We start from the raw sequence: 41928 nt of genomic DNA on the forward strand, positions 1-41928 counted from the left end.
CCTTACAATAGTTTTCTTATTCCCAATTAATTTTTCATCCTTTTCATAATAAATATTGATCCATTCCAGTAAGGTGGCGTAGGCGCGGGAGTCTGTGTCTTCAGGAAGGTATTTGGTGATTACTTTCCTGACGTGAAATTCATTGGCCAGTTGAAAGGAAAGTACAGAGTCAAATATTTCTTTGTTTTTTACCAGTTCAATGTATTTTCTCGGAGACATTTGATCAGCGAATTTGCTGTAACCTGGTATTCTTCCTCCGGCGATTATAGACCTTAGGTTTAGGTTCTCGCAAAGTTCTTTTCTCGCATCATAAAGCCTTCTGCCTAGACGCAAGCCTCTGTATTCTTTGTCTACAAACACATCCGTGCCGTAAAGTGTGTCTCCATCGGGGTCGTGGGTGTCAAATTTGCCAAATCCAGTGATTTGCCCATAGGAATGGCTGTCGCCATATTTGGCATAGTCTACTATAAGGCTCATTGCTACAGCTACGACCTTACCATTGTCCTCCAAACAAATTTGCCCTTCAGGAAAGGCATTAAGTTGATTCTTGAATTCCTCCTTAGTCCAGGACATTGCCTGGGTTTTATAAGTAGAAACCATTATTTCACGAATGTCATTAAAATCAGAATGTTTGATATTTCTGAGTTTAAGCCTGTGTTCGAGTTCTTCCTTTTGTTTACTCATGGGAATAAAATTAGCAACAAATGTACCTAAATTGATGGCTTAATGGGAGTAGTTAAGAAAATTTAGAGGGATTTTTAAACTTCAATAAATTAAATTTAACTTTTTGCTCCTAAGCGTGTTACTTTAAAGGTAGATAAACAAATTTTTTTATTTATTTATCCGTAGCTTACATATGTTTTTTTAGGTTTTAATGGTTAGTGCCACACTATATGAATGAATTCTTAAAAGATGTAAAAGAGGGTAAATTTCTTGAGAAAATAAACGAGTTTCTCAATTTGAAATTATTAATGTTTGGAGAAACAACGCTAACCTTAGGCTTGCTTTTAGGCTTAACCATTTCAATTATTCTGGTTTTTGTCGTATCTGAGTTGGCGCGAAAATTTCTCGCCAATAAGGTTTTAGCCAAATACAAACTGGAAGTTGGTATTCGTCAATCCATAGCAACCATCTTTAAATACCTTTTGATCATTATCGGTTTGGTCACCATTTTGCAAAACAGCAATGTAGACTTAAGTGCTCTTGGTATTTTGGCAGGAGCTGTCGGTGTGGGTATAGGTTTTGGACTTCAGAATATAACGAATAATTTCATAAGTGGATTGGTTATTCTTTTAGAAAGGCCAATAAAAGTAGGGGATAGAATTGAAGTAGATGATGTATATGGCGATGTGATGTCGATTTCAGCAAGATCTACCACGATACTTACAAATGATAATATTTCAATAATAGTCCCTAATAGTCAGTTTATTGACAATGCTGTAATCAATTGGTCTCATAATGATAATAATATAAGGTTTAATATACCTGTAGGGGTTTCTTATAAGGAAGATCCTGAGAAAATAAAGAACATCTTGCTGGAAGTGGTTAAAAAGAATCCCGGGGTGCTTATGAAACCCGAACCCGATGTGCTCTTTGATAAATACAATGATAGTAGTATAGATTTCAATCTTAGGGTATGGACAACTGAATATACCACCAAGCCAAATGTTTTGAAGAGTCAGTTGTATTACGAGATTTTCAAAAAGTTTGTAGAGGAGAAAGTAGAGATTCCATTCCCTCAAAGGGATATACATATCCGCTCAGGTTTAGATAAAATTGCACCAGACTAATTTTTTTATTTCCTGTTTCTATTTACCTTTAGGGGGGTTATTGCCAATAGGTTAATAGCAAAGGATAAGGTACCATAGAAAGATGACCAAGAAAATATTTTTTATAGCATTTTTTTTAACAGCGATTTCAAATCAAATATTTGCTCAAGGATTTAACCGGTATGCTCGTGAGAAACCATGGTCATTTTCGATACAAGGTGGACCTTCTCAATATTTCGGGGATCTCTACGCCCTTTGGGAATACAAAGAAGGCATTCAACCAGATTATAATGTTGGATTAAGTGCTCGCTATACTTTTGGTACAAATTTGAAAGCAAGGGGAGATATTGGGTTTTACCAGATTTCCGGGCAAGACGATCACGCAGACCCTGAGAGTGGAAGGATACCGCGAAATTTGAATTTTAGAAGTAGAAACTTTGAGGCAGCATTAATGGTTGAATACTATTTGTATCCTGTAAAAGTATACTACGTCTCTAGAGAGTTTTATAATCCATACGTGTTTTTTGGAATAGGAGCGACTACGAATAACCCACAAACACTTTACAGTGGGGAATGGGTGAATTTGCGCCCTTTAAGGACTGAAAATGAATACTATAATGAGATAGTTACAGTCTTTCCCATGGGACTTGGCTTTAAATACAAGGCAAATGTTTACATGGACTTTTTTGTTGAAGGGAGTTATCGGTTTACACTTTCAGATCATCTTGATGATGTTAGTGCATTCAACATCTCTGGGTTTTATGAGGAATTGATAGAAGATTATATAACAGGGCTGGATCCGGACCGTTTGCGTTTTTCTATCAGGGAAGACAGGTTTTTACTCCCAAATGGCGAACCCAATGTGGAATTAATAAGGAATACCAAAGGGAGTGCCAGAAGGGGGAGCGGTGACCCGCGCCTTAATGAACCGGGGGCACGATACGATGGTTATTTCACATTAAACTTTGGTGCTGAAATTTATTTCTCTCTAGATATTTGGGACAATTGGATATTCAGCAAAAGGAATAGAGGATTTAAATTTAGGTAATTTTTTCGCTGGTTATTTTTGTTAATTACGGAGTGATTCACATATAGTCATCTATATTCGAAATGAATAGGGATATTTTTTATACTTTTGGGATTGAATTGACCAATAATTTTACAATTACTGAAAATGTCTGAATATAATTTTCGCACCATTGAAAAAAAATGGCAGGACCGTTGGGAGCAAACGGGAATTTTCAATGCCAATCCTGTAGCAAATAAGCCTAAATTTTATTCTTTGGATATGTTCCCATATCCATCAGGAGCGGGGCTACATGTAGGGCATCCACTGGGGTATATAGCCTCTGATATTGTTACGCGTTATAAAAGGTTAAAAGGATTCAATGTATTGCACCCGATGGGGTATGATTCTTTTGGACTTCCAGCTGAGCAATATGCGATACAGACTGGTCAACATCCGGCGATAACTACCGAAGAGAATATTAAAAGATATACCGAACAGCTTAAAAACATAGGTTTTGCATTTGACTGGACCAAGGAAGTAAGGACTTCAGATCCTGAATACTACCGTTGGACACAGTGGATTTTCATGCAACTTTTTGATAGCTATTATGACTTAGAGGCCAATAAAGCCCAGTCGATAGGCCATCTTATCTCAGTTTTTGAAAAAGATGGAAATCAAAGCCTCAAGGCAGCTTGCGATGAGGATACTGAAGCATTTAGCAAGGAAGATTGGAATAATTATTCTGATGAGGAAAAACAAAAAACACTTTTAAGATATAGGCTAACCTATTTGGCAGAAACTACTGTCAACTGGTGTGTGCCTTGGGTACGGTGCTTTCGAATGATGAGGTCAAAGATGGCTTTTCTGAAAGAGGTGGACATCCTGTAGAAAGAAAACGCATGATGCAATGGAGCATGCGAATAACTGCTTATGCAGAACGTTTGCTCACGGGATTGGAAGGTCTTGACTGGCCTGATCCTGTCAAAGAAATGCAGAGGAATTGGATTGGTAGGTCATTGGGTGCTGAAATGGTATTTGATGTAGAAGGGCATGATGAGAAAATCAAGGTTTTCACTACGCGAATTGATACCATATATGGAGTGACCTACTTGGCGTTAGCTCCCGAGCATGAGTTGGTAGCTAATTTGATCACTGAGGATCAAAGAGAGACAGCTGTTGACTACGTAGCTCAGGCTAAAAACAGGTCAGAGCGAGACAGGATGTCAGATGTGAAAACTATCTCAGGGGCATTCACTGGTAGTTATGCAATAAATCCATTCAATGAAGAAAAAATTCCAATTTGGATAGCTGATTATGTTTTGGCTGGTTACGGAACAGGGGCTGTTATGGCTGTGCCTTCCCATGACGAGCGAGATTTTAATTTCGCAAATCATTTTGGCTTAGAGAAAAGACAAGTACTAGAAGGAGATATGTCCAATGGTTCCTTTCCTGGCAAAGGTGGGACTATCATGAACTCTGGCTTTATAAGTGGAATGAAAATGCAGCAGGCTATGGATAAAGCCATTTCCTTTCTTGAAGAAAAAGGAATAGGAAAAGGCAAAATTCAATATAGAATGAGGGACGCTATTTTTACGCGCCAAAGATATTGGGGTGAGCCACTTCCTGTATATTTCAAAAATAATTTACCTTACCTTATTAATGAGAGTGATTTACCTCTAAGGTTACCTGAAGTAGATAAATATTTACCTACAGAAGATGGAGCTCCACCTCTGGGCAGGGCAAAAGACTGGACTTATAAAACGGAATCGGGAACTTATCCATTGGAAATGAGTACCATGCCAGGTTGGGCAGGTTCAAGTTGGTACTTTTTTAGGTACATGGATGCCAATAATAAAGAGGAGTTTGTTGGTAAAACTGCAGCTGATTATTGGGGAGCTGTTGATTTGTATATAGGAGGAGCTGAGCATGCTACCGGTCACTTGCTTTATTCAAGGTTTTGGACAAAGTTCTTATTTGACAGAGGCCTGGTTTCTATTGAGGAGCCTTTTCAAAAAATGATCAATCAAGGAATGATACAAGGTCGTTCCAACTTTGTTTACCGCAAGAAAGGCACCAATGCTTTTGTAAGTCATGGATTGATCGGCGAGCACGAAGTAAGCCCAATGCATGTGGACGTAAACATAGTCTACAATGATCAACTGGATCTGGAAGCTTTTAAAAATTGGAGACCTGATCTTAAAGACGCTGAATTCATTCTTGAAGATGGCAAGTACAATTGCGGTGCGGAAGTTGAAAAAATGTCCAAGTCCAAATACAATGTGGTCAATCCAGATGATGTCATTGAGAGCTATGGTGCTGATACATTAAGGCTTTATGAAATGTTTCTTGGTCCATTGGAACAATTTAAACCTTGGAATACAAACGGAATTGATGGTGTATTTAAGTTTTTGAAAAAACTTTGGAGACTTTTCCATGACCAAAACGGGGAGTGGAATGTATCAGACAAACCTGCTTCTAAAGAAGCGCTAAAATCCCTGCATAAAACAATGAAAAAAGTGGAGGAAGATATAGAGCGACATGCTTTCAACACCTCTGTTTCTTCATTTATGATTTGTGTAAATGAATTGTCTGCCTTGAAATGCAATAACAAGGATGTTCTGGAGCCACTATTGGTGGTGTTGTCTCCCTACGCACCTCATATTGCTGAAGAATTGTGGGAACGGTTAGGACATCAAGAATCAATTATTAATTCCGAATTCCCTCAAGCAGAGGAGAAATACCTTACGGAAGATAGCCACCAATATCCTGTGTCTATCAATGGTAAAATGAGGGCGAAAATTGAATTGTCATTGAGCCTTTCAAAACAGGAAATAGAAGAAGCAGCACTTGCTGACGAACATATTCAGAAATGGACAAATGGCCAGAAACCTAAAAAGGTCATCGTCGTTCCTGGTAAAATCGTGAACATTGTACTCTAAGCGGAAATAGGGAATAGCTTAACTATTCCCATTGCTTCGTTCAAGTTGAAAATTTCAAAAAGCCCAATTCAATCTGAATTGGGCTTTTTTATACCTAATTTACTATGTTCGAAAAGAGACTGGGTACAGTATGCAAATGTTTTTTCAAACGTAGATATTAAATGAAATCGGGGAATCAAAAGGAATTAATTGTGAATATCCCCAATCTATTTGGTAAATTTGGAATATGAACATAGGGGATAAGGTAAGGTTACTGCATGGAAAGGAGGAAGGTGTTATTACCAAGCTTTCTTCTGGTGGGCAGGTTGAAATTGAAATTGAAGATGGGTTTAGAATTCCAGTATTAAAATCTGAGTTGGTGCTTATCAATGAGGCTGAAGAATCTTATTTTGATACAAAACCCAAAAAGTCTACAAGTTACCTTTCCAGCGTTCCGAAAAGTAACGCTTCTGACAAAGCGGAGGGCGTTTATTTGGCCTATGTTCCTTATAATGATCAGCTGCATGATTTGGTGCTTGTAAATAACTCAACCAAAGATTGCCTTTATTCTTTTGACGAGAGTCAAAGTGTTAAGACAAAAAATATAGGTGCAGGTGTGGTTAAAGCCAAGTCATTTACCAAAATAGGGGAGAAGATGCTTCAGGAGTTTGAGCAATGGCCACCTTTTAGTGTAATGATGGTTTTATTGAACAAGCAATTTGAAAAGCAGCAGCCTGTTCAGGTAAGGAATGTCAAATTAAAAGCTTCATCATTTTTTAAAAGTATGGGCAAAGCACCATTGCTGAATAAAGATGCCTATTTTTTCAGGATTGATGACACTTTAAACACATTGAATGTCAGTAAATTGAATCAGGATCTCAATCCAAAACCGCAAGACATTTATCCTACAGCTAAAGTTAAGAGGCCTCCTGCTTCGGTGGATCTTCATATTGAGAAGTTGTCGGATGATTTCGACTTGATGAGCAATAGTGAAATGTTACAATTGCAGATGAAAACGTTTGAAACGAATCTGAATGATGCAATTGTTTCAGCGATGGATGAGATTGTTTTTATTCACGGCATAGGAAATGGTGTTTTAAGAAAGAATATCCATAAATATTTGAGTCAGTTAAAGGGGATCAAATATTTTAAGGATAGTCAGAAGACTAATTTCGGATACGGAGCTACAACAGTAAAAATAAACGAATAGCGATGGAATCGTCTACCTTACCGCTGATTTTACATGTTTTTGATAAGCACTACGATGCCGGTAAGGCTTTGTTTGAGGAGCTCTCAAAAAAGTTAAAATCAAAAAAATCAATTGAGCTTGAATCTCATTTGGATTTTTTCAGTGTCTATATTCAACTGCTGGAAAGGGCGCATTTTGAAAAGAAGCGTGAGATTAGTCAAATTCTTTCTCCATTTAAGGTATTGCACAAAAACCTTCGGAAAGTAAAGCATATTCGGTTTATTCAAGATGGTTTTTTAACCTATATGCATGCCAATAAGCGACTCTATCCGGATTATGAAAAACTCATCTCCTCAGATAAAAACAGGGTCTATTCTGATGTTTATGAATTGATCTTATCAATACCATTGCAAAAATGGGAGGATCTTTACAGAAACATTTTTCAATATTCAAAAGGGATGTCTATTTTGAGTATTAACACAGCCATTAATCAAATCATCAATGAGGAAGTGGAATACTTCCAATTCGGGACCAAAACAAGACTTGACGCCCAAACAATAAGTGAAATCTATAAAGGCCTTAAGAAAGTTACTGTTTTAGAAAAGATAAGATTATCTATCGGACTAAATAGTATTTTTACCCATGAAGTCCATGAGGAGATAGATGCCTTGGGAACAGTGATGGTGGATTGGCATAAGAATCAATTGCTACTTCAACATCTTGGTAGTCATTTAGGTAAAAAGAAGACATAAGTAAAAAGTATCAACCGGTTCTTACCCTTCTAAAGAAAAACCACAAAGAATTAACAACAGATATCGACAATAGATGTCAATATCTGTTTAAGAAAATGCTTCCTTAATTTAGTCCAATGCCTGAGCAAGGTCATTTTTTAAATCTTCAGCATCCTCAATTCCTACACTTAATCGGATCAAGGAATCTGATAAGCCTACTTTTTCTCTTTCAGATTTAGGAATACTGGCATGTGTCATTGTAGCAGGATGACCGCAAAGGGATTCAACTCCACCTAAAGACTCCGCCAAAACAAAAATTTCAAAACTTTCCAATACTTTAATGGCATCCTCAATTTTGTTCCCTATCAGGGTGAAAGAAATCATGCCGCCAAAATACTTCATTTGTTTTTTGGCTACCAGATGGTTAGGATGGTCTTCAAAACCCGGCCAAAAGACTTTATCTACCTTGGGGTGGTTAATTAGATAGGCAGCTATTGTTTTGCCATTCTGGCAATGCCTTTCCATTCTAAGGTGCAAAGTTTTAATACCTCTAAGTACCAAAAAACAATCTTGAGGACCCGGTACAGCTCCACAGGAGTTCTGAATGAACGCAAGGTCATCTGCAAGTTTCTTGTCCTTGACTATTAAAGCCCCCATGACAACATCTGAATGGCCAGCAAGGTATTTGGTCACTGAGTGCATTACCAGGTCAGCACCTAAGTCTAACGGGGTTTGAAGAAAGGGTGTGGCGAAAGTATTGTCCACACCAAAAAGAACCTTATGACTTTTTGCTATTTCCCCTAGCGCTTTGATGTCGATAATGTTCATCATAGGGTTAGTGGGCGTTTCTGCCCATATCAACTTTGTATTCTTGCTGATAAGTGGCAAGATGTCTTCTGGTTTTTCCATGTTTACGAAATGAAATTTTATCCCGTATTTTGAAAAAACTTTAGTGAAAATCCTGTAAGTACCTCCGTAAAGATCATTAGTGCTGATGACTTCATCTCCTGGCTCCAATAATTTCAATAGGCAGTCGATGGCAGCCATCCCAGAAGAGAAACACAATCCATGATTGCCATTTTCCAATGCTGCAAGGTTGTTTTCTAGCGCTTGTCTGGTAGGGTTTTGGGTTCTGGAGTATTCAAAACCTTTATGATCACCTGGCGATTTCTGTACGTAAGTTGAAGTTTGGAAGATAGGGGTCATGATTGCCCCTGTGCCTGGATCTGGTTTGATCCCTGCATGTATGGCTTTTGTAGCAAATTTCATAAGTCAAATATATAGGGTTATTATACCAAATAAGGCAATTTCCTATCTAAAGCCTGTATTTGATTAAATATTAGTCAGAATTATTTTTAGTTTTGTCCAAAGATGGACAAAAAACCTCCTATTTTCAAGCATTTTAGAAATATCTATAGCAAAAGCCCCTGGGTTTTAGTGTCTATTCTTTGGGTAAGCATACTTCCGACAATAGGTGCTGTTACCCTTGGAAACTGGATTTACAGGAATTGGGCTGAGCTAGAATTACTACCAATTGATCAACCCAATATAGCCTTAATATACTGCCTTACCGGAACGGTACTAATGGGGTTGGCATTGGTGCCAACCACTTTTTTCGCAGTAGTGACAGGTTTTTTATTTGGCTGGCAAGCATTTCCATATCTGGTATTATCCTATACGCTGGCAAGCGCAGTAGGGTATTTGTTGGGTAGGGTGTTGGAGAAAGATAGCCTTGAATGGATTTTGGAACCCTATCCAAAGGCAAGTCAATTGATCCACGATAAAAAGGAGCAAATGGGGAAATTGATCTTTTATATCAGGATCAGTCCTGTTATCCCTTTTGCCATTTCTAATTTGGTTTTCGCACTTTTAGATACCGGTTTGAAGAGGGTCTTGTGGTTTGGTTTTGTTGGGATGCTGCCAAGAACCTTGCTTGCGTTTTCTTCAGGTGCATTTGCAGGAAGTATTCAGGATGCGCTCTCCTCCAATGCTTCAGTGTGGCAATATTTGTTGATAGGAGGGCTTTTGTTAGTAAGCGTGTGGGGTATTTATAGTTTCTTTACCAAGCCAGGCAAAAATGCCCATTCATAGTTGAATCCTATTTACTTCAAAACCCTTGTCCTTCAAAAGGGTAATGATGCCATTGGGCCCTGCAAGATGCCCGGCACCAACGGCAAAAAAAGCACTATTTTCATTCATTATCTGAGTCATAGGGGCTACCCAATTCTTGTTCCTGTCAGAAATGAACTCATCTTGATAATTCTTGTATTCTGGACTTTCGGAAACCATTTCAAATAGGTCGAGAATATCCTCTTCCTTATAGGCTTTGATTAACTTTTTAAACTCTTCCTGTCCTTTTTCTAAGTCATTTACATAACTGTAAAAGCTTTGGTATTGATCCTTTAGTGGGATAAGGTCAAAAAGAGACATCTGGTCTTCAATAGTCTCTAGTCCCATCACCTCCATTTTGGCTGCTTTTGCAAGGATCATTAATTCATTTTCAAAAGACTTTGTTTCACATTCAAGTAAGTTGTTGTAGATCAGTGACATCAGTACCATTGGGTGCATTTCCTGTAGCATGTCCATGTCCATTCCTGTTCTTTCTTTTAGGAAAGTATGGACATTTTGGTACTCTTCTTTCGTTAGAAAATCATTGATCTTTTGGCCGCCTTTATTGTAGAGGTTCTCGCTCATTGCTGCTTGTAGATCAGGGTCATCCATGTCTATTTCAAGCACGAGAACATCTGATTCCGATATCTTGCCAGCTATTTTGGTATTCAGCGAAAAATCTCCTTCACACATAAGATGAATAGTACCAAAAAGATAGGAGGGGTTAGGGTTATTTTGACTTGAAATTTCCCAAAACACACCCTCTTCTTCTTGTCCAAATGCAGTTAAAGATCCCAGAAAAAACAGCCAAATAAAGTAAGCTCCCTTTAACATTTTAATATTACCTTTTTAACCGCTAAAAGTTTTGTCCAAATGGCGGTCACTTGATTTTACATTTTCAAATTCCAAAAATTGTTCCCAAAATGCTTCCTCAGGTAAAGCGGCTCTTAGGATTAATTTCTCCTTTTTGATAGGATGAACAAATACCAAATGAAAAGCATGTAGGTTAATGCTTGCATCTGGATTTGGCTTTGGAAAGCCATACTTTACATCTCCTCTAATAGGGCAATCCATGGAGGCCAATTGCACACGCAACTGATGTGGTCGTCCTGTAACAGGACGGAGTTCTAGTAACCAATGATCGTTTAATTTGCCTAACCTTTTGTAGGTCATTTCAGATTTCTTGGACTCTGGAACTTCCTTGTCGTAAGCTTTTGAAACGTTTCTGTCGGAATCTTTTACCAACCAATGCGTTAATTTCCCTGCCTCTTCTCTTGGTTTCTTTTTAACCAATGCCCAGTAAACTTTGTGAACTTCTCTTTTCCTGAACAAGGCAGTCATTCTTTCCAATGCCTTTGAGGTTCTTGCAAAAACCACCACCCCACTGACAGGACGGTCTAATCTATGTACTGGGTGCAAGAAAACAGCTCCCGGTTTGTTGTATTTATTTGCTATATAGGTTTTACAAAGATCTGTAAGCGTTTTGTCGCCTGTTTTATCTCCCTGGACCAAAATCCCAGCAGATTTGTTGACTATCAGCAAGTGATTGTCCTCAAATATTACATTAAATGGCTTTTTCATGTTTTCTCAGGTTTGATAAATAGGTTAATATTCTGATGTATTATGGAATTCAATTTCAGGGAAATTGTCCTGAACCATTTGTAACCAGGCCTTGGTCTCGGCCATGAATACTAATTTCCCATTTCTATCTTTTGCGATATGCCTTTGTTTTGAACGGATGAACTCATCCAATTTCTTTTTGTCCGTGCTGGTGATCCAACAAGCCTTATATAGGTTCATTGGAACGAAATCCGCAGTGGCATTGTATTCATTTTTCAACCTGAACTTTATTACTTCAAATTGAAGTTGGCCTACGGTGCCTACTACTTTTCTAGATCCTATTTCAAAGGTAAAGAGTTGTGCAACCCCTTCTTCCATTAATTGTTGCAAGCCTTTTTCTAGTTGCTTGGTTTTCATAGCATCCTTGTTTACTACTTCCCTGAAAATTTCCGGGGAAAAACTTGGGATGCCTTTGAAAGTTAGGTTCTCACCATCAGTTAAACTGTCCCCAATTTTCAAATTCCCTGTATCGTAAAGTCCTACGATATCACCAGGGAAAGCTTCTTCAATTATTTCTTTGTCCTGAGCCATAAAGGAAGTGACATTAGAAAAACGAAGTGGTTTGGTGCCTCTTACATGGTTATACGGTTTGTTCCTTTGAAATGTCCCTGAACATATGCGTAAAAAGGCGATACGGTTCCTATGTTTAGGGTCCATGTTGGCGTGAATCTTGAAAATAAATCCGCTGAAATTATCTTCATCAGGTTTTACTTCACGTTCTTCCGTCTGTCGGCTTTTTGGGCTAGGAGCTATTTGGATAAATGTATCCAACATTTCTTTGATACCAAAATTGTTAACTGCAGAGCCAAAAAATACAGGGGCAACAGTGCCTTCCAAATATTCCTTAGGGTCAAAATCAGGGTAAACCCCTTCAATTAATTCTACATCTTCTCTAAGTTGATCTGCCAGACTGGTTCCGATGCGTTCATCTAGTTTTTCGGAACTTAAATCTTCAATTACAACCCTGTCATCACTGATTTTTCGTTGACTAGGGGTGAACAGGTTCAATTGTTTGTCATAAAGGTTGTAAACACCTTTAAATGATTTCCCCATGGAAATGGGCCATGAGAGGGGTCTTACCTTTATGTTTAATTTGGACTCCACTTCATCCAACAAGTCGTAAGGATCACGGCCCTCTCTATCGAGTTTATTAATAAAGCAAATAACAGGTGTTTTTCTCATCCTGCATACTTCCATTAATTTTTCAGTTTGAATTTCCACCCCTTTTACGCAGTCAATAACCATAATCACTGAATCCACAGCTGTGAGCGTGCGGTAGGTGTCTTCTGCAAAGTCTTGGTGACCTGGAGTGTCAAGGAGGTTTATTTTCTGCCCCTTATATTCAAAACCCATTACAGAGGTAGCCACAGATATTCCTCTCTGCTTTTCAATCTCCATCCAATCGGACTTGGTAGCAGTATCTATTTTATTTGATTTTACCGCCCCTGCTGTTTTGATAGCACCTCCAAAAAGCAGCATCTTCTCTGTTAATGTGGTCTTACCTGCATCAGGGTGAGCTATAATTCCAAAAGTTTTTCTTTTCGCTATCTCTTGAGTTAGGGTCATGGTGCATAGGTGTTTTCAGCGTGCAAAGGTAGGTAAATCAGTTGACAATGTCAGGCATTATCCTGATGGGTATAAGTATTGTTTAGGAAAATTTGAATTTTGTTTGTTTGACTAATTTGCCTTAATTTTGAAATTGTATCAGTTTATAAATGAATTCAATTGAACTTTTCTTCCACAGGTTTTTCAAATTTATTTGGAATGCCATCTTTGTGCTGACTTATCCCATTCTGGCAACTTTTGGGTTGGTGTTTATCGGTATTACCCTTTTCTTTTCGTGGGTTTCATCTTTTTTGACCAAATTTAGCGGTTCTGTGCCTAAAATATTGAGTAAATCAGAATGGGTTTTACTAACAGATGAATCAAGTCTGATTGAAGGAAAGCTTCATAAGCAGATAATTTTTGGGCCTGAGTGTTACCATATTCGTCGGACAGATGGAATACCGTCCGTTCTTGAGGATGATATTTTTGGAAAACGAGTCATTATTCTGAAGGAAGGATGGTTGCTGGAAAAATGGAACACGACAGAATTGGCTAATATTCCTGATTTTGATATCTGCTTATATGATCCTGAAGAAGATAAAATAACAAGTCTGGCAAATATTAAGTGCTTTGACTGGCATGTAGCAGAGCAGGACGAGCAATCTTTATTGCTTAAGTGGTTTGATGGTACTCAAGGTGGTGAGGTAAAAGTGGTACTGACAGATGGATGATCTAAAGGGTTTTCTGGATGAAAAGGTCATGCTTTTTAATCAGCCTTCTTTTATTGAGAATGATCCCATCTCTATACCCCATCGATTCTCGAAATTACAAGACATTGAAATTTCAGGGTTTTTTGCTGCAGTTCTCGCTTGGGGCCAACGCAAAACCATTATCAATAAAAGTCTGGAGTTAATGGACATGATGGGCAATAGCCCTTATGATTTTGTTTTAAACCATTCTGAGAGTGACTTGAAACAATTGATGAAATTCAAACACCGCACTTTTAATGATTTAGATACCCTCTATTTTATCGATTTTTTTTCAAGGTATTACCGCGAAAACCACAGCCTTGAGCATGCTTTTTCCCTTGGTTATACTCCTGATATTGATGCCATGGAAATGCTTCTCACTAATTTTCATGACAGTTTTTTTCAATCCCCTGATGCACCGCAGCGCACCAGAAAGCACGTTGCAACCCCAAAAAAGAAGTCCGCATGCAAAAGGATCAATATGTTTTTGAGGTGGATGGTGAGAAAGGATGACATGGGAGTGGATTTTGGCCTTTGGGATAAAATAGCTCCATCTCAATTAATTTGCCCTTGCGACCTTCATGTGGATCGAATAGGCAGGTCCTTAGGGTTGATCCAAAGGAAACAAACAGACTGGCTTACAGCGATGGAATTAACAAGGAACTTACGGATTTTTGACGCAGTCGACCCTGTAAAATATGATTTTGCTTTATTTGGATTAGGGGTGTTGCAAAATGAGGAAAAGGCAGGCCTAAAGTAAAAGGTTTTATGAATTTGAAACCTTAACTATAGCACTTGCCCAATTTTAGAACCCCGTAGGGTTTTGTATTATTAAGGTTGCCAGACATCTGGACCTTTTCGCCATTCTGCCAAGGTATTCATGTCCTCTTCGGATACATATCCTTGTTCTAATGCTTGAGGAAGCAAAGAGCTGTAGTCGCTCAAACAATAGAGTTTCACGTCTTCCTTCTCGAAATTTATGTCGGATATCTCAAACCCATAGGTAAAAATGGCCACCATACCCAATACCTCAAAACCTGCTGCTCGTAGATCTTTAACAGCTTTGAGTGAACTTCCTCCTGTAGAAACAAGGTCTTCTACGACTACAACCTTTTGGCCGGGAGTGATTTTCCCTTCAATCATATTTTCCATCCCATGCCCCTTTGCTTTAGAGCGGACATAGATAAAAGGGACATCAAGTTTATCGGCAATTAATACACCTTGCGGAATACCTGCTGTAGCTACTCCTGCTATAGCTTCAATATTTAGAAAGTGGGTACGAACCACACTTGTTAATTTTTCTTGAATAATTTTCCTAACCTCAGGATAAGAAAGTGAAAGCCTATTGTCACAGTAAATAGGGGATTTCCATCCAGATGCCCAGGTGAAAGGATCCTTTGGTGACAGTTTGATGGCTTTTATTTCAAGTAGCTTTTTTGCGATTTGAGAAGCGGTGCTTTGATCATAAATTTCCATGCGATAAATTTAACCATTTAAAATTTACTCAGGGTTGTGCACGCTGGAAAAAAATTGCAATTTTGAAAAAATTAGATCGTTTTATGAAAATCTTTATCAACGATAAACCACTGGATCTTGTGGCAACAAAGGATTTCTTGCCAAAAAAGTCGTTTGAGTGTGTTTATGATAATCCCGTAGAATTACCAGCGTCAGCAGATTTTTATGATGACGTTCTGATAAAAAATCCGTCAAAAGACATAATCGTTCAGCTGCTTTTCTTAATGCGAACGAGGAAGCTTAAAAACCTGGATAGTATTACCCTTGTGACTGAGGAGAAATCTGAACTTAAAAAATTCATTAAAAGCAGATTTGTAATCATTAAAGCCGCAGGGGGTGTAGTGACCAAGGAAGATAAAGTGTTGTTTATTTATAGGCTGGGTAAATGGGATCTTCCAAAAGGGAAATTTGAAAAGAAAGAGACGCCTGAAGGCTGTGCTGCCAGGGAGGTAGAGGAAGAATGTAACATTAAAGTGAAGCTTGATGAGCTTATCTGTGTTACATGGCATACCTATACTCAAAACAGGAAGAGTATACTTAAGAAGACCTATTGGTTCAATATGAAGTCTCTTAATGATTCAAAAATGAAACCTCAGGTTGAGGAAGGAATTATGGATATTAAGTGGTTGAAGCATCATGAAGCTAAAACAGCATTAATCAATTCCTACCCTTCAATGCGGTATCTCTACAAGCAATTTTTGAAGACAAACCCAGAGATTATTCAGACCTTATAGGGGAGGAACTTGTTCACATTGCCGCCGTATTTATGGACTTCTCTAATGATAGTAGAGCTGATGGCGGCATACTCGGGAGTGGTGATTAGAAACACTGTTTCCAATGATTCGTTGAGGTACCTGTTCATTTGACTGATAGTGTTTTCGTATTCAAAGTCAGTAGTGTTTCTTAATCCACGAAGCAGGTACCTGGCTTCGTGCTTTTTTGCAAGAGAAGAAGTTAACTCATCGTAAACAATCACTTTAACAGATGGATTCTTTTTGTAGGTATTTTTGATTTTTTCTACCATAAAATCAATGTCAAAATACCTGTTTTTCTTACTTGTATTGTGCCCTACGCTGATAATAACCTCATCGAAAATATTTAATCCTCTCATGACAATGTCATGATGACCATTAGTGAAAGGGTCAAATGAACCTGGAAAAAGCGCTGTTTTCTTCATGAAACAATTTTTTGTTGCCAGAAAGCCTCTAAAAGTTGCGTGTTCATAAAGGATTCTGCCCCCTTAAGGTAGGATACATTTTGAGTGGGGGTAATTAAATGTATGTTTTTGAAATAAAGCTCCATATTATCCATGTTGGTGTGAAGCCATTCAGGGTTGCCAAAGAAACGAATCTTACAATGTGTCCGATCAAAAGCCATCTGTTGGATAAAGGTGAATAAATAGCGTAAAAACGCAGCTTCATCCGTAATAATAAACCTGTTGAAAAGGTTTAATTCACCCTCATTGAAAGCAGCCAAATACATGCAATCTGGAGAAGCGTGAATAAATAATTCTTGATTAAGTAAATCTTTCGTTTGAGTCAGGAAAAAGCCCAACACATGTGCTGCGCCATGGGTTATTTCCAGTTCAGGTAATTTTTTATCAAGACTGTCTATTAAGTTTTTATTTGCCATCCCCAGAATTTGAATGGTATTATTGGAAACGCCAGTATAAGTAACGCTTTCCTCTAATTCATTGACCTCAGTGGCAAAACTTAGGTACCTAGCCCCTTGAGAGGGGTTGAACAAGGATGTGGGGACTAAAGTGAATTTTTGGTGATGAACATAGAGTTTTCCCACAGTATTTGGAGCATTAAAAATTGCTTCTGTTTCTATGAGATGCTGTATGGTTTTCTGGTCCTGGAAAGAATAGGTATAAGTAGCTGTTATGTCCTTATTCTCACCTGCGTGTGCGATGACAACTAATAATTTTTCATATAAGAAAAGCGATAAACTTGATATGGCTTGCATATCAAATTTATCGCTAATGAATTTGCTTTGGATATGGGAACCTGCCGTATCCAAATTTATTCCCAGTTTCCTGAAGTAGAAGAGTCAGTTCTTGAACCAACCCTTAAAGCCTTCTCATTGTTATTTCTTCTTCTCTCTGGATTACGAGGTGCTGGGTCTCTGATTTCAAACACAGCGATTTCTCTGCTGCTACGTTCGATTTTGTCAGCGAAGAATTCAAATGTTTTTCCTCCTGATCCAGGTACAACATTTAATAATTCCAGGTCAAAATCAGGGTATTTAGCTTCGTTGAAAAGAGAATCCTGAACATTAACAGAACCTAAAGTATCTAAAGTTACAGTAGTTTCTTCTTTACCATAGTCTAGCAACTTGGTGGTTTCAGTTCTTTGAACCAAATATATACTACCATCTGTAATGAACTTTTTAAGTTCTTCCCAATTGGAAGCATAACCGTCGTTGGCAGCTTGGTAGGCAATTTGGGCATCTCTAAGCATTTCCAGCTTTTCAATAATTCTTTCTTCAGTCCTATTTAGTACTTTTTCTTCTTCTACAACTTCGTCCACTCCTAGATAAAGCTTGTACCCGAGACCTAAGGCTCCCAATAGAAAAACAATCGATAAGATTTTACTCAATGTCATTTTGAATATCTTTAAAGCGTAATTAAATTATTATAAAGAATTGATGGTTCGTAATTAGAATGCTATTTTATGCATTTATTTCCAAAATTAAAATATCCTTTCCATATTCTTACATCTTTCAGGGAATTTATTCTTCCAAATAAAGCATGTTTTTGATGGGAGGGGATTTTTTTGATTTCCTCAATGCTAAGAAATTTAACCTCTTCTATAACCTGATTGTTGGTATCTAGCTCAGGATCAATTCCAACCTCTAATTTACCATTTGTTTGGCTAACTTCAAAGAACAATTCAATTGCGTGTAATGGTGGCTCCAAAAATTCATGCACAAATAAGTAATCTCCAACGTCAATACCTAAGCCAGTTTCTTCCATGAATTCCCTTTGTAGATTCTCTTTGGCATCCTGGCCGAACTGCATTCCACCACCAGGGACATTCCAAAACCAATGGTCGTTGCCCATCTGATGTTTTATCATTAATAATTTATTATCCTGGATGAGAAGGCCGTTAACTCTCGTTCTGAGCCTGTTTCCGAAATTATCAATAATGTCCTTTTTTATGTTCGGCTTTTTCATCTTAGTTTCGCAATAGATGCATAAAGATAAGCAAGCAAGTCCAAAGCCATCAGAAAGAATTAGAAAATTTTTCCCCCATCAGCCAACCACTGATCAGGATAGTTTTTTTGGTTCGATGGATAAATTTTTAGATAAATCAGTTCCTTCGGGTGCCACATTTATTCTAAAGGGGTACGCAGGAACAGGGAAGACAACGGTTTTGGCTGCCTTGGTCAAGGCTTTGCCCTCATTGGGCTTGCGTGCCGTAATGCTAGCTCCGACCGGACGCGCCGCAAAAGTAATGAGTACCTATGCTGAAAAGACAGGCTACACCATTCATAAGATCATCTATCGTGCCAAGCAAGGAGCGGCTGAGGGGGCTGAGAGTTTCACTGTACAGAAGAATTACTATCAAAAATCTGTATTTATTATTGATGAAGCATCAATGCTTTCCGATGATAGAATGAGTGGGAAGTCGCTTCTGGCAGATCTTATAGGTTTTGTCTTTCAAAATCCAGAAAATCGACTGCTTTTAATAGGGGATATTGCTCAATTGCCACCTGTAGGGAGTGAGGATAGTCCTGGGTTGGATAAAAATTATCTTATAAGGAATTATAAACTTGATGTAAATGAAGCCTTGCTTACCATTGTAACTAGGCAAGAGCAGGATTCAGGTATTTTGGCCAATGCTACCTCCTTGAGGAATGAGGTGCTTAAAGTGAAACCGAAAATCTTATTTACTTCCAAAGGGTTTAAGGATTTTTACCGAATGACCGGCGAAAGACTGGAAGATGGCCTGAGGTATGCTTATGATAAATTTGGCCTGGACAATACGATGATCATTACCCGATCCAATAAATCGGCGGTTCAATACAATAAATACATTAGAAATTCTATTTTTTATTATGAAGACGAATTAAGTGCCGGAGAGCGGTTAATGATTGTTAAAAACAATTATACCTATATGGAGTCCTCTGATAAGGTAAGCTTTTTGGCCAACGGTGATTTTGTAGAGATACTTAAAATTCGTTCATTTGAGGAATTATATGGCCTAAGGTTTGCTACACTTGAATTAAGATTAATAGATTATCCAGACGAGGTTCCGTTTGAGGCTCGAGTTATATTGGATACCTTGCACTCCAATAAGCCCGCTTTGACATTTGAGGAATGGAAGGCGCTTTACCAGCAAGTGGCTGAGGACTATCAGGATCTGGAACAGAAGAGCAAGATAAGGGAAGCGATGAGTAAAGATCCTTATTTGAATGCCCTTCAGGTGAAATATGCCTATACCTTAACTTGTCATAAATCACAAGGAGGGCAGTGGGATGCTGTTTTTGTTGATCAGGGATACCTTAATGAGGAGCAAATTGATAAAAATTATGTCAGATGGTTGTATACAGCCATGACACGAGCAAAAAAAGAATTGTTTATGGTGAACTTTCATAACAATTTTTTTATTAAATAGTAATGTACTGATAAGTTGGAATGAATTAAATTTGATGAATATGAAAAGGTTATTAACAGTAGTATTGGCGGTTGTTTTAAGTACAGCATTTGTGATCGCCCAAGAAAAAACAGTAGATGGTCCCGTAATTACCTTCGAGTCTGATTCAAAAGATTTTGGAGATATCAAGCAAGGAGACAAGGTGGAGAATGTTTTCAAATTTGAAAACACCGGCAAAGCCCCATTAATTATTTCAAATGTAGCAGCAACTTGCGGCTGTACAGTGCCTAGCTGGCCTAAAGAGCCAATAGCGCCAGGTAAAAAAGCTGAGATCAAGGTGTCCTTTAATTCCGCAGGGAAAATGGGCAAACAAAATAGCGTGGTGAGGATATATTCCAATGCTAGTGAACCTATCGAAAAGGTTTCACTTATTTCAAATGTCTTACCTAAATAAAACCCAACTTTTGCTTTCAAGCAATGATATAAACCTGCCCACTTAAATTGGGCAGGTTTTTTTATTCCATCTTGACAATCCTAATAGAAGAGCACACCTATACCATTTCATCTAAAATTTCAAAATGGATTGGCTTAAAAGTCCCGCCATTGCTGTCTTCTGCTGAACAAGCTGTTAAGGCAACGATGAGGTCCATTTTAGCCTCGAAGAGGATATAATCTCCCTTCTGGCTGAGTGGCGGAAGGACTTTTAATTTTCCGTCTTGCCCAAATTGCACATTCATAAAAATATTAAAAGCCGTGGGGATATCATCTGGTTTAATTCCATATGGTGCTAAGCTAGTATACAAATTCTCAAAGCAACTGGGATGATAGTCGTGAATGTTATACATAATTTTAAATGTTTCAGGGCTACAAGGGGCAAGTAGGAAATCGTTTCTTCCATTGGTGTCCATGATTATTCTCATCATTTGGCTGCCCCTGTTACTCCAAAGGTGATGGTTGGTGGTAATGAGAATTGTTTCTTCAAAATCCAAAGTCTTCCCGGAGGACAACTTCTCACCAATATCATTTGCATTAAAAAGCACCATATCACTCACTTGCATCCCTTCTGGGTCGATGACTTTCAACTTTTGACCTTTGAATAACTTAAAGGCAGCTCCCGACTGTTTTTTAATAATATTCATGCTAAGCTTTTAAGGTTTTTTAGTATTTAATAGTGTTGATTTGATTGTATTATTTGGTTTAAACCGATTTTTAAACTTCACTTTTTGGGTGAAAGGGACATTCCCAATTATCGGCTATGTTTCGGCCACTGTATTGAATAGCTTCACTGCTGTCCCCATAATCCTTTAATACTGGGTTTATGTTACCTTGAAATGCAATATCCCGCGCTCTTATTTTATCACGGACTTTATGGAAGGCTTTCATTTCCCGCAATTGTTCAAATTGACTGTGCAAATTAAATACCATCGTGGGGTAAGGAGATCTTCTGGCCAATCGTGAGCTATGGGGATGCATACCGACAACATAGAAAGCATGACCTGCTATGCTGAAGCTGAAATTAACGTTTTCAGGATCACTACTTACATTTGGATCCCAGGGCTGCTCGTCTATTTCATAAATATATTGCAATTGTTTCCACAACAATTGTTCAAATTCCTCTTCTGAATCTACCTGTGTATGAGGGAAAGCAGCTATAAAGGATTTAAATGTATTATTGTTAAAGTCATAATTGGACAAATAAGCTTTGAGCGCACTCAACATTTTTACAGCGGTGTTTTTTGAAGCCAGTTCATCAAACAGCTTGAGTTCGAAATTATTTAATTTGAACACCGCATTGGCCATTATACATGGGTGTTCATTGTCAACAATAAATTTTTTAAATTCCTGATTTATCTGCTGTGGTTTAGGGCCACCTTTTGGGCTGTTATTAGTGGGTTCCATGATAATTAAATTTAAGTTGGTTTGTCTTTAGTCTTCAATCATTGGTACAACTTTCAGACCTTTTACTTCTTCGGGTGCTTTAGAGCTAATTTTTAATGCAATAGGGATAATCTGCAATGTTAGGGTGTGGCAGGATTGCTTTTCTGAGTATTTTCACAAGTTTCGGTACTTAAACATCTCTTTTAGCCTTTGCTTGACGTTTTCTTTATTGATTTAGGTCGAGGGCTGGCTTATAAGTGTTGGATGTCTCTATATTGTTTTATTCTCCCTCTCAATTGAGTCAATTAATTCATTAATTGAGTTCCTGAATGATGTTTCCCTGGCTTAATTTGGTTTTTTTAACCAATACAGGTATATGAATAAACCAAAGGAGTTTCCAAGTCAATCACAGCAACAACCTGGTGATGAACATAAGATGAAGCCAGTCCCTGAGATCATCCGGGAAAATTATAAGGGAAGTGACAAATTGATAAATAAAGTTGCACTTATAACAGGGGGAGATAGTGGTATAGGTAGAAGTGTGGCAGTACATTTCGCAAGAGAAGGCGCGGATGTTGCTATTGTTTATTTAAATGAAATTACCGACGCAAAAGAAACCCAGAGGTTGATTCAAAAAGAAGGGAGAAAATGTGTTTTAATAGAAGGGGATGTCAGGCAGGAAAATTTTTGCAAGGAGCTTGTTGAAGAATGCGTCGATTCATTGGTTAGTTTAAATATTTTAGTTTGTAATGCTGCGATGCAGTTCCCGAAAAATTCATTGAGTGAAATTAACAGTGATCAACTGCATAAAACTTTTGAAACAAACATCTATTCATTTTTTTATGTGACGAGGGCAGCTTTGTCACACTTAAAGGAAGGAGATACGATCATTAACACCGCTTCAGTTACCGCTTACAGGGGCAGTGAACATTTAATTGACTATTCCAGTACTAAAGGTGCTATCGTGAGTTTTACACGTTCTCTTTCTCAAAATTTAGCAAAAAAGAAAATCAGGGTAAATGGTGTCGCACCAGGGCCTATTTGGACACCTCTTATTCCTGCTACTTTTGATGAGGTATCAGATTTCGGTCAAGATACTCCTCTTGGGCGAGCAGGGCAGCCAAGTGAGGTGGCACCGGCCTATGTGTATCTTGCGAGTGAGGATAGCAGTTATGTAACGGGGCAATTTATCCACGTAAATGGAGGGGAACTGATTGGTGGTTAAATGGGCACCCCTAATTTGGTGTTCTCCTTGCAGGAAATAAAGCTTATTGTTTTATAAGTAAGAAGGCTACAATTCTGGCTGTCAATTAATTTCCTGCCTTTTTCCTGCTTTTAATGGTCTGTCATTCCTTTGAATATTTCGCGGATCTGCAATGCCCATTGACTGTAAATATACTTGCTGGGGTGCAATCCGTCGGTCACCAGATTTTCTGCAAGACCTCCGTTCTCTCTGTAGCGGTCTGTTATATTTATAAAATGCAGTCCATGTTTTGAAGCTTCATCCTTTATTACAGCATTAAAGGCATCTATTTCCTTTTTAATTTGATGTTGAGGTTTTGTTGCGGATTGAGCAAAACTGGTAACTCCCCAATCAGGAATTGAAATGAGCACTAAGTTTTTTTGGTTGTTATCTCCAAGAAACCCGCGGGTGACCACTATCAATTCGATCAATTCTTTCTTGAACTGATCTAAAGTTTGGCCTCTGTACTGATTGTTTACACCTATAAGAAGGCTGGCAATGTCAAAAGAACCTTCTCCAATGTCTTCCGGCTTAACTGCGTCAAGCAATTCTCCACTAGTCCATCCGGTTTTTGCGATGACTTTGATAGAAGAGAAGTTGAAGCCTTCTTTTTCGAGCATCTTTACTACTTGTAAGGGATAAGTGTTTTCAGCACTTTCTCCTTCTCCTATAGTATAACTATCTCCCAAAGCCAGGTATTTTAATCCATCGGTTTGGGTTTTAGTAATTGGGATGTTATTATTTTCGATCATTGATTCATTGTTTTTACATGAAGCGATTACCGATACGCACAAAATTGAAATAGCAAGAATACTCCAGTTTCGAACGGTATTCAAATGGACCTTCACTGATTTATCTGGACTGTTCGAAAATGGGCTGCATGGTGGTTATTGTGCCCTTGTCAGCATCCAGCATAACCTTAGCGCCAAATGGCAATAGAAATTGTTTGGGGATGTGGCCAATCATTGCACCCCGATAAGCAGGAATTTTATGAGGAAGGAGGTAATCGTCAAAAATCTGATCTATGGTCAGGTTTCCATACCCTCCGCTTGGATCACAGTCTGTACATTGACCAAAAACGAAACCTTTTATTTCTTCGAAAACCCCCATTAACATAAGGGTACTCATCATGCGGTCTATCCTGTAGGGTTCTTCGCCTATGTCCTCAAGGAAAAGAATTTTGTCTTTGAAGGAAGGGAGGTATGGTGACCCTGCGAGTGAAGTAAGCACAGTTAAGTTTCCTCCTACAAGATCTCCAACAGCCTTTCCGGGGAAAATTGTCCTTATTCTGTTCTCTTTTATGACCAGGTCTTCCGTTTCTTCTACCTCATTTTCAAAATGGATGTTATCATTTTGTTCAAAAAAAACGCTTTTAAACTGATCCACATTGAATTTCCCCCAATTTCCTGATCCATTAGGCCCATGGAAAGTTATGAGGCCTGTTTTTGAATGAATGGCATTGTGTAAAGCTGTGATGTCGCTATAGCCAAGAATAGGCTTGGGATTTTTTTTGATAATTTCGTAATCGATCAGGGGAAGTATTCTGGAAGCACCAGAACCACCTCTGATACAGACAATTGCTTTTACCGTTTTATTGGCAAACATCTCATTTAAGTCAGCGGCCCTTTCCTGGTCTGTGCCCGCCAAGTGTCCATTTCTGTTTCGGAGGTGCTTTCCTTCGATTACTTTAAGGCCTAATCCTTCCATAGCCTCTTTGGCAAAGGTGAATTGCATCAGGTCTGCTGTAGCGGATGATGGGCTTACAAGCCCCACCAAATCCCCCGGTTTTAAAGCATTGGGCAATAATTTTTTAGCCAGAGAAGTTTTTTGAAATGGCTGAGAAAATCCTAAAACTGGTAAAACCCCCAGCCCAACAGTTTGTAAAAAGCGTCTTTTTTTCATTGCGGTATTTAGAAATTATCACGGATATAGAGCAATACCTTTTCCATTTCAGTCCTTACCACTGTTGCTTTGTAGGGGTAGTTGTTGTTCATAAATGCAAAGGCATAGATTTTATTCTTTTTTGTTTTTATATAACCGACCAGGCAATGATTGTTACTAATGGTACCAGTTTTAGCCATGATGTACGGCGTAGAAGCTGAATAATTATACTTTAAAGTACCAGTTCTTCCGCCCATTGGCAACAAACTGAATAGCTCATTGTCTGGGAATAACCGATAAATTTTTTCTATTAGAGCCACCATCGTACGAGGAGTGACCAAATTGTGCCTGGAAAGACCGGATCCATCTACCCACTGAGGGTCATCCGGTAAGTCATAAAGATAAGTTTTTTTAATGTATTCAATAGCTTTTTCACTGTCCAGTTCCAAAAAGACCTGATCGGATATTTGTAGAAGCAGTTGTTCGGCAATAAAATTATCGCTTTCCAATAACATTTCTTTATATAATGCCTTGGTTGGAATTCCTTTTAGTAGGAAGTGTTCAGGGGGTAATTTTGAATCAGAAAGTTTAACAGGGGTTCCCCAATCCTTGGTAGCCAAAGTTGCGAAAATTTCTGGGGAGGTCATAAAAGGTACTTTACTGTCCCTTCCATTATAAGTTCTCGGGTTGTAGTAAAATTGATTGTTTCGCCAATTCCTTTGCACATTCTTAACTGACTTGTCTGAATATTCAACAGTAAAGATGTTTGGGCTTAAAATGGGTTTGTTATTGACGTTTTTTGAACTGGCTAGGTTGCCATACAGTGGTATTGGCGATTTTTCTGCAGCATAAGAATAATAATAGTCGTCCCATTGCCAGCCAAAACCAAATGGATCGTTTTTCCAATTGCTTTCTGAGTAGTTTATTGTGTCGTAAGTCGCTAAGAATGCTTTTATATTTGGATTGGGTAAAGCAGGGTATTTCCAGGAAGGGTCACCTGTTCCCCATATGGTTACATTTTTTCCATTCGGGACAAACCTTAAAAACGTAGTGCTGTCTGTAAGGACCATCATGGCCCCAAAAAAGGTGAAGAGTTTAGTGGTGGATGCTGGAATGAAGTACAGGTGGCTGTTTTTCTCGTAGCGGACCATTTGGCTATCAAGATCATAGAGCATGAATCCGGTAAGGTGGTTGTCAAAAAAGGAATTCTCCCCCATTAACTTGTCTAAACCTAAAAATGTAGCCTTTACGTCTTGCGCCTGAGCGTTTTGAAAAATAAACAGCCATATTAAAATCGCTGATAAAAACTTTAATTTCATAAAATTGTATTAGCTATTATTTCCCGAAACTCAATAGTAACATTACCCATCCTAAAATAAAAGAAAGGCCTCCTAAAGGGGTTACGGCACCTAACCATGTGACTTGGCTCAAACAAAGAACATACAAGCTGCCTGAAAAAATTAATATCCCTACTATGAAAAAGATGGCACTGTAATTAAGCCGTTTTTTATCAGGGTATAAATGGTATAAAATACCGATAAGTAAAAGTGCAAAAGTATGATAGAAATGGTAGTTGACAGCGGTTTCGTAGGTGTCCAATCTTCCAGTACTCACCAAAAGTTCCTCTAAAGCATGGGCTCCGAATGCACCAAAAATAACAGCAAGAGCTCCAAAAACAGCTGCTGTTTGAATTATTTGACTAGCTTTCATAATAGTTAATTGTAATTTCTAGAACCAAAAATAGCACTTCCTATCCTTACCATAGTGCTTCCTTCTTGCTGTGCCAGCAGGTAATCACTGCTCATGCCCATTGAAATTTCTTTCATTTCAACATTCTTAGGGAGGGGTAGTTTTTTCAAATTGTCAAACAGGTCCTTTAAAGTTTTAAACTCTCCCCTAATTACTGCCTCATCAGTAGTGTTTGTAGCCATACCCATTAGCCCTACTATTTGAATATTGTTCATAGTGTTTATTTCTTCACCCAAAAGGAAGGAATTTAATTCTTCTTTGTCCCAGCCGAATTTTGTCTCTTCATTGGCTATATAGACTTGCAATAAACAGCTTATTGTTTTACCCACTTTTTCTGCCTCCTTATTAATTTGTTTTAACAATCGCAAAGAGTCCACACTGTGTATCAAATGAATAAATGGAACAATAAATTTCACTTTATTGCGCTGCAAATGGCCTATCATGTGCCACTTTATATCCTTGGGTAACTGGGCTGCTTTATCAGTGATCTCTTGAACTTTGTTCTCCCCAAAATCCCGTATGCCTGCATCATAGGCTTGCTGAATAGCAGTATTTGGTTTAGTCTTGCTCACTGCCACCAGAAGGCAATCTGGGTTTGGAAAAGTGGCTTTAACTTTTTCTAAATTTTGGCTTATTTCTGTTTTTTGCATTTTCTAATGTAATTACATCAGTTTCGAGTATGAGAACAAAGATATTGGTATATCGGAGACATTGCTAAATATTTCAAGCTTAAACAAGCTGAATATTTTTTATTTAAAAATGCGAGGAAGTTAAAGATGGTTTATGGATTAGGGTTAGTCCTAAAATGTTCTCAATTTCCTCAGGAAGTGATTTTATTTCGGATGTAATTGAGCATTGCCTATTTCGGTTTGGTGAAGAAAAAGATGTTTCTTTTCATTCATGCATTTTTAGTGTTTATTGGATTGAATAGATTTTGATTTTGTTGAACAATACCTTCAAAAGCTTACTATAATACTGAACTTCAACTTATTTTATTCCATCGTTGGTCAAGTATATTTGTGTTTCAGAGCTTTTAGTTAAATCCCTCCCGACTGTATAAAAATTATTTTTCGTTCAAAAATTAATAAATGGGTGGCAGTATTTTTTTTTCTGTTTATTATATTCTACATTTCTATGGAATTTAAGATTATTTAACCTTTTATCATCATTTTGAGCCATTTGTAAAGATTTTCGTTTCCAGTAATGTGACTTCTGTCCATTAATCTGAAAAAGAGTCTTAGGGGATATTCTCCATTGGTATAAAAAGAGGCTAAAGGGGAAGGAATGTTTAAGTTTTGTTTTACACCAAAATAACCATTTATGAAAAACCTATTACTTATTGTCTTTATGGCACTGCTGACTTCTATGGGGGGTAGTGTTATAGGACAGACTATTACGGGAACAGTCACTGACAGTTCAGACGGAACACCTTTACCAGGGGTGTCGATTCTTATTAAAGGTACTTCCACAGGTACCGCCACAGATGTGGATGGTAAATACAGCCTTAATGTTCAAGGTGCGCAGACCGTTTTGGTCTACTCCTTTTTGGGTTTTGAACCAGTTGAAGAAACGGTTGGAAATCGAAGTACGATCAATATTGGTTTATCCGAAGATGCTTCAGAATTAAATGAAGTAGTGGTAACTGCCTTGGGTATTGAAAGAAATGTTAAAGCCCTGCAGTATTCAATGACAAAAGTAGGAGGAGATGAATTCACCCAAGCCAGGGAAAATAACATTGCTAACCAGCTTGCTGGGAGGGTCGCTGGTGTGAATGTGAGCAATGTAGCCTCAGGTCCTGCTGGCTCTTCTCGTGTTATCATTCGAGGAAATACCTCTCTGCAAGGTGGTAACCAACCCCTTTATGTTATCGATGGGGTGCCAATGGATAATACCAACTTTGGGCAAGCTGGAGTTTGGGGAGGAGCAGATCAGGGAGATGGCATGACCAGTGTCAATCCTGATGACATCGAATCCATGTCGGTATTGAAAGGCGCGAGTGCAGCAGCCTTATATGGCTCAAGAGCAGCAAACGGCGTAATTCTTATTACAACCAAAAGAGGAACCTCTCGAAAAGGCATTGGCGTAGAATTCAATTCCAATGCGGTGTTTGAAAGGATAAATAACCAAACAGACTTGCAAACAGAGTTTGGATCCGGAAGGTTTCAAGGGGATCAGATTACAGGAAGTGCTGTAAGACCAACCTCTGTAAGGGATGGATATGATTGGGGAACCCAAGCATGGGGTGAACGATTAGGTTCTGGTACCTCTATGCATTTTGATGGAGTAGAAAGACCTTACGTATATGCCGGAGACAATTGGAATCGTTTTTATGAAACCGGTAAATCTTTTACCAACAGCCTTTCATTGTCTGGCGGAAGCGACACACAAACATTCCGATTCAATGTGACAGATTTAAGGAGTTCCTCAGTTATTCCAAACGCAGGGTTTGATCGAATCAATATGTCACTTGCCACAAGCGGTAAATTTGGTAAAAAGTTAACCTTTGATGCCAAAGTGCTTTATTCCAATGAGCGAACTCAAAATCGACCAAGGCTATCAGATTCACCTGGAAATGCCTTTCAGTCCATTTTTGCTTTGCCACCAAATGTCAATGTACTTTGGGGACAGGGTGATCCAGACAGGTTAGGGACTATTCCAGTTGGAACTGACCCTGCTTTATTGAGTACGTGGGGTTTTGCTGAACAAGAAGAATATTTGATGACCAACAATCCTTGGGGTCAAAATCCTTATTTCTCTACTTATCAGTTATCAATAAGTGATACCAGAGATCGAATAATTACTTCTGGATCATTAAAATATGACATTACTGAACACCTTTATTTATCAGGTAGAGCTGGAATGGACTGGTATACCCGAAGAGGTACATCACTGACTCCACAAGGAACAGGGTACTCAAGAGGAGGGAACATGTCAGAGGCTGAACGAAGGGTTAATGAAATTAACCTGGAAGCCATGCTAGGATACAATAGGCAATTTGGAGATTTTGGGGTAGTTGCCTTTTTAGGTGCCAATAGAATGCGTCGTGAAGATGAAACCATTTCAGCTAACGGGACTAATTTTAATGTGCCATTCTTCCATGCTATCAATAATACAGTGACTAGGAATTTTGGTTACGGTTATTCCGGATGGGGAATTAATTCCGCTTATGGATCTGCTGAAGTGAATTATAAAAATATACTATTCCTTACAGGAACAGGTAGGACAGATTGGTTTTCTACTTTGGACCCTTCTTTAAATGACATAACTTATCCCTCAATAGGAGGTAGTTTTGTGTTTTCTGATGCCATGACGGAACTTCCTTTATGGTTAAGTTTTGGTAAAGTCAGGGCTTCATGGGCCAGGGTGGGAAGTTCTACTGTAAGCCCCTATCAGATTCAAAATACTTATACATTATTGGGTGCTCCTGCTGTCGGTTTTGAAGGCAATACGGTACCAATGGCCTCTTATGCAACTGCTGGGAATAACAATGGTACCATACCAAATCCATTTTTAGTGCCCTTATTGTCAACGGAGATAGAATTCGGTTTAGATGTTCGCATGTTCCAAAACAGATTGGGCTTGGATTTTACCTACTACCATCAGAAAAGTACCAATGACCAGTTAAATGCACAAATTTCAAGGGCTTCTGGTTTTGGATCAACCTTGGTGAATTTGGGAGAGATGGAGAACAAAGGAGTTGAAATTTTGTTAACCGGTTCCCCAGTACGCACCAAAGATTTTAATTGGGATGTTTCATTCAACATTGCCAGAAACAGAAACAAAGTTTTATCCTTAATTGAAGGAACAGACGTATTAAACGTAGAGGAACCTAGAACAAGGACGGTATTTGTACAACACAGGACAGGGCAGCCTTTTGGGGTGCTGGCAGGCTGGGTACAAAAACTTTCACCTGATGGGCAGCCTGTTTTTGAAGAGAATGGAGCGCCTGTTCAATCTGATCAAATGGAAGTAATCGGTAACGGTATCCCTGATTTTACCGGAGGATTTAACAATAGCATTACGTATAAAGGGTTTAACCTTTCTGCACTGATTGATTTCAGAGTAGGAGGAGAGATCTATTCAGGTACCAATGTGAGATTAACTCAATGGGGATTGCACAAGCAAACCATACAAGGTAGAGAAGGGGAAGAGCCTCTTTCAGTATCTGGAGTGATTCAATCCGGTACTGAAACAGATGGTACACCGATTTACGAAGCGTTTTCTAAAACACTTTCTCCGGGTGAAGCAAATAACTATTGGAACCAAATGGGTAACAGGGTGCAGGATCATTTTATCTATGATGGCTCTTTTGCCAAGCTAAGACAAATTACCTTCGGTTATAATTTCCCTAGATCGTTAATGGAGAAAACACCTTTTACCAATGTGAGTTTGTCTTTTGTAGGTAGAAACCTATCCATACTTTGGAAAAATGTAGAGAATATAGATCCGGAGTCTGGTTATTCATCAGGAAATGGGCAAGGCCTTGATTTCTTTGGCATGCCCCAATCCAGATCGTACGGATTCAACTTAAGGGCTTCGTTTTAATCGTTAAAAGAAAGAACTATGAAAATTATAAATAAATTTCTTTTGTTTGGTTTGGCGGTTAGTATATGCTTAACCTCCTGCAATACGGAAGAACTACAAGAACTCAACATTAATCCTCAGGCAGTAAATGAAATAGATTTGAATTTCATGTTTACGGCAGCACAACTTGGATCTGCATCTGGGGGATCTGCAGGGGACAATAGGTACCTCGATTGGCGAACCAATATTGGTATGACCGCTTACCTTATTCAACATTTGGCGAATGCAGGTGGGGGAATAGCTCCGGGGGATAAATACACTGAAAATTTTGAGTCAAATAGCGCTCCTTTCGAATTCTTCTACGGAGATGCATTGAAAAATATTTCAGAAGTAATCAAGCAAACAGGCCCGGGAGGATACGATGAAGGAAACAAAGTAAATACCAGAAACGCTGCACGAATTATGCGGGTTTTGAATTTCCATCGCCTTACGGATTTTTATGGGAATGTTCCTTATTTCAATGCCCTCCAAGGAATGGAAGGGGTTTTCTTTCCTGAATATGATGAGCAATCAGATATTTATCCTGACTTATTGAAGGAATTGGATGAAGCGACTGCTGCACTGAGTACTTCTAACCTGGATGATGGCTTTGCAAAAGCAGACATTATTTACGAAGGAGACATTGCCAAATGGAAGAAATTCGGTTATTCTCTGATGTTACGTTTGGCGATGCGTGTTTCAAATGTTGCCCCTCAACTGGCAGATGAATATGTCACTAAGGCAATTGCGGGAGGCGTTATGGAAAGCAATGACGACAATGCCTGGGTGCCAATGTCTGAAGGTCCTAGCGTATGGATCAATCAGAATGGCATTTCCAGGGCTTTCTATCCAGGTGATGGAGGACAGCCTACATACTTAAGTAATACCCTGGTAGATTGGTTAAAAGCTGATGCAACTTCGGCTGATGAGGTAGATCCAAGGTTAATGATCATAAGTGGGGGGATTGCGGATTGGTCAGCCATCGCATGGACTCCCACCAATACAAATCCTTTGGAACAAAAAGGAATGCCGAATGGGTATGATGCCTCTGGCTTGGATGAGCTGGAAGGAGAGCAAGTGAATTTGGTAACAACCTATTCCAAAATTAATTACCTGATGCTTCAATTGGATGCTCCTTATATCTTCATGAATTATGCTGAATCTGCTTTTTTGCAAGCAGAAGCTTTGGAAAGAGGGATTGGTTCTGGAATTCCAAATTCTGCTAAGGAACATTATGATGCCGGAGTTAAAGGTGCCATGCAGATGTATACGCCTTTTGATGCTTCGTTGACAGTTTCTGATGATGAAGTAGCTGCTTACCTTCAAAGACATCCTTATGGGGTAGAAAAGCCTGCATTGGAAATGATTGGAGAACAAATGTGGGTGAGCAAGTTTTTCAACTGGTGGGAAGCTTGGTCTGACTGGAGAAGAACTGGATATCCTCAGTTAACACCTACCAACTATCCTGGAAATATTACTCAAGGACAGATCATGAGAAAACTAAGGTATCCATCATCAGAAGTAGCTGCTAATGCGAATTTTCAAGCTGGTGCCACTTTGCCAGACATAAACATTACCCGTGTATGGTGGGATGTTGCTAACTAAAATGAGGTTTTGCTTTAGAAGAACTATTTTTTAATAAAGATAGAGAGTGTTTTTACTTGGTTAATTTAGTGTTTTGTAAAAGGCTGCCTTTGGGCAGCCTTTTATTTTTTGTAAATTCCATTTCCTTCAGATCCCATAAATGCCCCCCAAAGTGGTTTTTCTCTAACTTTTATTGGCAAGTCGATTCTTTTAATCTTCATTCCAAGAAAAGACAATATATCTCCGTGACTAAAGTATTGACAATGTACCAGGTCCAGGTAACCATCACTGTCCAGGTCACCGATCCAAGGCGTAGAAAAAACATTTTTAAAGCCTCTTGCCTGATCCAGAAGGTAGGTAGTATCTGCCTTGAAATCCATCAACATTAATTTGTTCTCAATTAGAAAAGCAGACCGATCATCAATGGCCCTACTGCAATCGTATTCATTGATACTAAATATCACTTCATCCATGTCGTCATTATTGAGGTCATAAGCTATGGGTGACGAAAAACCGGTACATCCCATCTCCTTTTTTAATAAAAGCTCTCCAGACTTACCATCAATCAAAACCTGAACCAGTCCCGTATTTTCTGGCCATACCCCCTTGCTTGCGAAAGTGAATAAATCAGGAATATCGTCATCAGTGAATTGACCCACCGCAAAGCTATTGCTGCATTCGGTGTCAGGTAATTCAAGTTGCCATATTTTATTTAGGCTTTTACCATTGATAGCAGTGATGGTACTTGCATGAGAAATGCCGACAAAGTCCAGAAAACCATCTCTATTCAAATCTACAATAACCGGAGAGGCGATAAACCCGTGGCCTTTTTCACTCACCAAAGCCTTGGATTTGGACAAGTTGTTTTCCATAAGATCACTCAGTTCTGCTAAATAAAGGTTTCCAGGTAAGGTTTCTCCTCCAGTCCCAAAAAGTATTTGTAGGGTACCACTTTTTTCCTGAGAAATAAAAAGCGGTGATAAATAAGTTTCACCGGCATCTGGCATGGTATCCGCTGCCAGAACTTCACCATTGACAGGATTAATCACCATCAAAACCCCAGGGTATCTGCCTTCAGTTTCGTTGGGCGCTATCCTGGCATTGCCACCATTACTCGTAAGCAACTCGTCAATTCCATCTCCATTCTGATCAGGTATGGTGACGCTGTTGTTGAAATTGAACCTGGCATATTTCAGTACGGGATGCTTTAAATGAGCCAGTGTATCAAATCCCCAAATCAATTTTCCTGATTGACCATCGATGGCCTTAAGGTGAGGACCCCGTCCTCCGATAAATACATCGGGTATTCCATCTTTGTTTACATCCAGAAAAGTGGCTGATCCAAATACCTGGTCTTCCGTTTCCTGTGTCCACAATAGCTCACCATCCAAGCCGTTAATGGCTAAAATACCTGATTCCGTATACTCATATTCATTTTTTCCTGCTCCGATTACAAAATCCAATGTACCATCACTGTTCAGGTCAGCGGACCTGGGTGAAGACTGGGAGCCAATCACTGGGAAGCTTGCTTCCCATATTAAGAGGCTCTTCTCTTTTTTATTACAAGAGAAAACAACGACAAGCAAGAAAACACAAGTAGGTAACTTATAGAAGGCCATTTTTTAGGTTTACTTAAGGTGGATTAATAATAATGAAATTTTAAATGTTGAACAAACCGGAAGTGAAGCTGATCAAATGAAACTTAGCTTTAATGTGATATTTCCTTAAGCCATTTTGTTGTGGCATCCTTTTCTAAGAAGAGTAAAGTCAGGCTTCTACGAATATTAATCCATAAACCAGGAATTGAATAACTATAGTTAAAAGACAGTTTTGGAGCAGAATAGCATTGTTCTACCAATTGCTAAGTCTTGTCAGCCAACTGAATTTTTAAATTATTTGAAGGAATGGGGTTGAAACTGTGAAAAGTCTATTTTAAGCGTTCTAAAGTGCAATTTTCGCTATTGTTCGATCCCTTGAAAAAATGTAGATTTACTACTGATACCCCATTGTCCAATATTGGTGGGAGATAGGGGAGAAGATTGAATTATGAAAAACCATAATAAATATTTCGTTCTAGTATTGTTCTTATACTTCATCCATTTTTGTTTGATGGCACAAGGTTTTGATAAAATCTCAAGTCGAAAAACTGGCGTTAAGTTTCAAAACAAATTAGTAGAGAGCCAGCATACCAATATTTTAACCTATGAATATTTTTATAATGGAGGTGGTGTAGCCATAGGTGATATTAACAACGATGGCCTGGATGATCTTTTCTTTACTGGGAACATGACTTCCAATGGACTTTATCTAAACCAAGGAGAATTTAAGTTCAAGGATATTGGTAAGGCTTCAGGAGTGCAAGGAAAAAATGCCTGGACAACCGGCGCTACTATGGCGGATGTTAATGGGGATGGTTACCTTGATATTTACGTTTGTTATTCGGGGAAGGGAGATGCCACATCCAGAAAAAACGAATTGCTGATCAATCAACAAGACAATACTTTTATAGATGAGGCCGAGAAGTATGGATTGGCAGATCCGGCCAATAGCATTCAGGCTGCATTTTTTGATTTTGATCTGGACGGTGATCTTGATATGTATTTGCTCAATCACAATACCCAAGTAATCAATGAAATAGATTTTGATGCGAAAAGAAAAGACAGAAACCCACTTTCTGGAGACAAACTTTTTAGAAATGACAATGGCGTCTATATTGATATTAGTGAAGAGGCTGGTATTATAGGGAATTCCATGGGTTTTGGCTTGGGAATAGCGATTGCAGATATTACAGGGGATGGCTTTCCTGACATGCACATTTCAAATGATTATATAGAGCCGGATTATTTGTATATAAATAACGGTGATGGTACTTTTTCTGAAAAGTTGACGGAATATTTACAACACATTTCCTATTACTCTATGGGGTCTGATATCAGTGATGTGAACAATGACGGTTTAGCAGATGTTTTTACGCTGGACATGCTTCCTGAGGACAATGTAAGACAAAAGTTGCTTTATGGTCCGGAGAATTATGAGCAATATGCCTTGATGGTAATGAAGGGATTTTACCATCAAAACATGCGAAATATGCTCCATATCAATCAAGGGACAGGTTTGTTTAGTGAAATAGGGCAGCTTGCAGGAGTCTCAAATACCGATTGGAGTTGGGCAGCCTTTTTTACGGATTTTGACAATGATGGTTGGAAAGATCTATTTGTGAGTAACGGCTATTTTCGAGATTATACCAACAGGGATTTTTTGAAGTACAAGGGTGACTATTATTTCAGCAAAGCGAGGGCAAAGGAAAAAGCCGACACACTTCATCTAGTGACGAGTATGAGTTCTACTCCTATTCACGATTATATGTATAGAAATAAGAATGGGGTGAGTTTTGAAGATGTCTCAGATAATTGGGGCTTTTCTGAACCGAATTTCTCCAATGGGGCGGCCTATTCAGACCTTAACAATGATGGTGCGCTGGATTTGGTTGTCAATCATTTGAATGATTTTGCTGGTATTTATGCCAATGTACTGAAGCCTGAAAAAAACTCAGGAAACTACCTCAAATTAAAGCTGAAGGGAGAAGGCTTTAATACCAGTGGCGTAGGTGCAAAAGTCAATGTGTACACAGGAAGTGAGCAGCAGTATTTTGAGCAACAACCTACTCGGGGCTTCCAATCCTCCATGAGCCATGTTTTGCATATAGGCTTAGGCAGTGCTGCCAATATTGACTCTTTAATGATTACCTGGCCTGGAGGCAATAAGCAATTGATAAAGAATATTGAAAGTAATCAATTACTTGTTCTCGAAGAGCGTAATGCAAATACCAAAAAGCCTGATGCTGTCAAAATAAAATCGCCTCTTTTTACCAAAATCGTTTCTCCCATTCCTTATACACATACCGAGGCGGGGTTCAATGATTTCAAACGGCAACCACTTTTATCACATATGTTGTCTCCAAGTGGGCCAGTGATTGCTGTGGGAGATGTGAATAAAAATGGGTTTTCAGATGTATTTGTAGGGGGCACGACTGAAAAGCCAGGGAAATTATATTTTCAGGTTTCTACAGGGCAATTTTTGGAGTCCCAAGGCTTGGATTTATCCAGTGATATTGGAAGTGCTACTACCGATGCTGTTTTTTTTGATGCGAATGGGGATGGTTTGCAGGACTTGTACATTGTTAAAGGGGGATACCATGACTTTGAAAGGGATTCCCCAGAATTAAAGGACCGATTATACATCAACCAAGGTGGAGGGAACTTTAAGATTCAAGCAGATGCATTACCAGATGTATTAAGCAGTGGTAGTGTGGTGAAGCCTATAGACCTTGACAATGACGGTGATTTGGATCTTTTTATTGGAGGAAGAGCCATTCCGGGCCAATACCCAAAACCTGCCTCGTCTTTTATTTTTATAAACGATGGAAAAGGTAAGTTTGAAGACCATACCAATTTGCTTTTTCCTAGTTTATCAAACCTAGGCATGGTTACAGATGCTTCATGGTTGGACATTGATCAGGATGGTTGGCAGGATTTGATAGTTGTAGGAGATTGGATGCCTATAAGTGTTTTCTTGAACAAGGGAGGAAAGTCTTTTATTAATCAGACCTCTCAGTACTTTGATATCCCATTGGTAGGGAAGTGGTCAAAATTGGCCCCCGCCGACTTTGATGGGGATGGTGATTTGGATTTTGTTGTGGGTAATTTTGGCACCAATAGTCAGTTGAAGGTCACTGATAAGGGGCCTTTGACGCTGGTATACGCTGATTTTGATGGCAATGGTTCAGTTGATCCAATTTTAAATTATTATTTTGAGGGAGAACTTGTCCCTTTCATGAGCAGGGACGAGTTGTTGGATCAAATGTATGGCATGCGAAGTAAATTTACCGATTATGCTTCCTTTTCAAAGGCCAAACTTGAAGATTTATTTAGCAAAGAAGCTTTGAGTAAAGCTCAAAAGTTAGAAATCAACGAATTGAAAACCATCTATTTGGAAAACAAAGGTGATAAATTCGAAAGACATGAATTGCCGGTAGAAGCACAATATGCTCCTGTTTTTGCGATTAGTGCTATGGATTTTGATGAGGATGGGAACCTGGATTTTATTCTTGGTGGAAATCAGAATACTGCCAGACTAAGATTGGGGATGATTGATGCCAATTTCGGTCAAATTTATCTCGGAGATGGGAAGGGACAGTTTTCAAAAGTATCCCCATTGGATGCTGGTTTAGCCTTTATTGGGGATGTGAAAAATATGCAAATTATAGCTTTATCGTATCTTAAAGTATTGTTGGTTGGGATAAACAATCAAGGAGTGGAGGCCTATGTCCTTAACAGTAGTTTAACGAAAAAACCTTTGAAAAACTTGTCTAATAAAAATCAATAAACCTATTATTAATTCAATCAATGAAAAACAGAAAAATTAATTTAGAAGAAAGGGAAATACCAGAAAGTTGGTACAATATCGTTGCAGATATGCCTAATAAGCCATTGCCGCCATTAAACCCAGGAACCCTGGAACCTCTTGGTCCTGAAGCTTTGGCTCCTTTGTTTCCTGAGGCTTTGATAAAACAGGAGATGACAACCGATAAATGGGTAACGATTCCTGATGAGGTTCGGAATATGTATTCTATATGGAGGCCTACTCCGATGTACAGGGCTTATGGCTTGGAAAAAGCTTTGGATACTCCAGCGAAAATTTATTATAAATATGAAGGGGTAAGCCCTTCCGGGTCTCATAAACCCAATACGGCTATCCCACAAGCTTATTACAACAAACAAGAAGGTGTTAAAAGGATCACGACAGAAACAGGTGCTGGGCAGTGGGGAAGTGCACTGAGCTTTGCCTGTCAGCATTTTGGTATTGAATGTGATGTTTACATGGTTAGGCTTTCCTACAACGACAAGCCGTATAGGAAAATGATGATGAACACCTGGGGTGCCAATGTATACCCATCCCCCTCAGACCGAACAGCGGCAGGGAGAAAGATCCTTGCAGAATATCCTGATTCCCCAGGAAGTTTAGGGATCGCTATTTCTGAGGCCGTTGAAATGGCAGCCACCCGAGAGGATACTAAGTATGCCCTGGGATCTGTGCTCAACCATGTGAAGTTACACCAAACCATTATCGGGTTGGAGGCTATCAAGCAGATGGAAAAAGCAGGCAGTGATTTGCCAGATATTGTAATTGCCCCCTTTGGTGGAGGATCAAATTTTGCCGGACTTTCTTTTCCTTTTTTGAGATTGAACCTGGAAGGTGGCAAAAAAATTCGATGTATAGCCAGCGAACCAGCCTCTTGTCCAAAGCTTACCCGTGGCGTTTTTAGGTACGACTTTGGGGATACTGCAGGAATGACACCATTATTACCAATGTATACCCTTGGACACGACTTTATCCCAGCCCCAATACATGCTGGAGGTCTTCGTTATCATGGGGCAGGAGTGATCGTTAGCCAATTGCTAAAGGATAACCTGATTGAGGCGCAATCACACGATAACCTTGAAATATTTGAGGCTGGGGTGCTTTTTGCCAGAGCAGAGGGCATTATACCTGCTCCAGAAGCCAATCATGGTATCGCTACAGCCATCAAAGAAGCCAAAATATGCAAGGAGGAAGGCGTATCCAAGACCATCTTGTTTAACCTATGTGGGCATGGTAATTTCGATATGAAGGCTTATGATGATTATTTTTCCGGAAAATAAAAAGCCATGAACTTAGCCAGGAAGAAATCGATAAATCTATTGCAAAATTAAATACGCCCACGATCCCTGCATAGGGAGTGGCCTAATTAAATTTATGGATCGAAGAAGTTTTATAAAAAAAGGAGGATTGGCCTGTGGTGCATTGACACTTCCGGATGGACTTCCTTTTTTCATCAACGAGCAGGATGACAAGTATAAGAAAATCCCACTGATTGATACCCATCTCCATTTATGGGATTTAAATCACTTGGATTACCCATGGCTGCAGAACCCTGAAAATCCTCTTTCGAGAAATTTCTTATTGGCAGACTATCAGGATGCGACTGCCGGATTGCCGATTGAAAAAATGGTTTTCGTAGAATGTGCACGAGACCCTGCTCAGTACCTTCAAGAGGTCGATTGGGTAAAAGGGATTCAAGAAAAGGCCCCTCGGATTTCTGGAATGGTAGCTTATTTCCCATTGGAGAAGGGTGTTTCCGGGACAAAGGAAATGGAAGTAATGGGGGAGAGGAAAATTGTAAAAGGGATCCGTAAAGCTTTTATGCCTGGTCACCAAGGCTTCATGGCTGGCATCAAATTGCTTGGTCAATTTAACTGGTCTTATGATCTCAATATTCGAACTAAGGATCTTCCTGCTGCATTTGAATTTGCCAAATCAAATCCTAATTTGGTGATAATTTTGGATCATATAGCGAATCCAGCTATTGGGGACAATGATTGGGAGGTCTGGAAAAACGCCATTTCACCCTTTTCATCCTTGCAAAATGTCTCCTGCAAAATTTCAGGAATGCTGACCAAAACAGATTTAAATGTTGGGAGTATTGAGCAAATGAAGCCTTATTTTAATACCGTCTTAGAGGTATTTGGGATTGATAGGGTACTTTTCGGTGGAGATTGGCCAGTTTTGTTAAGAGCAGCGAGTTACCAGGAATGGATAAAGGATTTTTATATTCTGACTCAGGATTTAACATTAAATGAAAAGAAAAAATTGTATTACCGTAACGCTACATCAATATACCGGCTATGAAAAGTTAGATGAAAATTGCTGTAGTTAGAAATTCAATATTTTAAGGAGATTATCGATAGTTTTTTTATATTTAATAAATAAAAATTTAACAATGCTTGATAAACCAAATAAAAATAAAAAGCCTGATTCCAGGAGGGATTTCATTAAAACCTCTTCATTAAGTGCTGCGGGTTTTTTTATAGTACCGAGATTTGTCCTCGGAGGTAAAGGACATGTAGCACCAAGCGACAAAGTAAATGTTGGAATGGTAGGTGTAGGGGGCAAAGGCCGACAAAATGCTCAGGATTTAATGAAGCTTGACGATGTTCAAATCACTGCCATTGCTGATCCTGCTGAGTATTGGGATCTTGCCAATTTTTATTACAGATCCATCGCAGGAAGGGACCCTGTGAAAAGAATGGTAGAAGACCATTATGAAGACAAATCGGATAATTATAAAGTAAATGAATACCTCGATTTTCGGGAAATGCTCGAGAAAGAGAAGGGCTTGGATGCAATATGTTGCTCAACTCCGGACAATACGCATGCCGTTGTCACTTACGCCTCGATGAAGTCAGGGAAGCATGTTTATTGCGAAAAACCCCTCACCCATAATATTTGGGAAGCCAGAATGATTAAGGATTTGACTAAAGAAACAGGGTTGGCTACTCAAATGGGAAATGTAGGTCACAGTACGGATGGTATTCGCCAGACAGTTGAGTACCTCAGGGCTGGAGTCATTGGAAATGTTCAGGAAACCCACTCTTGGGTGCCTGCTTCAAGATGGATTGACGAAATGCAAGCCGTACCGACTACCAATACACAAAAACCCCATGGTTTTGACTGGGACCTATGGTTGGGCCCTTCAGCAAATAGGCCGTTTCACGAATGGTATACACCTGTGACTTGGAGAGATTTTTGGGATTTCGGTTGTGGTGCACTGGGAGACTTCGGATGCCACGATATGGATGCAGCGACCTGGGCTTTCGAACTTGGTCATCCTGATACCATCGAGGTTTTCCCTGCAGGTTTCAGCAATGAAAATATCGCGCCGTATGGAGAGATTGGTTATTATAATTTTCCAGACAACAATACTGGTAAACCTATTCAATTGACTTGGTATTCTGGTGGGCTTAAACCAAAACTGCACCAATCCTTACCTGAAGGATATCAATGGCCTTCAAGAGGAACCTTGTTTGTAGGGGATAAAGGAGTAATAGTGAATGGTGGAGATCGCGTCCCTCATGTTTTTCCAGAGAGCCTTGCGGCAAATTTGAAAAAGCCTAAAGAAGTTATTCCACGTTCCAAAGGTCATTTTAGAGATTGGGTGAATGCCATAAAGGGTGGCCCCGCAGCAAGCTCAAACTTTGAGTATGGTGCTCATTTGACAGAAATCACCTTGTTGGGTGTGCTTTCCTTAAGAATGAAAGGACAAAAATTAATTGGGATGCCAAAAATCTCAAAGCAACTGGCTTGAGTGAAGTGGATCAATATATTAAAGAACCAGTAAGAAGTGGATGGGAAATGAGCTAATCACTTTCCTCTAACTAAAAAAAGGCGACTTAATA

At 39.0% G+C, this 41928-nt stretch carries 34 protein-coding genes and 2 pseudogenes (1 of these 36 cut by a window edge); 18 read left to right on the forward strand and 18 right to left on the reverse strand.

The window, feature by feature from the left end:
- A protein-coding gene (locus ADICYQ_RS18245; protein ID WP_020891786.1) for a GNAT family N-acetyltransferase crosses the window boundary here: on the reverse strand, window positions 1–684 show its start. Its footprint begins 858 nt before the window's first position; 684 of the gene's 1542 nt are visible here — the first part of the coding sequence; the start codon lies at window positions 682–684; its stop codon lies off the left edge, out of view.
- 209 nt (window positions 685–893) lie between these two features.
- Between ADICYQ_RS18245 and ADICYQ_RS18250 the strand changes: the two genes are divergently transcribed.
- The 5 genes and pseudogenes from ADICYQ_RS18250 to ADICYQ_RS18270 all read left to right on the forward strand — a co-directional run bounded on the left by ADICYQ_RS18250 (window position 894) and on the right by ADICYQ_RS18270 (window position 7637).
- Entirely contained in the window at window positions 894–1790 is an 897-nt protein-coding gene (locus ADICYQ_RS18250; protein ID WP_020891787.1) for a mechanosensitive ion channel family protein, read from the forward strand.
- 82 nt (window positions 1791–1872) lie between these two features.
- Window positions 1873–2817: a hypothetical protein gene (locus tag ADICYQ_RS18255; protein ID WP_020891788.1), complete on the forward strand. Its 945-nt coding sequence runs from the start codon at window positions 1873–1875 to the stop codon at window positions 2815–2817.
- 126 nt (window positions 2818–2943) lie between these two features.
- Window positions 2944–5717, forward strand: a pseudogene (gene leuS, locus ADICYQ_RS18260) (leucine--tRNA ligase).
- Window positions 5718–5943: 226 nt separating this feature from the next.
- Window positions 5944–6906, forward strand: coding sequence for a DUF8465 domain-containing protein (locus tag ADICYQ_RS18265; protein WP_020891792.1), 963 nt, complete (start codon window positions 5944–5946; stop codon window positions 6904–6906).
- Between the two features lie 2 nt (window positions 6907–6908).
- Window positions 6909–7637, forward strand: a complete 729-nt coding sequence (locus tag ADICYQ_RS18270) for a hypothetical protein (protein ID WP_020891793.1) — start codon at window positions 6909–6911, stop codon at window positions 7635–7637.
- A 108-nt stretch (window positions 7638–7745) separates the two neighbouring features.
- Here the strand turns inward: ADICYQ_RS18270 and ADICYQ_RS18275 are convergent, their stop codons facing one another.
- Complete coding sequence (locus ADICYQ_RS18275) at window positions 7746–8885, reverse strand: cystathionine gamma-synthase (RefSeq protein ID WP_020891794.1); 1140 nt, start codon at window positions 8883–8885, stop codon at window positions 7746–7748.
- A 102-nt stretch (window positions 8886–8987) separates the two neighbouring features.
- On the opposite strand from ADICYQ_RS18275, the gene ADICYQ_RS18280 reads away from it, so the two are divergent.
- The gene (locus tag ADICYQ_RS18280; RefSeq protein ID WP_020891795.1) at window positions 8988–9707 is read left to right on the forward strand and encodes a TVP38/TMEM64 family protein; all 720 of its coding nucleotides are present in this window, start codon (window positions 8988–8990) and stop codon (window positions 9705–9707) included.
- Here the strand turns inward: ADICYQ_RS18280 and ADICYQ_RS18285 are convergent.
- Genes ADICYQ_RS18285 through ADICYQ_RS18295 form a run of 3 tightly spaced genes read right to left on the reverse strand, consistent with a single transcriptional unit; the run spans window position 9702 to window position 12911 of the window.
- On the reverse strand, window positions 9702–10559 hold the full coding sequence (locus ADICYQ_RS18285; RefSeq protein WP_020891796.1) for a TraB/GumN family protein: 858 nt from the start codon (window positions 10557–10559) through the stop codon (window positions 9702–9704). The two genes, ADICYQ_RS18280 and ADICYQ_RS18285, sit on opposite strands and share 6 nt — an antisense overlap.
- A gap of 15 nt (window positions 10560–10574) precedes the next feature.
- On the reverse strand, window positions 10575–11306 hold the full coding sequence (locus ADICYQ_RS18290) for an RluA family pseudouridine synthase (protein WP_020891797.1): 732 nt from the start codon (window positions 11304–11306) through the stop codon (window positions 10575–10577).
- A 24-nt stretch (window positions 11307–11330) separates the two neighbouring features.
- On the reverse strand, window positions 11331–12911 hold the full coding sequence (locus tag ADICYQ_RS18295) for a peptide chain release factor 3 (protein WP_020891798.1): 1581 nt from the start codon (window positions 12909–12911) through the stop codon (window positions 11331–11333).
- A 149-nt stretch (window positions 12912–13060) separates the two neighbouring features.
- On the opposite strand from ADICYQ_RS18295, the gene ADICYQ_RS18300 reads away from it, so the two are divergent.
- Both ADICYQ_RS18300 and ADICYQ_RS18305 read left to right on the forward strand, forming a co-directional pair.
- On the forward strand, window positions 13061–13621 hold the full coding sequence (locus tag ADICYQ_RS18300) for a hypothetical protein (RefSeq protein ID WP_020891799.1): 561 nt from the start codon (window positions 13061–13063) through the stop codon (window positions 13619–13621).
- Window positions 13614–14399, forward strand: a complete 786-nt coding sequence (locus ADICYQ_RS18305) for a TIGR02757 family protein (RefSeq protein WP_020891800.1) — start codon at window positions 13614–13616, stop codon at window positions 14397–14399. Before ADICYQ_RS18300 ends, ADICYQ_RS18305 begins: the two co-directional genes overlap by 8 nt.
- Before the next feature lie 71 nt (window positions 14400–14470).
- On the opposite strand, the gene pyrE is transcribed toward ADICYQ_RS18305, so the two are convergent.
- On the reverse strand, window positions 14471–15115 hold the full coding sequence (gene pyrE / locus ADICYQ_RS18310; RefSeq protein WP_020891801.1) for an orotate phosphoribosyltransferase: 645 nt from the start codon (window positions 15113–15115) through the stop codon (window positions 14471–14473).
- Window positions 15116–15198: 83 nt separating this feature from the next.
- On the opposite strand from pyrE, the gene ADICYQ_RS18315 reads away from it, so the two are divergent.
- The gene (locus tag ADICYQ_RS18315; protein ID WP_020891802.1) at window positions 15199–15888 is read left to right on the forward strand and encodes an NUDIX hydrolase; all 690 of its coding nucleotides are present in this window, start codon (window positions 15199–15201) and stop codon (window positions 15886–15888) included.
- On the opposite strand, the gene coaD is transcribed toward ADICYQ_RS18315, so the two are convergent.
- The 4 genes from coaD to ADICYQ_RS18335 all read right to left on the reverse strand — a co-directional run bounded on the left by coaD (window position 15876) and on the right by ADICYQ_RS18335 (window position 18332).
- A complete protein-coding gene (coaD, locus tag ADICYQ_RS18320) occupies window positions 15876–16331 on the reverse strand; it encodes a pantetheine-phosphate adenylyltransferase (RefSeq protein WP_020891803.1) in 456 nt (151 codons plus the stop codon). The genes ADICYQ_RS18315 and coaD overlap by 13 nt on opposite strands.
- Complete coding sequence (locus ADICYQ_RS18325) at window positions 16328–17122, reverse strand: DUF3822 family protein (RefSeq protein WP_020891804.1); 795 nt, start codon at window positions 17120–17122, stop codon at window positions 16328–16330. The genes coaD and ADICYQ_RS18325 overlap by 4 nt, the downstream gene beginning before the upstream one ends.
- 56 nt (window positions 17123–17178) lie before the next feature.
- Entirely contained in the window at window positions 17179–17760 is a 582-nt protein-coding gene (locus ADICYQ_RS18330) for a hypothetical protein (RefSeq protein WP_020891805.1), read from the reverse strand.
- Between the two features lie 62 nt (window positions 17761–17822).
- A complete protein-coding gene (locus ADICYQ_RS18335; RefSeq protein WP_040417034.1) occupies window positions 17823–18332 on the reverse strand; it encodes an NUDIX domain-containing protein in 510 nt (169 codons plus the stop codon).
- A gap of 16 nt (window positions 18333–18348) precedes the next feature.
- On the opposite strand from ADICYQ_RS18335, the gene ADICYQ_RS18340 reads away from it, so the two are divergent.
- Window positions 18349–19776, forward strand: a complete 1428-nt coding sequence (locus ADICYQ_RS18340; RefSeq protein ID WP_020891807.1) for an ATP-dependent DNA helicase — start codon at window positions 18349–18351, stop codon at window positions 19774–19776.
- Window positions 19777–19816: 40 nt separating this feature from the next.
- The gene (locus ADICYQ_RS18345; RefSeq protein ID WP_040417037.1) at window positions 19817–20209 is read left to right on the forward strand and encodes a DUF1573 domain-containing protein; all 393 of its coding nucleotides are present in this window, start codon (window positions 19817–19819) and stop codon (window positions 20207–20209) included.
- A gap of 97 nt (window positions 20210–20306) precedes the next feature.
- Here ADICYQ_RS18345 and ADICYQ_RS18350 read toward each other — a convergent pair whose 3' ends face one another.
- Together ADICYQ_RS18350 and gntA are read right to left on the reverse strand one after the other, a co-directional pair.
- Window positions 20307–20894: a DUF1989 domain-containing protein gene (locus ADICYQ_RS18350; protein ID WP_020891809.1), complete on the reverse strand. Its 588-nt coding sequence runs from the start codon at window positions 20892–20894 to the stop codon at window positions 20307–20309.
- Between the two features lie 70 nt (window positions 20895–20964).
- Window positions 20965–21654 (reverse strand): guanitoxin biosynthesis heme-dependent pre-guanitoxin N-hydroxylase GntA, encoded by a 690-nt coding sequence (gntA, locus tag ADICYQ_RS18355; protein WP_051160275.1) that lies wholly within the window; start codon window positions 21652–21654, stop codon window positions 20965–20967.
- A 355-nt stretch (window positions 21655–22009) separates the two neighbouring features.
- Here gntA and ADICYQ_RS18360 point away from each other — a divergent pair, with 355 nt between their 5' ends.
- Window positions 22010–22858: an SDR family oxidoreductase gene (locus ADICYQ_RS18360; protein WP_020891811.1), complete on the forward strand. Its 849-nt coding sequence runs from the start codon at window positions 22010–22012 to the stop codon at window positions 22856–22858.
- A gap of 110 nt (window positions 22859–22968) precedes the next feature.
- On the opposite strand, the gene ADICYQ_RS18365 is transcribed toward ADICYQ_RS18360, so the two are convergent.
- The 5 genes from ADICYQ_RS18365 to ADICYQ_RS18385 all read right to left on the reverse strand — a co-directional run bounded on the left by ADICYQ_RS18365 (window position 22969) and on the right by ADICYQ_RS18385 (window position 27156).
- Window positions 22969–23628, reverse strand: coding sequence for an SGNH/GDSL hydrolase family protein (locus ADICYQ_RS18365; RefSeq protein ID WP_020891812.1), 660 nt, complete (start codon window positions 23626–23628; stop codon window positions 22969–22971).
- Window positions 23629–23728: 100 nt separating this feature from the next.
- Window positions 23729–24778 (reverse strand): S66 peptidase family protein, encoded by a 1050-nt coding sequence (locus ADICYQ_RS18370; protein WP_020891813.1) that lies wholly within the window; start codon window positions 24776–24778, stop codon window positions 23729–23731.
- Window positions 24779–24786: 8 nt separating this feature from the next.
- Window positions 24787–26076: a D-alanyl-D-alanine carboxypeptidase gene (locus ADICYQ_RS18375; RefSeq protein ID WP_020891814.1), complete on the reverse strand. Its 1290-nt coding sequence runs from the start codon at window positions 26074–26076 to the stop codon at window positions 24787–24789.
- 16 nt (window positions 26077–26092) lie between these two features.
- Complete coding sequence (locus tag ADICYQ_RS18380) at window positions 26093–26467, reverse strand: DUF423 domain-containing protein (protein WP_020891815.1); 375 nt, start codon at window positions 26465–26467, stop codon at window positions 26093–26095.
- 5 nt (window positions 26468–26472) lie between these two features.
- Entirely contained in the window at window positions 26473–27156 is a 684-nt protein-coding gene (locus ADICYQ_RS18385; protein ID WP_020891816.1) for a YggS family pyridoxal phosphate-dependent enzyme, read from the reverse strand.
- A gap of 670 nt (window positions 27157–27826) precedes the next feature.
- On the opposite strand from ADICYQ_RS18385, the gene ADICYQ_RS18390 reads away from it, so the two are divergent.
- The gene (locus tag ADICYQ_RS18390; protein WP_020891818.1) at window positions 27827–31051 is read left to right on the forward strand and encodes a SusC/RagA family TonB-linked outer membrane protein; all 3225 of its coding nucleotides are present in this window, start codon (window positions 27827–27829) and stop codon (window positions 31049–31051) included.
- 18 nt (window positions 31052–31069) lie between these two features.
- Window positions 31070–32674, forward strand: coding sequence for a SusD/RagB family nutrient-binding outer membrane lipoprotein (locus ADICYQ_RS18395; RefSeq protein WP_020891819.1), 1605 nt, complete (start codon window positions 31070–31072; stop codon window positions 32672–32674).
- Window positions 32675–32775: 101 nt separating this feature from the next.
- On the opposite strand, the gene ADICYQ_RS18400 is transcribed toward ADICYQ_RS18395, so the two are convergent.
- Window positions 32776–34272, reverse strand: a complete 1497-nt coding sequence (locus ADICYQ_RS18400; protein ID WP_040417039.1) for a PQQ-binding-like beta-propeller repeat protein — start codon at window positions 34270–34272, stop codon at window positions 32776–32778.
- A 490-nt stretch (window positions 34273–34762) separates the two neighbouring features.
- Between ADICYQ_RS18400 and ADICYQ_RS18405 the strand changes: the two genes are divergently transcribed.
- From ADICYQ_RS18405 to ADICYQ_RS18420, 4 genes and pseudogenes are all read left to right on the forward strand, one after another.
- Window positions 34763–38038, forward strand: coding sequence for a VCBS repeat-containing protein (locus ADICYQ_RS18405; protein ID WP_020891821.1), 3276 nt, complete (start codon window positions 34763–34765; stop codon window positions 38036–38038).
- Window positions 38039–38058: 20 nt separating this feature from the next.
- Window positions 38059–39428: pseudogene (locus ADICYQ_RS18410) on the forward strand (TrpB-like pyridoxal phosphate-dependent enzyme).
- 20 nt (window positions 39429–39448) lie between these two features.
- Entirely contained in the window at window positions 39449–40381 is a 933-nt protein-coding gene (locus ADICYQ_RS18415) for an amidohydrolase family protein (protein ID WP_020891823.1), read from the forward strand.
- Between the two features lie 91 nt (window positions 40382–40472).
- Window positions 40473–41837 carry a Gfo/Idh/MocA family protein gene (locus ADICYQ_RS18420; RefSeq protein WP_020891824.1) on the forward strand — a complete coding sequence of 455 codons (1365 nt, stop codon included), beginning with the start codon at window positions 40473–40475 and terminating at the stop codon, window positions 41835–41837.
- Window positions 41838–41928 lie beyond the last annotated feature (91 nt).

The organism is Cyclobacterium qasimii M12-11B (assembly GCF_000427295.1).
In the GTDB taxonomy this organism is placed as follows: domain Bacteria; phylum Bacteroidota; class Bacteroidia; order Cytophagales; family Cyclobacteriaceae; genus Cyclobacterium; species Cyclobacterium qasimii.

What these genes read in the sequence shown, in the direction of transcription:
- ADICYQ_RS18295 (WP_020891798.1), bottom strand. Translation starts at nt 12,911, where the DNA reads ATGACCCTAACTCAAGAGATAGCGAAAAGAAAAACTTTTGGAATTATA.
- ADICYQ_RS18420 (WP_020891824.1), top strand. Translation starts at nt 40,473, where the DNA reads ATGCTTGATAAACCAAATAAAAATAAAAAGCCTGATTCCAGGAGGGAT.
- ADICYQ_RS18370 (WP_020891813.1), bottom strand. Translation starts at nt 24,778, where the DNA reads ATGAAAAAAAGACGCTTTTTACAAACTGTTGGGCTGGGGGTTTTACCA.
- ADICYQ_RS18250 (WP_020891787.1), top strand. Translation starts at nt 894, where the DNA reads ATGAATGAATTCTTAAAAGATGTAAAAGAGGGTAAATTTCTTGAGAAA.
- ADICYQ_RS18385 (WP_020891816.1), bottom strand. Translation starts at nt 27,156, where the DNA reads ATGCAAAAAACAGAAATAAGCCAAAATTTAGAAAAAGTTAAAGCCACT.
- ADICYQ_RS18285 (WP_020891796.1), bottom strand. Translation starts at nt 10,559, where the DNA reads ATGTTAAAGGGAGCTTACTTTATTTGGCTGTTTTTTCTGGGATCTTTA.
- ADICYQ_RS18270 (WP_020891793.1), top strand. Translation starts at nt 6,909, where the DNA reads ATGGAATCGTCTACCTTACCGCTGATTTTACATGTTTTTGATAAGCAC.
- ADICYQ_RS18275 (WP_020891794.1), bottom strand. Translation starts at nt 8,885, where the DNA reads ATGAAATTTGCTACAAAAGCCATACATGCAGGGATCAAACCAGATCCA.
- ADICYQ_RS18300 (WP_020891799.1), top strand. Translation starts at nt 13,061, where the DNA reads ATGAATTCAATTGAACTTTTCTTCCACAGGTTTTTCAAATTTATTTGG.
- ADICYQ_RS18365 (WP_020891812.1), bottom strand. Translation starts at nt 23,628, where the DNA reads ATGATCGAAAATAATAACATCCCAATTACTAAAACCCAAACCGATGGA.
- coaD (WP_020891803.1), bottom strand. Translation starts at nt 16,331, where the DNA reads ATGAAGAAAACAGCGCTTTTTCCAGGTTCATTTGACCCTTTCACTAAT.
- ADICYQ_RS18330 (WP_020891805.1), bottom strand. Translation starts at nt 17,760, where the DNA reads ATGACATTGAGTAAAATCTTATCGATTGTTTTTCTATTGGGAGCCTTA.
- ADICYQ_RS18265 (WP_020891792.1), top strand. Translation starts at nt 5,944, where the DNA reads ATGAACATAGGGGATAAGGTAAGGTTACTGCATGGAAAGGAGGAAGGT.
- ADICYQ_RS18390 (WP_020891818.1), top strand. Translation starts at nt 27,827, where the DNA reads ATGAAAAACCTATTACTTATTGTCTTTATGGCACTGCTGACTTCTATG.
- ADICYQ_RS18290 (WP_020891797.1), bottom strand. Translation starts at nt 11,306, where the DNA reads ATGAAAAAGCCATTTAATGTAATATTTGAGGACAATCACTTGCTGATA.
- ADICYQ_RS18325 (WP_020891804.1), bottom strand. Translation starts at nt 17,122, where the DNA reads ATGCAAGCCATATCAAGTTTATCGCTTTTCTTATATGAAAAATTATTA.
- ADICYQ_RS18400 (WP_040417039.1), bottom strand. Translation starts at nt 34,272, where the DNA reads ATGGCCTTCTATAAGTTACCTACTTGTGTTTTCTTGCTTGTCGTTGTT.
- ADICYQ_RS18335 (WP_040417034.1), bottom strand. Translation starts at nt 18,332, where the DNA reads ATGAAAAAGCCGAACATAAAAAAGGACATTATTGATAATTTCGGAAAC.
- ADICYQ_RS18405 (WP_020891821.1), top strand. Translation starts at nt 34,763, where the DNA reads ATGGCACAAGGTTTTGATAAAATCTCAAGTCGAAAAACTGGCGTTAAG.
- ADICYQ_RS18380 (WP_020891815.1), bottom strand. Translation starts at nt 26,467, where the DNA reads ATGAAAGCTAGTCAAATAATTCAAACAGCAGCTGTTTTTGGAGCTCTT.
- ADICYQ_RS18255 (WP_020891788.1), top strand. Translation starts at nt 1,873, where the DNA reads ATGACCAAGAAAATATTTTTTATAGCATTTTTTTTAACAGCGATTTCA.
- ADICYQ_RS18345 (WP_040417037.1), top strand. Translation starts at nt 19,817, where the DNA reads ATGAAAAGGTTATTAACAGTAGTATTGGCGGTTGTTTTAAGTACAGCA.
- ADICYQ_RS18360 (WP_020891811.1), top strand. Translation starts at nt 22,010, where the DNA reads ATGAATAAACCAAAGGAGTTTCCAAGTCAATCACAGCAACAACCTGGT.
- ADICYQ_RS18315 (WP_020891802.1), top strand. Translation starts at nt 15,199, where the DNA reads ATGAAAATCTTTATCAACGATAAACCACTGGATCTTGTGGCAACAAAG.
- pyrE (WP_020891801.1), bottom strand. Translation starts at nt 15,115, where the DNA reads ATGGAAATTTATGATCAAAGCACCGCTTCTCAAATCGCAAAAAAGCTA.
- ADICYQ_RS18350 (WP_020891809.1), bottom strand. Translation starts at nt 20,894, where the DNA reads ATGAATATTATTAAAAAACAGTCGGGAGCTGCCTTTAAGTTATTCAAA.
- ADICYQ_RS18415 (WP_020891823.1), top strand. Translation starts at nt 39,449, where the DNA reads ATGGATCGAAGAAGTTTTATAAAAAAAGGAGGATTGGCCTGTGGTGCA.
- ADICYQ_RS18280 (WP_020891795.1), top strand. Translation starts at nt 8,988, where the DNA reads ATGGACAAAAAACCTCCTATTTTCAAGCATTTTAGAAATATCTATAGC.
- ADICYQ_RS18340 (WP_020891807.1), top strand. Translation starts at nt 18,349, where the DNA reads ATGCATAAAGATAAGCAAGCAAGTCCAAAGCCATCAGAAAGAATTAGA.
- gntA (WP_051160275.1), bottom strand. Translation starts at nt 21,654, where the DNA reads ATGGAACCCACTAATAACAGCCCAAAAGGTGGCCCTAAACCACAGCAG.
- ADICYQ_RS18395 (WP_020891819.1), top strand. Translation starts at nt 31,070, where the DNA reads ATGAAAATTATAAATAAATTTCTTTTGTTTGGTTTGGCGGTTAGTATA.
- ADICYQ_RS18375 (WP_020891814.1), bottom strand. Translation starts at nt 26,076, where the DNA reads ATGAAATTAAAGTTTTTATCAGCGATTTTAATATGGCTGTTTATTTTT.
- ADICYQ_RS18305 (WP_020891800.1), top strand. Translation starts at nt 13,614, where the DNA reads ATGGATGATCTAAAGGGTTTTCTGGATGAAAAGGTCATGCTTTTTAAT.